This is a genomic window from Flagellimonas sp. B-3 (assembly GCF_056857835.1).
This window is the reverse complement of sequence record NZ_JBSXNW010000012.1, coordinates 57,672-113,758: the sequence shown is the minus strand read 5'-3', so window position 1 is coordinate 113,758 and position 56,087 is coordinate 57,672. Positions and strand designations below refer to the sequence as shown.

Sequence of the window (56,087 nt, the reverse complement as noted above, 5' to 3'; positions counted from 1 at the left end):
CAAGGAGAGCTCGGCAGCCTCCGAGCTTCCGGCAAAGGCGGGGTTGTAGATGTTCATGTTGTAGCGGTAAAAGGTATAGTTGGGGTCCTGCTGAGCGCTTACCGAGAAGGAAAGCACAAGGAACAGGGCCAGTAATTGTATATTATTGAAAAGTTTCATCTGTTTTGTATGGTGTTTTTTGTTCTGTTGGTATTAATAGTTGATGAAAATCCAGCCCTGCAATGGAGCGCTGCCGTCCCCTAGGTCGATGACATATAGGTAGGAACCTGCGGGAAGTTTTTCACTTCTGTCCTTGTAGAAACCTTCCCAGTCATTTTTGTATGATCTGGTGGTCAATACCTCATGTCCCCATCGGTTGTAAACTTTCACTACATTATTTGGGTAGTTTTCGATGCCGGGAATCATCCAGGTATCGTTGTTGCCGTCGCCGTTGGGCGTAAAGGCCTGGGCGGGGACCAAAGTAGGTGTTACCGGTGTATCTTCTTCTTCTGGAACAAAAAAGCTGGTATCGTCCAACGGATCTGTATTGTTTGCCAGTTCATCCTCATCCGAATCCCCATCGTTGTCATCATCGGTATCGGAGTTATTGCCAATTCCGTCACCATCCGTGTCCGTATCCTCGGTTTCATCCAAGGGGAAGGCATCTTCGTCATCCGGAGTACCATCGTTGTCATCATCGGTATCGGAATTATTGCCAATTCCGTCACCATCCGTGTCCGTATCCTCGGTTTCATCCAAGGGGAAGGCATCCTCGTCATCCGGAGTACCGTCGTTGTCATCATCGATATCGGAATTATTGCCAATCCCGTCGCCATCCGTATCCGTATCCTCAGTTTCATCCAAGGGGAAGGCATCCTCGTTATCCGGAGTACCGTCGTTGTCATTATCGGTGTCACAAGAATCAGCTATGGAATCCCCATCCGTATCTTCTCCGGTCAAGGTAAGTATTGCTGTCTCCATTTTAACATTGCCATTAATGTCCGTTGCTGCTATCATGATGGTGTAATCCCCTAAATCGGCACAGTCAAAATCCGTACGGTCAATACTTATGCTTGCTATACCGCAACTGTCATAACTGTCAACTACAAAGGCTTCTGCTGTGATGCTGACCGACCCCGTGTCATTTAATTGGATTGCAACATTCTGTACTGTTATTGTTGGCTCAGTAACGTCCATTAATGTGACATTGAAAGTGGTGCTATTGGTATTCCCGTTGCCATCATCGGCAGTAAGCGTAATGGTTTGTAGTGTTCCGTGCCCACTGATCACGGTGCCCTCGATCGGCGATTGGGTTACCGTCGCCGTTCCGCAATTATCCGTTGCGGTCGTCAATCCCGTATAGTTGGGAACGGTAAAATTGCAGTTGGCATCCAGATTTTCCTCTATACTCGTTACAGCGGTCAAAGTCGGGGCTGTCACGTCCACCAATGTAACATCAAAAGTGGTGCTGTCGGTATTTCCGTTCCCGTCATCGGCCGTTAATGTTATTGTTTGAACCGTTCCGTGCCCGCTGATCACGGTGCCCGCATTCGGCAATTGGGTGACCGTCGCCGTTCCACAATTATCCGTTGCGGTCGTCAATCCCGTATAATCTGGAACGGTAAAATTGCAGTTGGCATCCAGATCTTCCTCTATACTCGTTATAGCGGTCAATGTCGGCACAGTCGCGTCCACCAATGTGACATCAAAAGTGGTGCTGTCGGTATTTCCGTTCCCGTCATCGGCCGTCAATGTTATTGTTTGTACCGTTCCGTGCCCGCTGATCACGGTGCCCGCGATCGGTGATTGGCTGACTGTCACTGTCCCACAATTATCCGTTGCGGTCGTCAATCCCGTATAATCGGGAACGGTAAAATTGCAGTTGGCATCCAGATCTTCCTCTCTATCCGATACGGCGGTCAATGTTGGCACAGTCGCGTCCACCAATGTGACATCAAAAGTGGTGCTTTCGGTATTCCCGTTTCCATCATCGGCCGTCAATGTTATTGTTTGAGCCGTTCCGTGTCCACTGATCACGGTGCCCGCAATCCGCGATTGGGTTAGTGTGGGCGTTCCAAAATTATCCGTTGCGGTCGTCAACCCCGTATAATCGGGAACGGTAAAATTGCAGTTGGTATCCAAGTCTTCCTCCTTATCCGTTACGGCGGTCAAAGTCGGGGCCGTCACGTCCACCAATGTGACATCAAAAGTGGTGCTGTCGGTATTTCCGTTCCCGTCATCGGCCGTTAATGTTATTGTTTGAGCCGTTCCGTGCCCGCTGATCACGGTGCCCGCATTCGGCAATTGGGTGACCGTCGCCGTTCCACAATTGTCCGTTGCGCTTGTCAATCCCGTATAATCGGGAACGGTAAAATTGCAGTTGGCATCCAGATTTTCCTCTCTATCCGATACTGCTGTCAATGTTGGCGGGATAAGATCATTAAAGGTTACATCAAAGGTTTGTGTCCCTATTTCACCTAAACTATCCTCAATTGAAACCGTAATGGTGCTTGTTCCCGACGCATCCAATACAGGTGTTATTGCCAAGGAACGGGTATTGCCGCTTCCCGTAACTATAATGTCCGTATTTGCAACCACACTTGTATTTGAAGATGCTGCGGTAACCACAAAGTTATTGTCCCCCGGAAAAGTATCCGTGATTGTCAAAGCAAGTCCCGAAATCGAACCGTTGATACATTCAGACTGGTTTGTTATTACAGAACCTGAAGGTGTATCGTTGGATGTGGTCGCAAAAGAAACTTCACTGCCGTAGCTCGTCCCTTCGCTATTGATGGCATACGCACGAACGTAATAAGTTGTCCCCTCGGTAAGCCCTGTGATTTCCTGCGTAAAACTACCATCTCCGGAACCAATTTGCACTTTGGTGTCAGCCGTTGTTGGTGTGCCTGTGGTGTTGTAAACAATACCGCGTTCGGTTACGGATGCCCCACCGTTGTCGGTTACGTTACCACCAAGGGTAGCTGCGGTATGGGCAATGCCTGAGGCAGTTGTGGTAGTTACGGTTGGTACTTCAAGTAAATTGATGGTTATTGTAAACGTCTGATTGGTCAATTCACCACCGTCTGGGTCGCTTACCTTAAATTCAAAACTATCTGCGTTCTGATCAGCAACAGTATTCGTATATCTGATACGGTCATTGTTAACATCGTCTAAGGTGAAAGTGGCATTTTCAACCAGTTCAACATCTCCGGCCTCAAATACGGTACTTGGATTGGAGTCTATAAACAAAATACCGTGTGATACTGCCGAGGTAATAGTAAATGTAATATCTATGCCACCCCCTGTTTCGGCATCGGTAGCGTTCAATTTACCTGAATCGATAAGTTCCGTTGTTCCTTCATTAAGGGTTAACCCGTTGTTTACTGTTACCGTAGGGATCTGATTTATCGTAATGTTAAACGTCTGATTGGTCAATTCCCCACCGTCTGGGTCGCTCAGCGTAAACCCAAAACTATCCGAGGTCTGATTACCTACAGTATTGGTGTACCTGAGTCTGTTATTGTTAATATCATCTTGTGTAAATGTTGCGTTTACCAAAAGTTCTTCTTCCCCGGAATCGAACGTATTGTTAAGATTGGCATCAAGAAACAATGTCCCATGGGCAACGGCACTGGTAATCGTTGCGGTCAGTTGGGCATCATCCATAGTTTCATCATCATTAAAATGTAATTTACCACTATCAATATTTCCAGTTTCTCCTTCTGTTACCGTTAATCCGGTATTGGCATCCACTATTGGAGCTGCATTGGGAGCACTCGTTGTAAAATTCACCACCCCGCCATAAGTTGTTCCCTCAGTATTGGTTGCATAGGCTTGGTAATAATAGGTAGTGGATGCACTCAGTCCTGAAATAGCTTCGTTAAAAACACCTGTACCACTTCCATCATCAGGCACATTAGTTACTCCACCTTCGCCAAGGGTTGGGGTATTGTCGGAACTGGAATAGACGAAACCTCTAGCAGAAACAGTTGCGCCGCCATCAGAGGTTACATCGCCATTTAAAGTGGCTCCTGTCGCGGTGATGGATGACGCAGCCGTGGTGGATGCGGTTGGTGCACTAAGGGTAATTTCCGCTGGTGAATAGGTTACATCACTTAAAATAGTGGTAGCATTATTGTCAGGACTTCCGGTAAATGTAATCCTAAACTCATCGATTGAATCAAAATTACTGTTATCGGAAACATCTATATTTTGAATGACATTTTGGGTGAATGTAATTGATTTGGTCGCACCGCTTACTGCAGAACCATTATCAAATCCTGTCAAGGTGGCACTTGAAGTTGTACTAATGTTAAACCCTATTGTAATATTTTCAAGCTGAAAGTTTGTACCATCTGTACGTTTAAAGCTATAATATGAATGTGGTGGATTCATTGTGAATGTGATTGCGTCACCATCACCCGATGTGTTTCGCGCAACGATTCCATTTCCTCCTCCCACTGATTCAAAAGTGTAATTTATCCCGTCTTCGGCCATGGTAAGGTTTCCTGAGCGTGGGGAAGGGCCAAAGGAAGCAATTGCAAGATAGCCTCCCGTAAATTCCAGAGTTGTTTGATCACTTGGCGCTGCATCCGTTCCAAAACTCAACACCCCGCCATAAGTTGTTCCCTCAGTATTGGTGGCATAGGCTTGGTAATAATAGGTAGTGGACGCACTCAGTCCAGAAATAGCTTCGCTAAAAACACCTGTGCTGCTGCCATTAGACATATCAGTTACACCAGTTTCCCCAAGAGTTGGGGTATTGTCGGAACTGGAATAGACGAAACCTCTAGCAGAAACAGTTACGCCGCCATCAGAGGTTACATCGCCATTTAAAGTGGCTCCTGTGGCAGTGATGGAGGTAGCCGCAGATGTAGTCAGTGTGGGTGGTTGAGTTGTTACCTGGAAATCATCTAAAATGATATCATCTATTTCAAAATAAGCTCCACTACTGGGTGCTTGCAGCGTAAAAGAAGTGATATCCTGGAAATAAGCTGCATTCACATTGCCGGCAACATCGATATAGGTTAATTCTCCCACCCCATCCAGTGGTGGGTTTATGGTGATATTTCCTTTATCTGTGGAAAGGGTATAATCGGTTGGATTGGTATCCGAATCACCCTGATGAGAAATATAAAATCCTTGTAAGTCAAAGCTATTGCCGGCTTCAATTTCAAAATCTACCTGCGTTTCGAGCGCATTCCATCCGAAATAAAGTCCTTCAGAACCATTGTATGCCCATCCTTTTTCTGAACCTTTAAAAACATTATCCGCTGTGGCCGTGATCGTAAATGACGGGTCGATATCATTATCTTCTACCGTCAGAGTTTGGGTATTCCAGCCGGTATAGGTAGCGGTGGCCGATTCAAAATCAAACTTTTCGCCTGAAACAGCAGAAGTCACAAAACTCTCCTCATTCCCATAACTTGTTCCTTCGCCATTAATGGCATAAGCGCGCACATAATAGGTGGTTTCCGCAGTAAGGCCGGTAATAGCTTCAGAAAATGAACCCGTTCCGCTTCCAACCTGTACTTTATTGTCGGCTGTGGTAGGATTTGAGCTGATGGCATACACAAATCCATATTCTGTCACCGTATCACCGCCATCATCGGTTACGTTGCCGCTTAGGGTAGCTCCGGTGGCGGTGATGGATGAGGCAGCTGAGGTGGTTACCGTTGGGGCAGTTGCTGGGAAAACGGCTGGCTCAAAATCGAAGTTATCAAAAGACAAGGATGGTCCATTTATTACTCCAACATTCGGGTCCGTCCCTGTAAAAGTTACTCGCTGTACATTTTCCCAATCAGAGTTGAAGGTTAAAGTGCCATCTTGTAGCGTGGGAACAGATTCTAATCTGTTATAACTGATTGAACCACTGCCATCGCTGACGGCCATATTTAAGTTATCCGAAGCAATTTCTACTCCGTTTTCATCAAATCCCCTCACAATGAAATTTTCAGTTCTGGAACTAGTCATACCATCTACATTGCTGATAGCAAATGATACGAGTTTAAAAGGGGAACCATTTGCTGATTCAAACCCAATCATGGTCGTTCCCGCCTCGGGCATCAAAAAAGAAAAGTACCGGTTGCTTGAAGGAAAGGCAGTCTGGCCTAATGTTCCATCTGTACCAATAGCAGTTTGTTTTGATGTATAATCAGAAAAAAATACCAAGTCGCCAACCGTTCTGCCATTGGCACCTACTTGAACAGTAGCACCATCATTCGGATAGCTTTCGAAATTTTCATCCGAAGGTGCCTGAGCATGAACAACTGATGAAGTGATACTAAAAAATAATAGAAATAAAATAGAGTAGGCCGTTATTTTCATGAAGGAAAAGTGTTAAGCTTTTTTAAAACAGGGCAATACTATAACATTATACTTTTTCCTACATATAAATGTTGTGAATGTAGATATTTATGATGCTTAAACTTATTTGTTTTGTAGGTATAATATTGTTAAATTATTATTGTTTGAATACAAAAAATTGGAACTGGCTGTAAGTCGGCTTTGTATTCACCAATTCTGAAACCATCATATTCTAGCTCCATATCTTACATTTTTTATGTATTCCATTATTTATTAGTCTGTTACATAAAAAACGGGCACGGTTTACTTGCACATACTACATTTCACTGAACTATGCGAGGGTAACGCAGCAGCGGTATGCAGGGAACTGGAACTGAACCCTTAGGTATCGGGGTGTTGGTGCAGGGCGCCAAAAAAAAATGGGAAGAACGGTTTCCCTGGAAATGGAACCCTCAAGTTTACAGATGAACAAAGGCCGTTATCGGTTTATGAACAAAAAAAGTAACATAGAGTTGCTGTTTAAAAATAGGGTTTTCAAATGAGTGGTCAAATATCCTTTTGGCCTCATAAAGGATAAAAAAATCTTTTATCGTTATTTTTGTTTCTCACTGTATGCACAAACATGGATAACCAAAATAGTGTGATTGTCCCATTTGAACCTAAGTCCCGATCCAATGCGAATACTATAGTTCATATTTTACAAAGTTTTTTGATTACATTTTCGTAACTATTGGACAGCAGTATTGGTACCCATGTACCATTCATTATCAACAAAATTTTTAGATACCCATGATAAATACCGATCAAAAGTTAAAGGAACGGGTCAAAGAGTTGACTTGTCTCTATGAGGTCACTTCAATCATAGTGAATTCCGGATACGACGAACTGTCCACTTCCTTGGAAGCCATCGCCTATTGTTTAAAAAGGGGGTGGCGGTTTCCTGAAGAAGCCGAGGCAGCAATGTCCATTGGTGCATATCAGGTACAGACCAGTGGATTCAAGGAGCAAATGACCTGCCTATCTTGTGATGTCATTGTATTCAATAAAGTAGAAGGGGTCATATCCGTAGGTTATCCAGCTTCATCCTACACTCTTGAAGACTTTCTTCCAGAAGAGCAGACCCTACTGAAAAATGTATGCCTGGCCGTCGGTAACCTTATGGAACGCAAGCAGATCCATGATAGCGAAGAGGAAACGAAAAGACAAATGGAACGTAACGATCGTTTGCATATCATGGGAGAGATTACTGCCGGAATAGCCCATGAACTCAACACTCCTTTAGCCAATATTTTGGGATTTGCCGAATTGTTGCTGGATGAAACTACCGATACGAGGACCAGAAGGGATTTACAAACGATTTTGGACAATGCCATTTTCAGTAGGGAAATCGTAAAGAAACTGATGTTCTTTACCTGTGAAATGCCACAACAGATGGAATTGATCGAACTAAATAAGGTAGTGGACAGTGTGATACGTCTGATGGGGCCATCCCTTAGGGCAAAACAATTATCGGTCATCAAATCCTACGACAATGATGATTTCCGGATTCGGGCCAATACGGTTCAATTGACCCAGGTCATGTTCAACCTCATTATGAACGCGGCCTACTACTCACCTGTACACGGAGAAATAAAGGTAGAGATACTTAATGGGGAACAAAAGATTATCATTAATATCATCGATCAAGGGGAAGGCATTGCACCTAATCAGGAAAACAAGGTATTTGAACCATTTTATACCACCAAACCAATCGGGGAAGGGACTGGTCTTGGTCTAAGTGTCGTTCACGGAATCATCAAAAGTTATAAGGGCACCATTACACATAGGCCCAATGTGCCAAAAGGTACTATTTTTACCATCGAGTTCCCAAATTGACGCCCATGCCATTGAACAAAGAGAACATTCTTATCGTAGATGATGATATCAAGATCTTGGAACTATTGGCAAGAAGGCTCAAAGAGTTCAACTACCATGTTTTTAAGGCGATATCCGTTAAGGAAGCCTTGTTTATACTAAAGGATACTTCAATAGATCTGTTGATAACGGATATTCAAATGCCGGAAGTCGATGGTATTCAATTATTGAAGTATGCCAAGGAACATTATCCCAACATGCCAAAATTGGTGGTTACCGGATACCCATCTGTTGACGGCGCCTTGGAAGTGATCAAGTCGGGTGCCATGGACTATATGGCCAAGCCCTTTACAAAAGCAGAACTCAAAACGGCCGTGGAAAGAGCATTGGAACATGGGAGAGCGGACCAAGCATCCGTTGCAAATGTTCCATCCCGAACGCAAAACCTACCGTTCAAGGAGATGGTGGGCAATTCCACAGCCTTCAAACAAGTGCTTACCATTATAGACAGGGTAAAGAATAACCGGGCAACGGTATTGATACATGGTGAGAGTGGCACTGGAAAGGAATTGGTGGCGCGGGCCATACATTATTCAGGAAAATACAGCAAGGGGCCCTTTATTGCGGTGAACTGCGGGGCCATTCCGGACAATTTGCAAGAGGCGGAATTGTTTGGTTATACCAAGGGGGCCTTTACAGGGGCAGACCAAAACCGGAATGGTTTTTTTCAGGCGGCATCCGGGGGTACGCTCTTTTTGGACGAAATAGGTAACGCCTGTTTGGATGTACAGGCCAAATTATTGAGAGCACTGCAGGAAAAGGAAATTACAAAGGTCGGTTCCAGAACCTTGGAAAAAGTCGACCTTCGTATTGTTGCGGCCACAAATATGGATCTCTTGGAGGAAATCAAGAAAAAAAACTTCAGGGAGGATCTCTATTATCGTTTGACCGTCGTTGAGATAAGGGTACCCCCGCTGCGCCAACGAAAGTCCGATATTCCCTTACTTGTTGATCGATTCCTCCAAAAATACGGCATGGAATATAGGGACCGTTTGTTGCGAATCGATTCCGAGGCCTTGAAAATTATGGAACGTTATCCTTGGCCGGGAAATATAAGGGAACTTGAAAATGTGGTACAACGAGCGGTTATTATGGCGGATGGCCCGATCGGTACCAAAGACTTACCGGACTTTTTAAAATATGAGATAGACTTTCCGAACGAGGAGTTAATACCCCTAAGGGACATGGAAAGAAAGTATATCAAGCGGGTGCTGCTCCATACCAAAGGGAACAAGACCAAAGCAGCTGAAATTTTAAAGATCAGTCGAAAAACGCTTCGCGACAAGCTCGATTGATTTGGTCAAATTCTTACCAACTGGTCAGAAACTTACCGATTCTAATTTTTCAATCTTTTTCATTTACACATGTTAGTTGCTGTTAATCAGAGGCATACTTTGAATTCTATTCTTTTTGCCTTTTAGGGCATGGCATTTGCCATTTAGTGTTCCGAATGGTTTTGAGTCGGTCGGGCAGAGATAAAACCGACCGAACCACTATAATTTGAAAACGCTAAGGATGGTAAGGCACTCTTTGAGATACGGAAACCTTGTTTTGGAAAGATATGATTTCTTGATGGTCAAAAAATATATGCAAGGTCCACTGGGTTTGGAAGATTATACCCATGAAAATGCATTGGCCTTGTTGGAGGAAAATTTATTGGATGCCATTGTTGTGTATGAAAAGAATATGCCCTCAGAGGTTGTAAGACTGTATTCTACCGTTTCGGTTATCAGCTCCTCGGGTATGGAAGAGTGTTTTCAATTGGTACCACCGGATCAAGTCGATTTGGCAAAGGGCAGGAAATCTGCGCTCAGCAATTTGGGCTGTTCAGTTCTTGGACTATCGCAAGGGGACATCATTAGGTATGGTGTGCCCAGTGATTTTGTTTCCTTGCGTTTGGCAAAGGTTGAGCAAGTTGACACCAAGACCAGACTGGCCATCTCGGAGAAGGAATTACGCACTTTATTCAAACGGAATTTAATGGAAAAGATGTTCGATGAACTGGAGTTGGAATCATCCTAGGGTTATTTGGATGTCGATACTAGAAACAGAAAGTTAGCCAAATAAAAAAGATATGAATACAAAACTAACATTAAAACAACGCATACTGGTAGGGTTTGTACTAGCGTTGGCCTTTTTCTTGGTGCTGGGATCCAATTTGGTGGACCGTAGACATTTTTCGACGATACAAAAAACGATTGAATCGATCCATGATGATCGTGTGGTGGTACAGGATTATATCTATCAGTTGAGAAATTTTCTGCACGATAGGGAAGTGGAGGTTTTGGAAACCGGAAACATTGAAAAAAACAATGAACATTATGGGCAAATCACGGCCATCCTTGATGATTTTGCTGCGACCGAGCTGATTCGGGAGGAAGCTGAATTTTTAAAGCGCTTGCGTCAACAATTTTATGGCCCGTCAGGCTTGTCGAGCGTATATGGGAAAGGGGACAAATCAAAAATTTTGGAGCATATCCATAGTACAAAGAAAACCTTGGATGCTCTTGAGGAAATTCAAATTGAAGAAAGCGGACATCTTACGCGAATCTCAGAAAAATCATTGAGTGTCAATAGAATGTTGTCCAATTTGGAAATCGGTTTTATGATCATCATAGGGCTTTCCATACTAATGTTGGTTTTTCAGCCGATCAAAACACTGTATCCCATTCATTGATGAAAAAATATAACATAAAAAACAGTCCCATGAAGGAATTTGTACGGAGTTTATGCTCCACCTGTATTCACCAATCAAATTGTGCTTTGAGCAGTAATAGGTCAAATATCAACTTATGTAACGAATATCGTCAATATATGGATGATGGTAAGGAACCTACCATAGTGGTTTCGGATGAAATGTATTAACAAACAAGTAGTAGGTACGGCGTACCCAATAAATAATTTTTTATGACAACAACGTTAACATCAAAAAGAAAGCAGCCAAAACAAGGCATGTTGGACAACGTTATGCGCCAGTTCAATAATGCAGCGGATATTATTGAACTGAATGCCAACATTAGAAAGATACTGGAAGTCACCAACACTGAATTCGTAGTGCATTTTCCAGTACGTATGGACAATGGGGAGGTAGAGATCTTTACGGGCTACCGCGTTCAGCACAATAATGCACTGGGTCCCTATAAGGGTGGATTACGTTACCACCCCACCGTGGATATCGACGCGGCCAGGGCTTTGGCCATGTGGATGACTTGGAAGACCTCTTTGGCCGGATTGCCCTATGGTGGGGCCAAGGGAGGAATACAATTAGATCCTACCAAATATTCCCAGGACGAACTGCAACGAATCACGAGAAGGTTTACCTATGCCCTTGGGGACAATATTGGACCGGAACTGGATATCCCAGCACCGGATGTGAACACCAATCCTCAGACGATGGCTTGGATCTTGGATACCTATATGTCTACCAAATCACCCAATGAACGTTCTAAGAACCTGCATGTGGTTACGGGCAAGCCGATTGGTGCCGGAGGTTCCGAAGGGAGAGACCGGGCAACGGGCTATGGTGTTTTCCTGACCATCAAATTTTGGGCGGAACACAAAAGGATTGATCTAAAGAACAAAACATTCATTGTACAGGGGTTTGGTAATGTAGGCTATTGGGCCGCCCATTTTCTAAAAAATGAAGGAGCCATACTTACTGCTGTACAGGATGCTTATGGAAGTATCCATAATGATGAGGGCATTTCACCAGAAGACCTTTTGGAGTATGCAAGGGCCAATAAAGGCAGTATATCGGGCTATGCGGGGGCAAGTCCCCTTGACAACAACGAATTTTTTGGTTTGGACTGCGATATCTGTATTCCTGCTGCCCTGGGCAACCAGATTACTGTGGACAATGCCCATAAAATTAAGGCTAGCCTGATTGCCGAAGGGGCCAATGGGCCGACTGACGTTCAGGCGGAGGAAATCCTTTTAAAACGAGGTATTGATATTATACCGGATATCCTATGCAATTCGGGTGGTGTTATAGGAAGTTATTTTGAATGGTTGCAAAACCGCAACGGAGAAATATGGCATTTGGACGAGGTTTTGGAGAAACTGGAAAGAAAAATGCGAGAGTCCTTCAACAAGGTCGCGTACAAAACAGAAACAAAGAACCTGGATATGCGTACGGCCGCCTTTGTCATCGCCATAGAGCGACTTGAGGACACCTATATCCAAAGGGGTATTTTTCCATAATCCAATGACCTAATTAGGTTTCCGCATGAATGTACTGGAGACTATAATATAAAAAAAGAAATAATGAAGTACGGTAGTTTAGTAATTGAAAAAAAAGAATATGTCCTTTTAAAACGGTTAATGAACCTATCAGGATTCTATAAAGACAATACCCTTAAGAGTTCGGTTAAAAAGCTCGTGGGTGAAATGGAAACAGCACGGATATTGGATGAAGCGGAAATGCCGGATGATGTCATCCGGTTCAATGCCATGGTGACCATAATTTCCGATAATGGATGGCACAAAAAGTTCAAATTGGTACTTCCTAGCCGAAGTGATGTGAAAAATAACCATATTTCAATCCTGACCCCTATGGGAGCAGCAGTCATGGGATATGCCAAGGGGGATTCACTGGTTTGGGAGTTTCCTTCTGGAAACCAAAAATTGACCATTGAAAATGTAGAACAGGAGAATGAACCCATAAACCTAAACATGGTATTATGAAGCAGGTGAACAGACCCCATTTTCATGAGTCCTTAAACCAGATTATAGTTAAAAAGGATAAGTTGGAGACTGCCAATTGGATCGAAACCATGGAGTTGATCAGCAATGAACTGCAATATTTGATTCCATTGGAAAAACGCCTATTGGGAGCCCCTGCGGTAAACCAAAGCCTTTTGACAGTCCAACGGGAAAACCAACTTCGATTGGGCACCCTGTATAGGTATGAAAGGACAATGATGAATGCCATTGAGTGCGATACAACGGAATGTGACGCCTATTACCTCCATGCCCATGAGAAAAATCGAGATGGTTTTATGGACCATATCAAAACGTATACAGCGCTTAAGCTAACGTTGCTATCGAAGATCTTGGAACGTTTCTGAGCGAAACCTTAATAACAGGTCCACATCAGTAGTCATATCAATTTATTCAAAATAAAGGATTAGAAACCTTGAATACGTTTGAAGGTCATTTGATTATCAATGTTTGATAATTCATGAACCGGTATCCTTTAGTATGTTGATCAGCCACTAATGTGTCGATACAAAAAACAATCAAAATATTTATGAAGCATTTTTTTTCTAATTTTAAAGGAGATTTATTTGGTGGCATTACAGCGGGCATTGTAGCCCTTCCCTTGGCTTTGGCCTTTGGTGTCAGCTCGGGTATGGGTCCAAGTGCTGGGTTGTACGGTGCCATATTCATTAGTTTTTTTGCAGCCTTGTTTGGGGGCACAAATACTCAGATATCCGGACCTACGGCACCTATGACCGCCGTTAGTATGGTTGTCGTTGCTGGTATTGTGGCTATGAACGATGGTGATCTCGAGAAAGCATTGCCGGCCATTTTACTGGTGTTTCTATTGGCAGGGCTAATGCAGATCATATTGGGCCTTGCTGGGCTTGGAAAATACATTCGCTATATTCCGTATCCTGTAGTCTCAGGCTTTATGACGGCCATTGGAGTAATCATCCTTGTTACCCAAATGTTGCCTTCGATGGGTTATTACCCCAAAGAAGATGCCGCTTTTGTGGATCAATTCAGACCTCGTGCGGAAGAGGTTATTCTTAAGAATATTCTCAATGAGGAATCGAACGAAGGAATATTGGTACTTGAGGATTTTCAAGAAACTCTGGATAGGGCAGGGGAGGTCTCGGAGGAAAGTATCCGGAAGGAAGCTCAAACCTTGGCCAATAAAGATGCTTCTGGGGTCATAGGTACGATCAAGGTCTTGCCCAGGGCTCTACAACGGATAGATTGGCTGGAACTTGCTCTGGCATTGGCCACTATTGTGATCATCTATGGATTTAAAAGAATTACAACCGCCATTCCCAGTGCCCTGGTGGCTTTGTTGGTCGTTTCAGGAGTGGCCTATGGGTTTGGACTGGATTACAGGCCTATCCAACAAATACCCAGCGGTTTTCCTGTGCCCCATTTGGACATCTTTAGTGAATTTAAATTGAGCTCGGTAACCCCCTATATTTTTACGGCCTTGACCCTGGCTCTTTTGGGAGCCATAGATTCGCTATTAACTTCCGTGGTTGCAGATAATATGACCAAGACCCAACACAAACCCAACAAAGAATTGATGGGGCAGGGTATTGGAAATAGCATTGCCGCAGTTTTTGGGGGAATACCTGGTGCAGGAGCCACCATTCGTACCGTGGTCAATATCAATGCAGGCGGGAAAACAAGGTTATCGGGGATGGTTGCAGGGATTCTTTTGCTCATCGTATTGTTGGCCTTGGGGCCGATAGCCTCCAAAATACCCGCAGCGGTACTTGCCGGGATTTTGGTGACCGTAGGTATCGGGGTAATAGATTACAAAGGACTGAGGGCCGTACCTTATTTGCCCAAGGATGTCAAGTTCGGACCTTTCAAGTTAAGTTCTGAAGTGTTGATAATGTTGGTGGTCATGGTGTTGTCCTCTATTTGGAACTTGGTCTATGCCGTAGGTATCGGTTTGGTAATCGCTTCCTTCATGTTTATGAAAAAAATGGGAGACTTAACGGCCAAACGATCTGATGTCAAAACCTTGAAAGAAGAAAAGGGATGGGCGGATGAGGTCAATTTTCCGGAAGACCTTAAAAAGGAAGTTTTTATTAAGCATTTGAAAGGCCCCTTGTTTTTTGGGTTTACAAGCGAGTTTCAACAATTGGCCAAGCAAATCCCAAAAACGGCCTCCACGGTGGTCATCCGAATGGATCGCATGCAGTATTTAGATCAATCTGGACTTTATACCCTTGAAGATGTTTTGATGGACCTTAAAAATACAGGTGTTACCGTACTTTTTGTACATGTTTTGGAACAGCCCAAGTATATGATGGAACGGGTTAAACTGATACCTTCCTTAATTCCTGAGGATCAAATATTCGATGATTTTGAAGCTTGTACCTCCTACATTAAGAAAAATGCATTGGATAAGGGGTAAGTTACATCACTGAAAATTATCGAGGAAAGGAGTATTATATTCGGGTTGACCAATTCTGGAGGATACTTTTTTGATCATGAGAAGACAACGGTTCCGTTAGGGGTGCTAAAGAATAGGCTGTCGTTGCTATAATGCCTATTAATAGAACCGCTAATGAAATGGGCGGTAACCGTTGTTTTTTCCCATGGTCTTGCCCAAGAAGCAAAGATCGACCACCATTTCATTATAGGTGTACCATCCACTTTTCATGATATGGTTCAACTCATGTTTGAATTTGTCTTTTATAAATTATAGCTTTCCAAGCTCTACCATATACATAGACAAAAACAGGTTCAGGTATGGCAGTCAACATCCAATGTTTCCCAAAAGTCCATTTAGGGGTTCACATAAGGAAACATAATGGCTCATTCTATTGAAACCCCATTCAAATTTTCCAACTTGGCCACACATCCCCAATTATATTTCTGGCGGTTATCACCCGACAGCACAAAGGTTAGTTCATTGGGACCTTTGGATAAATTCAGCACGGTTTGTTCATCATCCACGAAAACCCTACCTTCCATACCCTTTTCCGGAGGTGGCCTAAAGTTCATTCCCCCATCGAATATGACTTCGGAATTCAATAAGATTACCAAGTGGTCCGCATAATCAAAGTTTAATTTGATATCCTTATCGGAATCAGATACTATGTTACAGGTCAGAGTGACCGTTTTGTCCATATCATCATAAAAGCGACTGATGTTTAAAATGCCATCCATGTCGGCAGTTACCGTTTTAAATTTTTCTCTGTAATCGAATAGGGAATCCACTTGGGATATAAAGTTCACCGAATCTTTGGCAAAGGGTTCCGATATTTGCCACTTGGTCAAATAATTCGGAGAAATCACCTTTTCGGTATCCCGTTGTTTTGGCACATTGGAACTTTCAATTTCCCGAATGGATACATCACTATAGTAAACCTGGCCAAAGGTGCTGTACAAGCTTATACCGCCTTTCTTGGAATCACGCTTTAGGTCATCAACAACAAAGGTCGGGGTATCCATATCCTCAATATAAACGGACATTTTGTCTTCAATAACCTCCACCTTTACATGGACCCAAGTACTTATGTCCAAGAATACGATGCCATCTTCCCGTTTCTGGAAAAGCAGCGCTTTATTGCTTTGAGGATCGTAAATATAGGAAATGGTTTCATCGGGAAAGTCCAAGAACGATTCCTCCGAGAATATGATGCCTTCCTCCTCCAGTACCTTTAAAAGCTTATCGCTCACTTTTCCATGAACCAGTTGATTCTCCAGAAAAGGTGGTAAGATGGCCACTTCCTTTCTCGGATATTCGGCACTGCCTTCATATTTGGGATAATTATAGAGCTGCCAAGGCAAGCTGCCATTATAAATGGGAATATACTGCAGCGCATCCTTTTTTCCGCTCATCATCATTCTCAGGTACAGGTATTCGTAATTTTCTTTATCCTGGATCCTAAAACCCAATCCCGGAACTTGGCCGTTACAATGAAACTCCAGTTGAAAGTTCTTGAATTCTTTGCCATTGAGATAAGCCTTTTGACTTGGCTCTAAAAACATTGCGTACTTTCCCTGATGGTCCACAACTTTCAACGTATCCGTAGAACCGTCCACATTTTCAATCCGCCAATTGTTTTTGGTAAAGGCAAATTCTTGGGCGGTAATGTTTTTTTTGTTTTCTTGGAGGCATGATACTGGAGCAATGGCCATGACAAGTATCAAGAAGTTTTGGATGCTGTTTTTCATGTTATGATCTATTTTTGATATAATCGATTTACAGTATACCAATGTAAAGTTACCTGCAAAGTTTTTAGGCGCATTGGTTGTTCATCTTTGTTCAAGTTTGTTCATAGTCGACATGGATTTATAAATGGAGAAGTTTAGGAAACATATCGAAGCCTGTTTTAAACGGGTAGAGGAAAAATTGGGAAAAGGACCTTGCAGCAAGTGGGACACCCATGATTTTAAGACTCTCAGCGAGAACATTCAGGAAGAAACGGGCACATTGTTGAGCGTATCCACACTAAAACGGCTTAGCGGAAAGGTAAACTATGCATCTCACCCGAACAAGACCACTTTGAATGCACTGGCCAATTATATTGGTTTCAAAGACTGGGGCACATTTTCCAATTACTGTGAAGGTAAGCTTGTGAAAGGGGAAAAAGAGGGCAAAGCGAATTTACCGATGAAGTCTTTAATAGCCTTTTTATTGCTTGGTATCGCGCTTTTTTCATCCGTATTTTTGACGGCCAGGAAAAATGATACCATCTATGATCCTGATGATTTCGCTTTTAATGGCAAGTCGGTCACTACTGGGCTTCCAAATTCCGTTGTTTTCAGGTACGATGCATCTGCGGCAGATGAAAAAGCGAAAATAGAGATCCAGCAGGATTGGGACGAGAGCAAGCGGGTACTCGTCAATAAAAACGACAGTGTTTCCACCAGCATTTATTACCGACCAGGTTATTTCAAATCCAAACTCGTGGTTGATGAAACCATTGTGAGGGAAAAGGGTATCTTGATTCCAACATCGGATTGGGTGGGGGTCATTGAGACGGATTCTGTGCCTATTTATTTGGACAGGGAGGACTACCGATCGGAGAAAGCTCTATCTATAAAAGCCAGCTCGCTAAAGAAATATGGAGTGGATCCACGTGCGTCAAGAACTCCCGTTGGCTTCTATCAAATTAGGGACTTTGGGGAATTATACACTACCAATTTTGAAATGACAGCTTCAATCCGGAATGATTTCAAATCCGGTAAGAGTCAATGTCAAACTGCCCAATTGGTGATTGTTCACGAGGACGGACCAATAAGTATCATGCTGACCGACAAAGGCTGCATTTCCGATATTATGCTGTACGCATTTGATAAGACCATTGATGGAAAGAAAACAGATCTTTCCGGTTTCGGTGTGGATTTTACCGACTTTGTCGAAGTGAAGTGCATTTCAAAGGACGGGAAATTGGATATTGTAATGGACAAACAATCCGTATTCTCGTTTGAAGTGCCAGATATTCCAAAAAAAATCGTTGGCCTCAGCATCCATTTTGAAGGAGCTGGGACGATCCAACATGTAGCGTTTAAAAATAATGGAGGAATTATGTATTCTACCAATTTCTAAAAACTGAAAATCCTTAAAATTTCACTTTTTTCTTAAGCATCAATAGAATTGAAATTATTTCCCGATACAAAAGTTAGAAAAGATATTGCCCAACATTTCGGCAAGTTATACCCCTAGGACAATGGAGGCATCAATACCCAGTTTTACACTTATTTCCCGTGCTACTTTTAAAGTGGGTTCGCTTTTTCCGTTGAGGTACTCGCTTACCCTTGACGTGCTTACTCCCAAAAGTTCGGATAGGCGTTTTTGGTTCAATCCCATTTCTGCCATACGCAATTTAATCACCTCAACCAAAGGGGGCTTTTTTACCGGATAATGGCGTTCTTCATAATCTGCCACAAGGTCAGACAATAGGTTTAGTTCCACATAACCCTTTGCATCTTTGTTTTCGATATTGTCGGGGTTCTGTAAAAGTTCTTCTATACGTTCAACAATGGCGTTATACTCTTTTTCTGTCTGTATCATTGCTAAATGTTTTTAATGTCCTTAATCTTATCATACTCCGAGTGCGTACCTATAAACCTAATGTAAACCTTTTTTGCATTGAACGAAATTATGGCAACCAGCCTGTAATCGTTTCCTTTGATATTGAAAACAAAACGGTGGTTTCCCACATAATCAACGGTGTTGAAATCCTGCCTTAACTCGTTGATATTATCCCAGTTTTTCGCCGTTACGGTATGATACCAAAAGTTTAAAGGATTTTCGCTGTCTGCGTGCATTTCTATGAACTCCTTTATTCTTTTGTGGGTAACAATACGCATTGTTTAAACATCAATCACTATTAAGCAAAGGTAATGCCAAATTTCGAATTACAAAATATTGTTTTGAAATATAGAATTATTTCCCAATACAAAAGTTAGAAAAGATATTGCCCAATAAATCATCTGTGGTAACACTTCCTGTGATTTCTCCCAAATGATACAGTGCTTGACGGATGTCGATGGCCATTAAATCGCTGGACAGTTCCATATCCAAACCTTCTTTGACCTTTTGAATTTCCTCCAAAGCTTTTAACAAGGCATCGTAGTGCCTGCTGTTGGTAATTATGGTGGTGTCGCCACTCAAAGCCCCTGAGTCTACCAAAGAAAGAAGCTTACTTTCGAGCTCTGAAATACCTTCTTTAAATTTAGCAGAAAGGAAAAGTACATTGGGAATTTCTGATTTTATCTTTTCTTTCTGCCCTGGGTTTAGGAGATCCATTTTATTACAAATGGGCAACAACTGTTTGTTGGGGTAGCGTTTCTGGATTTGTTCCAATTCCGTCTTGTCAAAATCCATGCCGTCAAATAGGTAAATAATGAGCCGTGCCTTTTCAATTTTGTCAAAGGTTCGTTCAATCCCTATTTTTTCCACTACATCGACGGTTTCGCGGATTCCTGCCGTATCAATAAACCTAAAATTGATACCTTTTATGCTGATATGGTCCTCGACCGTATCCCGGGTAGTACCCGCAATTTCACTCACAATAGCTCTCTCTTCATTAAGCAGTACATTGAGCAGGGTTGATTTGCCTACATTGGGTTGCCCCACAATAGCTACGGGGATTCCATTTTTTATCACATTTCCGAGTGCGAAGGAGTCAATTAATTTCTTTAGTACCTCACTAATGCGGTTGAGTAGTTCGTTGAACTGGGTTCTGTCTGCGAACTCCACATCTTCTTGGGAAAAATCGAGTTCCAGTTCAATAAGCGAAGCGAAGTTCAGCAGTTCTTGTCGCAGTTCTTGGATTTCATTGCTGAATCCACCGCGCATCTGCTGCATGGCAATGTCGTGCGCCGCTTCACTATCGCTGGCAATAAGGTCGGCCACAGCTTCCGCCTGACTTAAATCCATCTTGCCGTTAAGGAATGCTCGTAGTGTAAATTCACCTGCCGATGCCGAACGGCAACCATTTCGCAACAAAAGCTGAATAATCTGTTGTTGGATGAACGGGGAGCCGTGGCAGGAAATCTCCACAACATTTTCACCGGTATAAGAGTGTGGTCCTTTAAAAATAGAAACAAGAGCTTCGTCCAAAATCTTTTCTTGGTCCACAATATGGCCCAAATGAATGGTATGGCTTTTCTGTTGGGCCAGTTTCTTTCCCTTAATGGATTTAAAAAGGGTATCCACTAGGGTTATGGCATCTGGTCCGGAGACCCTTATCACTGCAATGGCCCCTGTTCCCGAGGGTGTTGCCAAGGCTACAATGTTATCTGTGTACGACATGGGGACAAAAGTACAAATTAGCTGGTGTTTGTAACATTTTTAGTGATTTGTATACTAATAAGATGAATCATCAAAATCAATCAAAAATGGAAGTTATCAATCAAAAAGCAGTCAGAACGGATAATACCTTGTTGGCCGTGACGCATCTTACACAACTTTTATCGTATGTTACAGGATTTGGAAGCCTGATTATACCCTTGATTATCTGGTTGTCATCAAAAGATAAGGTTAAGGGTATGAACGAGCATGGAAAGGCCATTATCAATTTCCAGATCAGTCTGATACTTTACATCATCATTAGTATTCCTGCCATTCTTCTTTTGGGCTTGGGTATACTGGGCTTGATAGGAGCGGGAATCCTTGGGTTTATATTACCTATTGTTAATGCGGTCAAGGCTGCAAATGGTGAATCTCCATCACATTTTATGACGATTAGGTTTATATCGTAAAAACAAAAAAGCTGGAACAATTTGCTCCAGCTTTTTCGATTATGGTTGGGTAGTTAATTTAACTATTCAGCATCACGGGCATCACCAACATAGTTACATGTTCACCTTCATCCAGTCCGTCGATAGGGGTGAGGATACCTGCCCTGTTGGGTAAACTCATTTCCAATGATACTTCGTCCGAAGATAAATTGTTCAACATTTCCAATAAAAATCTGGAGTTGAAGCCAATTTGCATATCGTCACCTTGGTAAGAACACGATAATCTTTCTTCTGCCTTATTGCTGTAATCTACATCCTCTGCAGAAATATTAAGTTCGGCACCGGCAACTTTTAAACGTATTTGGTGCGTGGTCTTGTTGGAGAAAATGGAAACCCTTCTGACCGAGCTCAAAAATTGATTTCTCGCAATGGTCAACTTGTTGGGGTTTTCCTTGGGAATCACCGCTTCGTAGTTCGGGTATTTGCCATCTATCAACCGACAAACCAATTCAGTATTGTCAAAATAGAATTTGGCATTGCTATCGTTGTATTCGATGGTCACTTCAGATTCGGAACCTGCCAAAATACCTTTTAACAATGTTAATGGTTTTTTGGGCATGATGAATTCTGCCACTTCGGAAGCAGTTACATCTTGACGTTGATATTTTACCAATTTATGGGCATCAGTGGCCACAAAAGTCAAATTCTCTGGAGAAAACTGGAAAAACACCCCGCTCATCACTGGGCGAAGGTCATCGTTTCCGGCGGCGAAAATGGTTTTGTTGATGGCTGTTGCCAAAATATCGCCCATTAGGGTAGTGGAACTCGGGTTGGAAACTTCCACCGCTTTTGGAAATTCTGCTCCATCGGCATATGCCAAGGCATATTTACCATGGTTGGAACTGATTTCTACCGTATTGTTGTCCTCAACCACAAAAGTCAATGGTTGTTCGGGAAAAGTTTTTAAGGTGTCCAACAATAAACGTGCTGGCACGGCAATGGTACCTTCCGAATCGGAATCCACTTCCAAAACGGCACTCATGGTCGTTTCCAAGTCCGAGGCGGAAACTGTAAGTTTACTTTCTTTAAGGTCGAACAAAAAATTGTCCAGGATGGGCAAGGTATTGCTATTGTTGATAACTCCTCCCAAAACCTGAAGCTGTTTCAATAAATATGTACTGGATACAATAAACTTCATCAACGAAATACTTTAGTATAGTTGCTCTTTTAGCAGATTTCCCTTCAAAAAGGGCGTATAAAATCAATAAAAACAAATATATCCCAAATGGATTTAGCAGAGAAACAAATTTATCAACAGTTAGACGGTAAACTTACGCTTTCTGTAGTAGCTGAAAAACAGGCCGAACAACAAGGTTAAAACGACTGGTAATCCAATGTTTACAAGCTGCCACTTGTTTTTTTGTTCTGCAATTTTTTTGACATCCAAGAGCGGGATGGATACTTTCTTGTTCCGAATGTTAATAAGCCCACTATTGTCTAACAGGTAATTTGTGCTGTTCACCAAGAATTCCTTGTTGCCATAAAAGCTGTTGGTCCATTTATCGTAGCCCAATTCCAAGGGTCTGCCGTTGCGTAGTTGGTTTTTGATGACGTCCCCATCCGAAATCACGATCATTTTATTTTCGGGACCTTCTTCCATCGTGTTTTGTAGCTTTAAAGGTTTTACCCTGTTTTTGTACATAGAGGTGAAACTGCCCTCGATCAGGACGGCTAATGGCAAATTACCGTTGTTATACGTTGCTTGATCGGGCTGTTGGTTGATCATATCCAAACTCACTACTCTCGGGATTCCATCCGTTTTGGAAAGTGGCGAACTCTGCAACAAAATGGTTTTTTGATAATCGTTTTCCAATACGTCCATTGGACTGGTAAACTGAAAACGTACCGCTTCAATATTGGTATTGATAGGATGATTGTTCTGTGAAAAAACCATTGGGTAATAAAACCAAGGCAGTGGATTGTACTGCGAATCGTTTCCTTCTCCCGTGGCCAAAACTATTTGGGTAAAATACAGGTCGTTGACCAAAACTGGATTGATGCGCACTCCATATTTAAAGAACAAATCTTTCAAATTAAGGTCTCTGGGAACGGCAATGGCCTCTCCGCCACCTGCATAAATGCTATCCATTTCCATATTTACCTGATCTAGCATCCAAATGGATTTGCCTCCTTGAACCATATATTGGTCCATCACGTATTTCTCCTGGTCGGTAAATGCTTCGGTCGGTTTGGCGATAAGGGCGAGGTCAAAGTTTTTTAGCTGGTCCAAAACGTTTTGTGGATTGGAAGCTACGGAATCCAAAGTTATGGCACCTATGTTGTAATAATCGCGAATGGTTGTAAGGTAATCGGCAATAAAAATATCATCCAGTTCGCCATTTCCCTTGATAACGGCTATGCTCTTTTTTTCTTTAATGCTAAGTTTGGTGAATGCATCGGCAAAGGCATATTCCAATTGTTGTACCGAATTGTTGATGCGATCCTCGGCCGTGGAGCCTAATTTATTCTTCAGTAAAGGCACTTTTACCGTCTGGTCGTTGTAATTTACCATGGCCCAAGGAAAAACCAGCTCATTGGATACCTTTCCGTTCTCCTCAACGGTAACATTGGCGGGCTGTAATCCCAAGCTTTGTAATTGGGCGACCGTTTCCTGTGGATTTTCGCTATCCTCCATGGGGTCCACCAAATTATATTTGATATTGCTGTTCTTGGACCCAAATGATTCCAACAATTGAATGGTTTCAGCTTTCAATTTGGAGAACTCTGCAGGAATGTTTCCATCCAGTAATACATCCACAATTACGGGTGTTTCAAATTTTTGGGCCACTGCTACGGCAGGCTCCGAAAGCGTATAGCGCTTATCCTCTGTAAGGTCGAAACGGGTATAGACAAAACTGGCCAATAGGTTGATGGCCACCACGGCTACAATCACTTTTACGATGGATATAAAAAACTTCCCCATTACCTTGGCAATTGTTTTAAACGTTGAAAAGTGAGATACAAAAACAATAAGGTCAATGAGATGAAGTAGACCAAATCTCGGGTGTCTATCACACCTCTTGCAATACTATCAAAATGTGCTTTTGCCCCGAGTGATTGTATGGTTTGTTGCGTTTCTCCATTCGTAAAAAGTGAAGATGCAGCATCAAACCCGTTAAAAATCAGAAAGCAGACCAAAATCCCCACCAAAAAGGCGATAATTTGATTATCCGATAGCGTAGAAGCAAATATCCCGATGGACGTATAACAGGCCATCAAAAACAATAATCCAAAATACGAACCCAGTACGACGCCGAGGTCGTAATTTCCTTCTATCATTCCCAGTCCCGATATGGCAAAAACATATATTATGGTCGGGATTACTGCGATAACGCACAAAAGAAAGGCGCCCCAAAACTTGCCTAGTACCAATTTCCAGATGGAGATAGGTTTTATCAACAGCAATTCCAGTGTGCCCATTTTTCGTTCTTCGGAAAAACTTTTCATTGTGATGGCGGGCACCAAAAAAATAAAAATCCAAGGGGCCAGCAAAAAGAAGTTGCTCAAATCGGCAAAACCGTAGTCAAAAATGTTGTAATCGCCCTTGAAGACCCACAGAAAAAGTCCATTGAGCAGTAAAAACGAACCTACGATCAAGTAACCGATGGGCGATGTAAAAAAAGACCGTACCTCTCTCTTAAAAATTGCGAACATTAAGATGGGTTTGTTGATTGAATTTTATGAACACTCCATGCTTCAGGCTTATCGGCGAACAATTTTTTAGTGTTGCCCCAAACCTCTTTAAAGAAATCGGAATTCCTATAACTGTTCAGGTGCGATTCCGTATCCCAAAAACTATAGGTGAAAAATATATTTGAATTTGTAATGTCTTGATACAATTCTACCATATTACAACCTTCAAAAGCCAAAATACCGTTTTTGCTTTCTTCAAAGATTCGCTCAAAACTAGCAATATTTTCGGGTTTAAAAGTCAGTTTTACAATGCGTATCAACATTTACAGGAAATTTATGGTTACGGTGTCCCTGTAATTCAGTCCAAGGAGCGAAGATGCTCCCCCAACGGAGTTCAGGTCACTTTTATAAATAGCAAGTTCTATGTATCCTGCCGAATTGAACAGGGCCAAGGCATCACCAGGACCTTTTCGTTGGTTCCGTTCCAAATCATAATTTATGATGCCGTTATAACTCTGGTGTACCTGCCGTATTTTGGTGGTCCGTGCAATGATTTCAAAATCACGCCCGCTGCGGTATGCTTCAAACAGGCTTTTCTGAATATTTGTGACCACGTTTCCGTAGTTATCAATATATATAACGTTACCTGTAATGGTTTTGCCCTCGTTGGTGATGCGTGGTTCAAAATCACGTAGCTCCTTCAAACGCTCCAAAGGTTTGCCAATTACCTCCAACTTACCGCCACGCGCAATATGGCAGGCTACTTGAACAAAAATATTGAGCACTGGAAAGGCACCGGCCTCTGCATTGGGCAGGTTGATTTCCACGACTTTTTCAGGTTGCACCTCGGAAGTTATCAAGGAAATGACCCCGCTGTTGGCACTCACAAAATAGTGTCCATCCACTTGCACAACAATATGTTCGTTTTCAGGGGACAATTCCGAATCGACCCCAACTATATGGACCGTTCCCTTTGGAAACGATTGGTAGGCATTTTTAAGGATATAGGCACATTCCTGAATGTTGAAAGGACTGATGGCATGTGAAATATCAACAACGGAAATATCGGGGAGATTGCTCAGTATTGCCCCTTTCACAGCACCCACAAAGTGGTCCTTATATCCAAAATCTGTAGTCAAGGTTATAATAGCCATGCAATACTGTTGATATGTTTTTCCGTGTTCAAATTGATTTTTAGTTAAGTTTGTTTGTAAAATTAGTCAAAAAAGAAAGAATAAAATTCTTCAAAAACAACTGTAACACCTCACAATTTTTGAACGAACTTGTAATAGAACTTACGGAAATCAGCCCCCAAGAATTTTTTGGACAGCAAAACTCGAATATTGAGTTGCTTAAAAAATACTTTCCTAAGCTAAAGATTGTAGCGAGGGGCAACAAGATCAAAGTATTTGGAGACGAAAAACTTTTAGAGGAGTTCGACAAACGCTTTGACGAACTCACTGGTCAGTTTGCTAAGTACAACAAACTTGATGAAAATATGATCGAGCGTGTACTTACCAGTACCAGCAAAGAAGAATATACATCATCAAAAAGCAGTGGCGATGTTTTGGTGCACGGGGTTAGCGGCAGATTGATCAAAGCCCAGACCGCTAATCAAAGACGCATGGTGGATGCCTGTAAAAAAGACGATATGGTTTTTGCCATTGGCCCTGCAGGTACCGGTAAGACCTATACTGGTGTAGCTTTGGCCGTAAAAGCCCTGAAAGAAAAACAAGTAAGGCGTATAATCCTTACGCGTCCGGCTGTGGAAGCAGGGGAGAACCTTGGTTTTTTGCCAGGTGACCTTAAAGAAAAGCTCGATCCTTACATGCAGCCTTTGTACGATGCTCTTCGGGATATGATTCCTTCGGAAAAACTCGAAAAATATATTGAGGACGGCACCATTCAAATTGCACCAATGGCATTTATGCGTGGTCGAACCTTGGACAACGCCTTTGTGATTTTGGACGAGGCCCAGAACACTACCCACGCCCAAATGAAAATGTTCTTGACCCGTATGGGAAAGAACGCCAAGTTTTTGTTGACGGGTGACCCGGGCCAGATTGATTTGCCACGTAGGGTGATTTCAGGTCTAAAGGAAGCTTTACTTATTTTGAAGAATGTGGATGGCATCAGCATTATCTATTTGGATGATAAAGATGTGATCCGACACAAATTGGTGAAAAAGGTGATTGATGCCTATAAAAATATAGAGCACCAGAATCAATTCTAGAGAAAATTATGGGAATGAATACGCTTATGTCCACGGATTTTAACTTTCCTGGGCAAAAATCAGTTTATAAAGGAAAAGTAAGGGAGGTCTATACCTTAGAAAATGATGTTTTGGTAATGGTGGCCACGGATCGCCTCTCCGCTTTTGATGTGGTAATGCCCAATGGAATTCCGTACAAAGGTCAGATTCTAAATCAAATAGCCACCAAAATGATGAAGGATACCGAAGATATCGTGCCCAATTGGTTGATGGCAACTCCTGACCCTAATGTAGCGGTGGGTAAGGCCTGTGAGCCATTCAAGGTGGAAATGGTAATTAGGGGTTATATGTCCGGCCATGCTGCACGCGAGTACAAAGCAGGCAAAAGATTGCTTTGCGGTGTACCAATGCCCGAAGGGATGAAGGAGAACGATAAATTCCCAGAACCCATCATTACACCGGCCACCAAAGCGGAAAAAGGAGACCACGACGAGGATATTTCCAAAGAAGATATTTTAAAACGGGGTATTGTATCCAAAGAAGATTACGAAGTCTTGGAAAAGTATACCCGAGCCCTATTTCAAAGAGGAACCGAAATCGCGGCCAAACGAGGTCTTATTTTGGTAGATACGAAATACGAATTCGGTAAGACCAAAGACGGGCAAATCGTATTGATTGATGAGATTCACACTCCTGATTCATCACGCTATTTTTATGCCGATGGATACGAAGAGCGTCAAGAAAAAGGGGAGCCTCAAAAACAGTTGTCTAAAGAATTTGTTAGACAATGGTTGATTTCCAATGGATTCCAAGGGCTTGAGGGGCAATCGGTTCCCGAAATGTCAGACGAGTATATTGAATCGGTTTCGAACAGATATATCGAACTTTATGAGAATATCACTGGAGAAAAATTTGTAAAAAGTGATATCTCTGATCTACAGGAAAGAATTTTATCCAATGTAACAGCGTACTTGGCAAAATAGTCATCACTTACTTGTTACCTAACTAATAAATTATAGGGAATTCTGTGAATTCCCTTTTTTTATTGCCTCAATAGTAATAAATCTTAAAACTAAATTGATATATTGACCTGGCACAAACGAATTAACTAAACAAACCACCAAATCATGTCTGAAAAACAAAAAAAGGCTACGGCCTATTGGAGAGAAAACTTAAAGTACCTAGTCATATTGTTGAGTATTTGGTTCTTGGTCTCCTATGGAGCAGGTATTCTCTTCAAAGATGCTTTGAACAACATTCGTATGGGCGGATTTAAACTTGGGTTTTGGTTCGCACAACAAGGGTCTATTTATGTGTTTGTCATCCTCATTTTTGTGTATGTACGCCTAATGAACAAACTGGACAAGAAATACGGCTACAACGAAAATTAACCAACCAAATGCCCAAAACTTATGAATGATGTACAAATATGGACCTATGTCTTGGTCGCGCTATCCTTTGGACTTTATATAGGAATTGCCATCTGGTCTAGAGCTGGTTCAACAAAAGAATTTTACGTAGCTGGTGGAGGGGTTTCCCCATTGGCCAACGGTATGGCAACGGCAGCGGATTGGATGTCAGCGGCTTCCTTTATTTCGATGGCTGGGATTATCTCCTTTGCTGGTTACGATGGCGCTGTATATTTGATGGGGTGGACAGGTGGCTATGTACTTTTGGCCCTGTTGTTGGCACCTTATCTTCGAAAGTTTGGAAAATTTACCGTGCCCGATTTTATAGGAGAGCGTTACTATTCCAAAACAGCCCGTGTTGTAGCGGTTTTTTGTGCCCTAATTGTTTCCTTTACCTATGTGGCAGGACAAATGCGCGGTGTTGGCATTGTGTTTTCACGATACTTGGAAGTTGATATCAATACAGGTGTTGTTATCGGTATGGTGATAGTTTTATTTTATGCCGTTCTCGGAGGAATGAAAGGAATCACCTATACCCAAGTGGCACAATATTGCGTTCTGATATTTGCCTTTATGGTGCCTGCAATCTTTATTTCCATTCAAATGACAGGCAATCCAATTCCGCAACTCGGATTTGGTGACACCTTATCCGATGGTTCCGGAACCTATCTTTTGGATAAACTGGATGGTCTATCCGAAGAACTCGGTTTTGCAGCCTATACGGATGGCTCTAAAAGTACGATTGATGTATTTGCTATTACCCTTGCCTTAATGGTGGGTACCGCAGGATTACCTCACGTAATTGTTCGCTTTTTTACGGTAAAACGAGTACGTGATGCCAGAAAATCGGCAGGATTGGCATTATTGTTCATAGCCATTCTGTATACCACGGCACCGGCCGTGGCAGTTTTTGCAAGAACTAATCTTATTGAAACGGTAAACGGAAAAGAATACACAAATATGCCTGAATGGTTTAGCCGATGGGAAAAAACAGGGCTGATAGCCCATGAAGATAAAAATGGAGATGGTAAAATTCAGTATGTTGCCGCACCCGAAGTAAACGAATTGACGGTTGATCGGGATATTATGGTATTGGCCAACCCGGAGATAGCCAATTTACCTGCATGGGTGATAGGTTTGATTGCTGCCGGCGGTCTGGCCGCAGCTTTATCCACCGCAGCAGGATTGTTATTGGTAATCTCTTCTTCGGTTTCCCACGATTTGATTAAAAATGTACTTAAACCAGACCTTTCAGAAAAAGGAGAACTTTGGGCAGCTCGGATTTCTGCTGCCCTTGCCGTTGTTGTTGCGGGGTACTTCGGAATTAATCCGCCAGGCTTTGTGGCGGCTGTGGTTGCCTTGGCTTTCGGTCTGGCCGCGGCTTCGTTCTTTCCTGCCATCATTTTAGGGATTTTCTATAAAAAAATGAACAGCAAAGGTGCCATATCGGGTATGGTTGTAGGTCTTTGCCTGATGCTTTTCTACATGCTGAAATTCAAATTCGGAATTTTTGATGGAGGAAAAGAAGCTGTCGATGTCCTACAAGAAAGCTGGTGGTTTGGTGTGTCGCCCGAAGGTTTTGGAACTATTGCCATGCTGGTCAATTTTATTGTGGCCATCGTAGTGAACAAATTTACCGCCGAACCGCCCGAAGAGGTACAGGAAATTGTTGAAAATATCCGTGTACCCAATCAAGCAGGTGAAGCATCTGGGCACTAAAATGACTGTGAAATGCCTATCTTTTTCCTTATTTTTAAGGCAGCATAAAATTTAATTACACATAATGAGTAACTACCACATAAAACACTTGGAGGAATATTTTCAAGTCTATCGAAAATCCGTTAGAAACCCCGAAGGATTTTGGGAAGAAGTAGCCGAAGAACACTTTCACTGGCGTAAAAAATGGGATTCGGTTTTGGAATGGGACTTTACCAAGCCAGAAATCAGTTGGTTTAAAGGAGCCAAACTCAACATTACCGAAAACTGTATTGACCGCCATTTAAGGATTCGAGGTGATAAAACAGCCATCCTTTTTGAACCCAATGACCCTAATGAAGAAGCAGAACATATTACATACAGCCAACTTCACGAACGCGTTTGTAAGTATGCCAATGTGCTTAAGGAAAAAGGTGTTGAAAAAGGGGACAGGGTAGTTATTTATTTGCCTATGATTCCTGATTTGGCCATTGCACTTTTGGCCTGTGCACGAATCGGAGCCATTCACTCCATTGTTTTTGCAGGATTTTCATCAACGGCATTGGCAACCAGGATCAATGATTGTGGTGCCAAAATGGTACTTACTTCCGACGGTTCTTTTAGGGGAACCAAGGTTATCGACCTAAAATCCATTGTGGACGAAGCTTTAGAAAGCTGTCCAGATGTGGAAACCGTTTTGGTCACCAAACGTACAAGTGGTGAAGTAAGCATGAAAGAAGGGCGCGATATCTGGATTCAGCCACTTTTGGATAAGGCATATTCGGATTGTGTCCCCGAAATTGTGGATGCCGAACACCCATTGTTCATTTTATACACCTCAGGTTCAACAGGCCGACCCAAGGGAATGGTACATACAACTGGGGGATATATGGTTTATACCGCATATACCTTTAAAAACGTATTCCAATACCGTGAAGAAGATGTGTATTGGTGTACGGCAGATATTGGTTGGATTACGGGACACTCTTACATTGTGTATGGGCCATTGGCCAATGGAGCGACTACGGTAATGTTTGAAGGGGTACCGTCTTATCCTGATTTTGGACGATTCTGGGATGTAGTGGAAAAACACAAAGTAAACCAGTTTTATACTGCTCCTACGGCAATTAGGGCCTTGGCCAAGGAAAACTTGGACTTTGTTACCAATCACGACCTCTCCAGCTTGAAGGTTTTGGGAACTGTTGGAGAACCTATCAACGAGGAGGCATGGCATTGGTACAACGACCATGTGGGTGAGAAAAAATGCCCTATTGTGGATACGTGGTGGCAAACTGAAACAGGGGGTATCTTAATTTCGCCCATACCATTTTCCACGCCCACAAAGCCAACATACGCCACTTTGCCTATGCCGGGAATTCAACCTGCGCTAATGGATGAAAATGGTGAGGAAATCAAAGGAAACCAAGTAGATGGTAGATTGTGCATTAAATACCCATGGCCCGCTATTGCCAGAACCATTTGGGGCAATCACCAGCGTTATAAAGACACATATTTCTCAGCTTTCGAAGGAAAGTACTTCACAGGGGATGGAGCTTTGAGAGATGAGGTCGGCTATTACCGAATTACTGGTAGGGTAGATGATGTCATCATTGTCTCCGGTCATAATTTGGGTACCGCACCGATTGAAGACGCCATTAACGAGCACCCGGCCGTAGCAGAATCTGCAATTGTTGGATTCCCGCACGAGATTAAAGGAAATGCCTTGTATGGGTACATTATTTTAAAAGAAACCGGGGAAACCCGTAACCGTGACAACCTGAAAAAAGAGGTGAACCAATTGATCACCGAGCACATCGGACCCATCGCCAAATTGGATAAGATTCAATTTGTGGAAGGATTGCCCAAAACACGAAGTGGCAAGATCATGAGGAGAATCCTTAGAAAGATTGCTTCCAAAGACACCAGTAATTTGGGGGACACTTCAACCTTGTTGAACCCAGAAGTGGTGGAGAACATTATAAAGGAAAGCCTTTAAATAGTTCTACTTTACTAAATAAAAAAGGGTCTTCTTATTTTTTAAGGAGATCCTTTATTTTTTTGGGCTTCAATTTTTCTACAATTCTTAAAAATGCAATGGCGGTGATAAAGGCGTCGCCCAATGCCGTATGCCTATCCTTTCGGGAAATACTGAACTTTTTGGCCAAATCATCAAGGGAGTATCTTTCTTTTTTTTGTACTACGGTAGATACCAACAATGTTCTGATGTAGAGTGATTCGGTATCCAAAGTCTTGTTTTTGAGCTTGGGCAGCCCATTTCTTTTTAACGCGGCATTGATCATGTTCACATCAAACATTACATGGTGCCCCACAAGCACATGGCTTTTGGCGTACATCAAAAATTGTTTCAAGGCTTCAAGCTCGGAGATGCTATCCCGTTTACTTTTCTTTAGAATTCCATGGATTTCTGCACTATCCGAATCATAGTGGTCCTGCTGAATGTACACTTCAAAACTATCCTTCACCACAATATTGTTGTCCAATAGTTTTAGTGCCCCAATGCAAAGCATACGGTCTTTGGTCAAGCTAAAGCCTGTTGTTTCCGTATCCAGCACCACAAAAGTATTTGCATGGATGTCATCTGGAAGCTTTTCTTTGAAATGCTCCTCGTACTCCCACCAAAAATCGGGAAGTTCCAAAGGTTTCTTTTTGGAAAAGGGCCACATCAGCGCAACATATTTTTTACCTGGAACCTTACCTCAATCAAAGATTGGATCTCTTTTACCGTTTTAAAAGTTCGCTTTAGTTTGATTTTCTCCTCCTTGTTCAATTTATCCAAAGCAATATACCGACCCGAATCGTTGTGCAACAGCCCCTGTCTGGTTCTGAACTTGAGCAGAGCTTTGCTGGCATAGGAACACGCAAGGTAAAGTTCTTTGTTGTTCGGTTCCAGTTCTGCCAACTTTTCGTAACGCTCAGCAGTGTTGTTTATGGATTTGATGGAATGTGACAATATAAGTACCCTAGCGGCATCAATAATGGGCATAAGGACACGTAATTTTAAATCAAAAAAATCTTTGTGTGCTCCATCCTGTTCCACCAAAAAATCCCTAAAAAAACCTGATGGCGAAGGATTTTGCAAGGCACCACTGGCCAAATGGGTAAAGAATTGCGGATAATGGTTGGTTTGATCAAAAATACTGAGGGAAAGCTCATCCGCGAGTGATTTATCGCCGTAGGTTACATTATAATCAAAAAAGATGGAAGATAAGAGTATCTCGTCGGGGCCTGGATTGTGAATCCAATGGGAGGTAACCTCTTTCCATTCATTCAAACTATGGCACCAGGAGGGATTAAAGGCCATCATATCGGCTGGGCAATACTCAAAACCGATGGTGTTCAGCCCTTTGGAAATGCGTTCACCCAGTTTTAAAAAATATTTTCGGGTAGTTTCCAACTGTTCTTCGGGAACATCTTCAAAAATAATGGCATTGTCTTGGTCGGTGTTCAACAATTGCTCACCACGCCCCTGGCTACCCATACTGAGCCACGCAAATTTTACGGGAGGTTCTTCTTCCATTTTGGACAGGGCAATTTGTATCACCTGTTTGGTAGAGGCATCATTGAGTTCTGAAATAATTTTGGACACCAATCCCAAAGGGATATTCTGGTCCAAATACCCTTGCAACAAGTTCATGATGCCATGGCGAATACCCCGAAGTCTTTTGGCACTGGTTGCTCTTTTAATGGCTCGCATCAGCACAGCAGGATTGTTGCCGACCGCCACCATAATATCATGTTTGGATAAGATTCCAACCGATTTTGTATCCGTAGTCCCATCCTCGGTAAGAACAAGGTGACTGATGTTGCTCTTCATCATGGCCATTTGCGATTGGGCCAACGTTAGCTCTTTTGGGTAGGTAATAATGGGGGAGGACATGATTTTTTTCGCTGAAGCGGTGATGGGAAAGAGTCCCGTGGCTACTTTTTTACGAATGTCCTTATCGGTTATGATACCAACGGGCAGGTTATCCTTTTCCACCAAAATACTGCTCACGTTGTGCTTGGTCATTTTGTTGGCTATGGTCTTTATTTTCGTGCCTTTTTTGCAGGTGATAAGGTCCGTGGAATATTTTATGGGCTGTAGATCCAATATTTTATCACTGGAGTATTGATTGGAATCGCTACTGGCACCATACAATTTTCCACGATGTTTAATAGAGTAGGGGTTGCCTGTATTGGAAGCAAAGCTTTCAATCAAAAAATTTCCGATACGCTTGTTTTCGAGTGCCAAGGGCTTAAAGTCCTTGATGGGAATGGCGTAGAGAATGGTTTCCTCATAAGCTTTTGCCTCCAATTTGTAGCTTTCGTTGGCCAAAAGGGGGCGAAGTCCAAAAACATCGCCTTCGTCACATATATCCAAAATTTGACTGGAACCAGCTTTGGAAAGCGCAACGGCACCCTTGTTTACTACATAAAAATGGGCGTGTGGACTTTCATTCTGCGAAAAAACTAGGGTATTGGTTTCCTTGTGGACAATCACCACTTCTACGGACAACTGCTCCATCTGTTTTGCCTCCATAGCATTGAAAGGAGGATAGTTTTTTAGAAAATCGGCAATGCGCTCGGAGATGGTGTTTTTCATGATAGGCTTAAATTAAGGATAATCGGAACAATTATACTGTCCAAGATAAAATAACACTGGTTACCCCCAATACCTTTATTTTCTATCGCTAGCCTTGTTATAAGCCCGTATCATAAGTATGGCCCAAATAGCAACCAGTACAACAACAAGAATGGAAAACCATAAAACGATATCATTTGCTGTTATTGTCCACAAGTTTTAAGTAAATCATGACCCCTAAAAGGGTCGGTGCCCAAAGGCCAACAAATAAGCCATGTTCGGGATTTCCACTAAGGAACAAGTATTCTGCTACAAAAATGATCAATGCGCATAAAATCAGCATCAACAGATTGGCCGTTCCTAACTTTTTGAAGTAATTCATTACAAGGTTGGTTTAAATGCATGAAGTTAGGAAAAAAAGAGTATTGGAAAAAAAAGAAAGTCATCCAACTGAAATACAGTTAAATGACTTTGAAATTTGTAGCGAGAGGGGGACTTGAACCCCCGGCCTCCGGGTTATGAATCCGACGCTCTAACCAGCTGAGCTACCTCGCCATGGTTTTGCTAAGCGGGTGCAAATATATGTTTAAATTTTCGCTGAATCAAAATTCAGGATTAATTTATTATTTGACATTTATTTTTATATCTTCCCAAACTATACTAAAGTTGAAAAAACGATTTAAAGAACACGACAATGAGTGATAAGGTTAAATATGAACTGGAGTTTGTGATCCAGGCTTCGCCTCAGTTGCTTTACCAATATATTTCCACACCCTCGGGACTATCAGAATGGTATGCCGACAATGTTAATTCCCGTGGGGAAATATTCACATTTATTTGGGATGGTGCAGAAGAGAGAGCAAAAATGCTCAAGCGTAAAAGTGAGGAATTTGTGAAATTGGCATGGGAAGAAAGTGAGGATGATTCCTATTTTGAAATGCGTATTATAGTTGACGAGATTACAAAGGATGTATCCCTATTTATAACAGATTTTGCGGAGGAAGACGAAGTAGATGAATCTAAAATGCTGTGGGAAAACCAAGTATCCGACCTTAAACAGGTCCTTGGGTCTACCTAGTCCGATTCTCAACTAAACCGTATATTTGGTCCCGATAAAATTCGGGACTTTTTTATGGTCAATTATAACGGAGCACTTTTAGCGGAAGACAAGGCAATTTTCACCCACAACAACAGAGCCCTCAAATATGGCGATGCCCTTTTTGAAACGGTTCGTTATGTGAACGGAACCCTCTTTTTTTGGGAAGATCACTACTTTAGGTTAATGGCTTCCATGCGTATCCTGCGTATGGAGATTCCCATGGAATTTACCTTGGAGTTTTTGGAGGAGGAAATTAAGAATACCATTAAAGCCAACGCGCAGGAAAATGGCGCGGTCCGCGTTCGCTTAACGGTTTTTAGAAACGAAGGAGGCTTGTATGCCCCAAGCACCAACGATGTTTCCTACCTTATTGAGACCAGTCCTATGGAGTCCCCTTTTTACATTATTGAAGAGGGCGACTACGAGGTTGAATTGTTCAAGGATTATTATGTAAACAAGGACATGTTGTCCAACCTAAAATCCACCAACAAAATATTGAATGTGGTGGCCGGAGTTTATGCCCAAGAAAATGGGTATGCCAACTGTTTATTGGTGAATACCGACAAAAAGGTGGTCGAGGCCATAAATGGAAACCTTTTTTCAGTGAAGGGCAATGAGATAAAAACACCGCCTTTGAGCGATGGTTGCTTGGATGGCATTATCCGAAAAAACCTTATGAAAATCATCGCCGGTTCCGAGGAACTTGATTTGGTAGAAGCATCCATTTCCCCTTTCGAACTTCAAAAAGTGGATGAACTGTTCATTACCAATTCCATAGTGGGCATACAGCCCATCAGCAAATACAGGAAAAAGAAATTTGATAACAAAGTGGCCAAGAGTTTGGTTGGAAAGTTAAATGCCAAAGCTCGGATTGGATAGTTTAGTTGAGCGAGGGATTTTCGGGAGCATTCGACCACAAAAGATAATCTCCCCCCAATTCTACCATTTTCTCTTTCCAAAAAGCATAGGCAGATTTTTCCAGAATATTGCTTTCGTACTCATTTGGGAGCACTACCCACGATTTGGAAGAAAGTTCTTGGTCCAATTGACTGGTACCCCAGCCAGAATACCCCAAGAAAAATCGGATATCCTGTTCGGTGATGGTTCCACTATTGATGAGTTCTACGGTCATTTCAAAATTACCGCCCCAAAAAATACCATCAGAAATCTCAATACTGTTTTCAATAAGTTCTGGCACTTTATGGATAAAGTATAGGTTGTCCTGCTCTACTGGCCCGCCATTAAATACTTGAAAAGGGATTGTAATATCAGAAATAAGGTCGCAAATGGTATAGTCCAAAGGTTTGTTCAAAATAAAGCCTACCGAGCCTTCGTTGTTGTGCTCAGCGATAAGTACTACCGACCTATTGAAAGAAATATCACCCGTAAGTGATGGTTCTGCAACAAGTAAATTCCCTTTTTTAGGCTTTTGACTTACCATTTACATTTTTTCTTGTACTTAAATTTAACATATTATTCTACATATGCAAAAAACACAACGCATATAAACTAAAAAAGCACCCCTAAAGGAGTGCTTTCGTATATTAAATAAATAATTGATTAGTTAACTGCACCGCTCAATTCAGCACCTGCTTTGAACTTTACAACGTTCTTAGCGGCAATCTTAATGGTAGCTCCAGTTTGTGGGTTTCTACCTTCTCTAGCACTTCTTTTGGAAACTGACCAAGAACCAAAACCTACCAAGGAAACTCTGTCTCCTTTTTTAAGCGTTCCTTCTACATTTCCCAAGAAAGATTCCAATGCTTTTTTTGCTGCTGCCTTAGTGATGCCAGCATCAGCTGCCATAGCATCGATTAATTCTGTTTTGTTCATAATGGAATTAAATTAATTGTTGTTAATATAATTTTAATGCTGAACAAATTTATATGGATTTGCGTCTCACGCAAGTAAAACCAAGGGAAATAGGGATTTTTGTTGATAACTTGAAACGTTTGTTGATAAAGTCGGAAAAAAACGACAACTTTTCCCAGCCCAATCGTGGCAAGGCTTTAGCGAAGATGTGCTTCTTTATCAAGATTCAACCCATTCAAAATCTCCATTATTTGCATTCTTCGCTTTCCCGGAAGTTGCAATTCCAATAAAGAAATATAGCCTTCTTTTACGGCGACTTTCAACGATTTTTTTTCTGCCAACAGTTTTCCAATGTTATAGTCGTGTTCGGCCTGTTCCATTTTGGTTTTAAAAATCTTCATTTGGTCGGCCTTTCCATCATTCACAAATTGTGTCCATGCCCCAGGATAGGGACTCAATCCTCGAATATGATTATAAATATCCTTTATAGGGGCATTCCAATCAATTCGGCAGGTATCCTTATGGATTTTTGGTGCAGGTTTAAGTTCCAAGCTTTCATCTTGTGCTTGTCTTGTTACGGTTCCGGCTTCAATCTGCTTGCAGGTATCCACCACTAAATCGGCACCGAGCTCCATTAACCTATCGTGCAAGGTTCCAGCACTGTCATTAGGCAGTATTTTTTCTGTTTTTTGAAGTACGATGTTTCCCGTGTCAATTTCTTCATCAATAAAAAAGGTAGTAACACCTGTTTCCGTTTCTCCGTTGATTATTGCCCAATTGATTGGTGCTGCGCCGCGATATTGAGGAAGGAGGGAAGCATGAAGGTTAAAGGTGCCGTGCTCGGGCATTTGCCAAACTATTTTGGGCAACATCCTAAAGGCCACGACCACCTGCAAATTGGCATCGAGGTTTTTGAGTTCTTCCAAAAAAGCCTCGTCCTTTAAGTTGGTGGGTTGCAATACCTTTAGATTGTGTTGCACCGCAAATTGCTTTACGGCAGATTCCTGAACCTTACGGCCACGGCCTGCGGGCTTGTCCGGTGCGGTAATGACACCAACTACATTAAAATTGGCATCCAAAATCTTTTTGAGGATGCCCACGGCAAAATCCGGGGTGCCCATAAATACGATGCGCAGGGAATTATTTTTTGATGTACTCATTCTTAAAATTTAGGGAGACCAGCTCATCTGCCAGCAGTCTTTCCAATGTTTTTAAAAGTTCTTTTTCGTTTGCCCCAATTGCTTTTTCCAACTGTCGGGAACTGTGGGGACGAATTTCCAAAAGTTCCATGATTCTTTTCTCTAAATCATAGGGAGATGCCACCTTTTCTTTCTTGGTGCAAATATCGCATGTACCGCACTTTTCTGTGGTCTTTTCTCCAAAATAATTCAGTAAGTAAACACTACGGCATACCTTTTTATTGGAAACATAGCCTAGCATAGCCGCCATGTTGTTCTGCTTCACCTGATTGAAATCCTTGATTTTTTTGGCAAATAGGTTAATGGTATGGTCATCTTCCCTAGGTACCAAAAAAGTAATCTCTAGGTCGCTGGTATTGTTTTGATACTCCACAATGCCATCGTCGGCGAGTTGTTGGAGGACTTGTTTTAAGTACTCCTCGCTCGCCCCAGTTTTTTTGGACAACATATACAGGTTAATTTTGGTCTCGTACTCGGTAATGCCCCCGTATGTGCGCAAAATGGTCTGTATTATCGGGGCAGTTTTCCTGTTTTTGTCCAAATATTCAAATATCCCGGATTTGGAGGCTACAAACTGAAGGGTGGTTTTCTCCTTAAAATTTTCAGCAAGCGATAAAACGGAATTCTGATCCAAAACACGGATGGCATTAAAGGTCATGTTTGGGTTAAACTCGTACCGTTTACAAAACGCATTGAATTTGAAGGCCAAAGGTTCCGAAACCAATTCACCATACGATATTTGAAAATAGTTGTTGAGTTTGGAATATACTTTTTTAACGAAGGACACATCGGGCAAGGTGGACAAAAATTGTTGCTTTGCTTTATCCTTGTCTTCTTTTGAAGTTAAAATAATGGCTGTGGATGGTTTACCGTCACGTCCCGCTCTTCCTGCTTCTTGAAAATAGCTTTCCAAACTATCGGGTATATGATAGTGGGCTACCAAACGAACATCGGGTTTGTCCACCCCCATACCAAAAGCATTGGTGGCTACCATTGCCCTTACTTTACCGCTTAACCAAAGGTTAAGTTTTTCTTCCTTATCGGATTTTGGAATTCCACCATGAAAGAATGAAGCAGAAATACCATTCTTGATTAAAAAGTTGGCCAAGGAAATGGACATTTTTCTGGAGCGAACATAAACAATGGCACTTCCAGGGACTTTGTCCATGTATTTTTTAAGCTGATACAATTTGTCCTCGGAACGCTTTACCCTAAAATTAATGTTGGAGCGGGAGAAAGAATCTTTGAAGATCGCTACATTTTCCAATTCCAAGTTTTCCACAATGTCGTTTACCACTCGTGGGGTAGCCGTTGCTGTTAGGGCAATCATCGGTTTATTGGGCACCAGTTCTTTTAAAACGGCACATTCGAGATAGGCAGGTCTAAAATCGTTTCCCCATTGCGATATACAATGGGCCTCATCAATAGCAATAAGGTTGACATTCATTTGTGGGATGCGCTCCTGTACAATGGTTTGTTGTAGCCTTTCGGGAGATAGGTACAGGAATTTGTAGTTGCCATAAAGGCAATTGTCCAAAAGATCATTAAGCTCATCTGGGGGAATGCCGCCAGTTAGGGCAACGGCTTTAACACCCCTTTTTTTTAGTTGCGCCACTTGATCTTGAATAAGGGCCACCAAAGGTGAGACCACAATACAGATGCCTTCCATGGCCAAAGACGGAACTTGGTAGCAAATGGATTTACCACCACCTGTGGGCATCAAGGCCAAAACGTCTTTGCCAGAAAGTACGTTGTCTATAATTTCCTTTTGAGATCCTCTGAAATCATCATAACCCCAAAAATTTTTTAAAATGCTTGTGGTGTCCTTATGCACTATAATTTATTAAGTGTTTCCAAAATAAAATCAATCCGATTTGGGACTGCATCTTTTGGCACTTCAATGGGGTTATAACCAAATTGGGTGTATGTTTTCATCAAGGAATGATGGATGCTTTCGGCTTCCTCAAAGGTTTCCAATCTTTCGTTGTCGGAAACATATATCTCTTGCCATGGGGGAACAATAAAAACAGAATCATACCTATGGTTCTCGCAATGGGAAATAAAGTGTTGGTCATAGGTTTGACCAAAAAAGTCCATATAAGCGAGCACATCTGGGATGCCCCGATCAAAAAAACTTACGGGAACATCTATTTTTAAGGACTGTTGGTAATGTGCAGTTCTGCCCCGAAGCAAATCTTTGTTGAATTGCATGGCATCGTCAACAAACACCAAAGGGTTGGAAATATATTCCTCGGACTGCCCTTCCTGCTTGGCTTTGGAGGTCATATCCCGAATAATTTCGTGAAAACAATAAAAACCTTTGCTTTCCAATCCATTTACTATGGATGTTTTGCCCGTTCCGGGTGCTCCCGTGATAACTATCTTATTCTTGCCCAAAGACCTTAAATTAATAATACAAAGTAATGAAAACGCCAGAAGGAAAAAAAATTCTAGGTTAAGCCATATATTTGTAGAAAAATGCGGCATGGATAAAAAGAGTACAGAGGAGTTCTATACAAAGCTTAGGGAAAAATTATTGGAGACCACAAATTGGCCATCCGATTATCTCTATAAATTTATAGTGCCTACGGATGAAAAGCGCATTGCCCAGATAAATAAGATTTTTGATAACACTGGTGCGGTTATTGAATCCAAAAAGTCAAAAAAGGGTACGTACACCAGTCTTTCCGTTATGGTGCATTTAAAAAACCCCGACGAGGTAATAAAAAAATACAAAGAAGTTTCCGTGGTGGAAGGTGTAATTTCCCTGTAATCCCATTGTTTGCGATAATTTTCTTAATTTGCAGTCGTTATCACGATTGACTTTCCAATAATCAAGTTTCTAAATACATTAATTTGAACGAAGTATACAACTTAGAATACAATACAGAGCGTCCAAAACTCTTTATACCCGAGTATGGCCGCCATTTTCAGAAAATGGTAGATCACGCTGTTGCTATTGAAGACCGAGACGAACGCAATAAAGTGGCGAAATCCATTATTAGCGTAATGGGGAATTTACAGCCCCATTTAAGGGATGTCCCGGATTTTCAGCACAAACTATGGGACCAATTGTTTATCATGGCCGATTTTAAATTGGACGTGGATTCACCTTTCCCGATTACTTCAAAAGAAGTTTTGCAACAACGACCAGAACCTTTGGAATACCCGCAAAACCATCCAAAATACCGTTTTTATGGCAATAACATCAAAAGAATGATTGATGTTGCCGTGAAATGGGAAGAAGGGGATATGAGGTCTGGCTTGGAATACGCCATTGCCAACCACATGAAAAAATGTTACTTGGTCTGGAACAAGGATACCGTGGAAGACTCCGTAATCTTCAATCACCTTAAAGAACTTAGTGACGGACAAATAGATTTGGCCAAAAGTGAGGAAAGCTTAACGGAAAGTGGACAGTTCCTTAAAAATAGACCAAGCACTAGGTCCAGCAGCAACAATAACAGAGGTAAAAAAGGGCAAAGAAGTCGCAAAAAACGATATTAAATTCCAAGGGAATAGATGGGTACATTTCGAATAGAGGGCGGACACCAATTGCATGGTGAAATTACTCCCCAAGGAGCAAAGAACGAGGCACTTCAGATTCTTTGCGCCGTATTACTTTCAGAAGAGAAAATTACCATAAACAATATACCGGACATTGTCGATGTCAATAAACTGATTGCCCTTCTCGAAGATTTGGGTGTAAAAATCCAGAAAAAGGGCAAAGGTACTTATACCTTTAAGGCAGACGATGTCAACTTGGATTATTTACAATCTGCCAAGTTCAAAGAAGATGGAAGGGGGCTTCGGGGTTCCATTATGCTGGTCGGCCCATTATTGGCAAGGTTCGGCAAGGGATACATTCCAAAACCTGGTGGCGATAAAATTGGTAGAAGAAGATTGGATACTCATTTCGAAGGATTTATCAAACTTGGTGCACAGTTCCGTTATAACAAAGAAGAATACTTTTACGGGGTAGAAGCCGATAAACTCAAGGGCACCTATATGCTTTTGGATGAAGCATCGGTAACCGGTACGGCCAACATTGTAATGGCTGCTGTTTTGGCCGAAGGCACGACTACCATTTACAATGCCGCTTGCGAGCCTTATTTACAGCAATTGTGCAATATGTTGAACCGCATGGGGGCAAAAATCTCCGGAATTGGTTCAAATCTGTTGACGATTGAAGGCGTGGATTCTTTGAAAGGGACAGAGCATACCATGTTGCCCGATATGATTGAAATTGGTAGCTGGATAGGTCTGGCTGCCATGACGCAAAGCGAGCTTACCATAAAAAATGTGAGCTGGGACGATTTGGGTCAAATTCCGACGGTTTTCCGAAAGTTGGGAATAAACGTGGAGCGAAGGGATGATGACATCTTTATTCCGAAGCACGAAGATGGCTACGAGATCCAAAATTTTATCGATGGCTCTATACTGACCATTGCCGATGCGCCATGGCCTGGATTGACCCCGGATTTATTGAGCATCATATTAGTGGTTGCCACTCAGGCCAAGGGAGAAGTGCTCATTCATCAAAAAATGTTCGAAAGCCGTTTGTTCTTTGTGGACAAACTCATCGACATGGGGGCAAAAATTATTCTTTGCGATCCACACCGGGCCACAGTTATTGGGCACGATTTTAAATCAACACTAAAGGCTACCACCATGGTATCGCCTGATATTAGGGCAGGGGTGTCCCTTTTGATAGCAGCACTTTCTGCCAAGGGTACTTCCACCATTCATAATATTGAGCAAATTGACCGTGGTTATGAAAACATTGATGAACGTTTACGTGCCATAGGCGCCAATATTGTTAGGGTTTAACCAGTTTTATTATCAAGTTAAAGGTTAAAACCCTGCAAACTCAAACTTGCCTAACGGCAGTAAGGTTTCATTGCAGTTACTTTAGTTTCTATAAATTTTATGGCTGCTCCCCTCTCCAGTCTCCCCAAGGGGAGAAGTTTCCCTCCTTTGGAGGGATTAAGGGAGGACCTGATATCAGATGACAAAGAATTTCATTCTTTTCTTTTAAAACTATGGATTTCAAATCCATAGTGATTTATTTTTCCACTAACTTCCCGTCAGGGTAAAGTGCGAAACGACTTCTGTTCTTATCGTGCACATTATCTGGGTGTGGCCATGGCCATCCACCAAATTGGGTAAGACGGTATTCCTCCATCACTTTTTGGATTTCGGCTTGCGTGTTCATGACGAATGGACCGTATTTGGCGACGGGTTCACCGATTGGTTTGCCCTGCAATAACATAAAATGAGCTGTTTCCGAACCAGTTTTAATGCTCACTGTTTCGCTAGGGTCCAACACAATCCCAAAGTTAGGATTGATTTTATTGTCACCAATATGAATTTCACTGCCCTCATAAAAGTATAGCACACGATTGACCGATTTGTTTGCTTTTGGCAACATATATTCCGAACCTTTATCGACATGAATGTTCCAAACGGCCACTTCGTTTTCGGGAGTGGCAGCCCAAGAATCAGGAGCAGGTGAAATTGGTGCTACATTTTTATAAGTACCCGCCACTACTTTTATTTTGGCATTTTCTTCTTTAACCATTGGGATATCTTCATTCCAGAGCATTTTAAAATGAGGGTCAACAAATTTTCCGGATTTGGGCAGATTCAACCAAATCTGGAACAATTCCAAAGGATTTTCATCATCATCTTTTAACAACGGAAACATTTCAGAGTGTTGCACACCTCTTCCGGCTGTCATCCATTGCACATCTCCTTGACCAAATCTACCAGCAGCTCCCAAAGAATCGGAATGATCGCAAAACCCTTTGTTTACAATGGTGATGGTCTCAAAGCCACAATGGGGATGCGATGGAAATCCAGGGATGGTCTGTCCGTGGTACATGCGCCATTTTTCGTTGGGGTTGAAATCACTTCCCAAGTTCCTGTTTTTAAGCAAAGAAGCGTCGGGCCCCATTTCACCGTTGCCCTTTGGGAAATAATCTAAATGGTACGTACCGAACAAAAATGGATCTAATGTTTGCCAAGGGGTATTCAATGGAAAGGTTTGTAGAACGGGATTTTTCATTATTCAATAATTTACTAGTTTGAAGGTGTCTAAAAAGATTATAATCTGTCAGTTCGAGCGCAGTCGAGAACCTAAAGTGTTACTGGTAGGCAATAGGTTTCGACTCCGCTCAACCTGACAAATTCAGAGGTTTGTTGCTTTTTAGACACCTTCATCAAATTGTAATTTATTTTCTAGTTAAAGGTTAAAACCCTGCAATTTTATTGCAGTTACTTTAGTTTCAATAAATTTTATGGATAGTCCCCTCTCGGGTCTCCCCACGGGGAGAAGTTTCCCTCCTTTGGAGGGATTAAGGGAGGACTTGATACCGGATGACAAAAAATTTCATTCTTTTCTTTAAAACTATGGATTTCAAACCCATAGTGGTTTATTTACCAGGAATTGGTGGTGGACCATCAATCATGGCCTCATATTTTACATCACCTTTTCTGGTGTTATATTCTTCTTTTACTTTTTCTACCAATTTAGGATCGTCAAAAAGGTCCAACATGGTCATTCCCATTGCTTTGGATGCATAAATCATTCCTTTATGCCCAATACTCATCCCGCCACAGGCCACAACAGCCCATGAGTGCCATGGAGTGCCTTTTGGTGCTACGGTTACCCCAAGGTTGATGTTTGGAACGTTCCAGCTTACATCGCCAACATCCGTGGAACCTCCGCCTGGAAGTTCTTCGGTTTCTTTCAATGGATGTATCTCACCGTCCATGCCCACCTGTGGTTTTCCGGTAGCTTCTTGAATGGCTTTACCATAGGTAATTTCTTCTTCGGTGTAGGTAATTGGACCTAAAAGCTCCAAATTGTTTTGCATGATTTTACCTCCTTCACGATTCACCAAGGTCTCGTAAATACCAGAAATCAATGAATATTTGTAATCTACATTGGCCATAATGGCAGCTCCTTCTGCCATGGCTTTTACGCGTTCAAAAGTGGGAAGCATCACTTCTCTTTTTGGATCGCGGACCCTGACCCACAAGCGGGCATAATCGGGAACAACATTCACCACTTGCCCACCATCTTGGATATGATAATGGATACGCGACGTTGGTTTGATGTGTTCACGATAATAATTGATTCCAGTAGTGTATAATTCCAATGCATCGGAAGCGCTACGACCATTCCAAGGATCGGAAGAAGCATGAGCGGCTTGACCATAAAACTCGATCATAAAGTCAATTAAAGACAGTCCACTCTGTACATCGGCCTCAATTTCTGCGGATGGGTGCCAGCTTACATTCACATCTACATCGTCCCAAAGACCTGCTTCTACCATCCACACTTTGCCAAAAAACTTTTCTTCTGCAGGGGTTCCGAAGAATTTTACGGTCCCTTTTATGTTTCCGGCTTCTATTTGCTCTTTAATGGCAATGGCGGCACCTAAACTAGCGGCACCGAACATATTGTGTCCGCAGCCGTGACCTGGTTCACCTTCAATTCTAGGGTCTTTAGTGGGTACTGTGTTCTGAGAAAGTCCAGGAAGTGCATCAAATTCGCCCAATACACTAATAACGGGCGAACCTGATCCATAAGTGGCGATAAATGCAGTTGGGATATCTGCAACGCCCCGGGTCACGGTCATTCCGTTTTCCTCTGCATAATCAGCTAGTAATTCTGCGGAAATGGATTCTTCAAAGGCAGTTTCGGCCAGTGCCCAAATGGAATCACTGATTTTGATAAGGTTTTCTTTGTGCTTTTCTACCGAAGCGACAACGGCTTTTTTGTCCTTGGTCATCTTTTGGGCAGATAGGTTAAGCGATACCAATCCCAAAAGGAGTAAGGTTGAAAGTTTTTTCATTGTAAAGGTTTTGAGTTAGTTAAATGATATTGATTTTTTCTGTTTTTGGATAAAGCAAAACAGCATCAACAGGAACTAAAATTAACGAAAAAGCATCAACTTACCGCTTCTTTGTACGTTTTTAAGCATCGTTCGCGAGCCATTTTATGATCGACCATGGGTTCTGGATAACTTAACTCTTGTAAATCGGGCACCCATGTGTTGATGTATTTTTTGTCTTTGTCGAATTTCTTGATTTGGGTGGTAGGATTGAATATCCTGAAGTATGGCGCCGCATCTACACCGCTACCTGCCGCCCATTGCCAGTTTCCCACATTACTGGCCAATTCATAATCCAACAACTTTTCGGCAAAATAGGCTTCGCCCCAACGCCAATCGATCAATAAATGCTTGCATAAAAAACTGGCCACCAGCATGCGAACCCGATTGTGCATATATCCAGTTTTGTTCAATTCGCGCATTCCTGCATCTACTAAGGGATAGCCTGTTTCTCCTGCTTTCCATTTTTCGAATTCATCTTGATTGTTGCGCCATTCAATTCTATCGTATTTAGGTCGAAAAGCTGCGTTTACGGTATGCGGAAAATGCCAGAGAATCTGCATAAAGAATTCTCGCCAGATAAGCTCGTTCCAAAAGGTTTCGTTCTTTTCACCAATGGCTTTTTTAATCATCCTACGGATTGAAACGGTGCCAAAACGCAAATGTGGTCCCAATCGGGATGTGCCTTTTTCTTTGGCAGGATAGTCCCGTGTGTCCTTGTATTTTTGGATCAGCTCAAAAGAAACCGTGAAATCCGGAACTTTAATGGAAGATTCTTCGAAACCCATATCTTCCAAAGAAAGTTGTGGTAAAGACTTGGTCCGATACAGGTTTTTGCTAAGGTCACTCAGGGTATCGCATTCCACCAAATGGACGGATGGATCAAGGTTTTCTTTCCATTTTCGCATGTACGGGGTGTACACCACATATGGGTCTCCATCGTCCTTGACAACCTCTTCTTTTTCAAAAATAACTTGGTCTTTAAAAGTGTTGAAGGGGATACCGTTTTCGTTTAGGAGCACTTTTATTTGGGCGTCACGTTTTTTGGCATAGGGTTCGTAATCGTGATTAGCGTATACAGCTTCAATGTCGTAGTCCTTCATCAATTTTTTGAAGACAGCTTTTGGGGCACCATGAAATTGTACAATGCCACTGCCATAACTGGCACTTAGCTGATGGTTTATTTTTTGAATCTGTTCGTGGATAAAAGTTACCCTCGCATCGGTTTTGGGCAGATTTTCCAGTATTTCGGTATCAAAAATAAATAGCGGTAATACTGGAACATCATTTTGAAGTGCTTGATAAAAGCCAACGTTGTCATCCAATCTTAAATCGCGCCTGAACCAAAAAAGTATGACTTTGTCTTTCATTAACTCACATTTAAACTTGACATTCCTCCATCAACGCCGATTACCTGTCCAGTAATCCATGAGTTATTGGAATCAAGTAAAAACAGTGCCATGTTTGCGATATCTTTTGGAACGCCCACTCTTTTCATGGGATGCCTTTCGGACATCATTTCTTTTTTCTTATCGTTGCTCAACAACCTTTCGGACAACGGGGTGTCCACCAAGGATGGCGCAATCACGTTGACCCTTACTTTTGGGGCATATTCCGCCGCCAGCGCACGTGCAAAGCCCTCGATAGCTCCTTTTGCAGCGGAAACGCTCGTATGGAAAGGCATTCCCGTTCCAACGGCCACCGTGCTGAAAAATACCATGCTCGAACCTTCGTTCATGCTGTTTATGATGGATTTGACCGTTTTTACCAAACCGATAAAGTTGATTTCCATGTCCGTTTGGATGGTAGCAACACTCATGGTCTTAAATGGCTTCAGGTTGATGCTACCCGGACAATATACAAAGCTATCCAATTTTTCCGGTATTTCTTTTTCGGAAATGTCCTCGGTTAAAACATCAAAAGGGATATGGGTTACATCCAAATTTGAAAGTTGTTCGCTACTTCGGCTGGCTACATATACATTGTGATCAGTAGATAGTTTTTTGGCCATTTCCAACCCAATGCCGTAGGAGCCGCCGATCAATAATATGTTCTTTTTCATGTTATATTTTTCTAATGCTTAAAAAGTTTTCTTTCCCATCTACTGTACCAAATAGCTCGGCTAGCTTTTTTTCCCGAAACTCAAAAATCTTGTGCAATTGTTTTTTCACTAGCATGGGGTGGGTCAGTTGTCCCAAAAATCCAAAGGGTAATTTGTAGTCGATAACATCTTCCATTTCAACACCTTCGGGTACTTCTTTTAAAAAATGTTTGTGGTGCCAAAGGGCATAAGGACCAAAACGCTGCTCATCTACGAAATATTCCCCTTCTTTGGCATGGGTTATTTCTGTGACCCATTTCGTGGAAACCAAGGGAAATGGTTTTACGATGTATTGTATTATTTGACCTTGGAACATGGGTCTATCGGCACCCGCCAAAATATGGAAACCCATGTGTTTCGGTGTGATTAGGGCCAGATTTTTTGGGTTGGAAAGGAAATCCCAAGCTTCTTTTATAGTTATGGGGAGTAGTTGTTTGGACTTTAGTTGATACAGCTGCATTAAAATCATTTTGTACAAAGATAAGACGATAATGTTTAATTAAAAATTAAAAAGATTAAACAAATATGTATATTTGATTGATTTTAACGCTATTATTTTAAGGTTTCCTTAACGTTTGAGGGAGGCTTTATATTTAGCTTTGTTATGCTGAACTATTAATATAAATAACAACTATGAAAAAATTTGCACTCTTATTATTTGCGGTGTCCATGTGTTTTTCTTTGGAAGCACAAATACAGACGCCAGCGCCCAGCCCAGCTTCAACATTGGAGCAAAAGGTGGGATTGACCGATGTTACCGTAAAATATTCGCGCCCTGCAATGAAGGGAAGAAAAATATTCGGAGACTTGGTTCCTTTTGATGCTATTTGGAGAACAGGAGCCAATGAAAACACTACCATTACTTTTAGTGACGATGTTACCGTACAGGATAAGCCGCTAAAAGCAGGTACCTACGCTATTTATACAAGACCCAATGAGGCCGTTTGGGATGTTTTCTTTTATACCGATACCGATAATTGGGGTATACCACAAGAATGGGATGCATCCAAAGTTGCGGCAACGGTAAAAGTGGAAACAATGGAAATCCCGATGCCTATTGAATCTTTTACCATTACCATAGATGACCTTCATAACAATGGAGGGACCCTTGGCATTATGTGGGAGAACACTTATGTTGGTGTTGATTTTATAGTCCCAACAGCCAAAAAGGCCATCAAAAGTATTGAAGAGACCATGGCGAACAAAGAGGATTTAAAAGCCAATGACTATTTTGCAGCGGGTTCTTATTATTTTTCTGAGGGCATGAACATGAAACAAGCTAAGGAATGGGTGGACAAAGCTGTTGAAATGGGTGACGGAAAAGCGTACTGGATGATGCGTACACAGTCTTTGATCTATGCAAAAATGGGCGATAAAGAAGCAGCTATTGAAGCTGCCAAAAGGTCATTGGCCGCTGCCCAAGCCGCAGGCAACCAAGATTATGTGAAATTGAACAAGGACTCCCTGAAAGAGTGGGCAAAAATGTAATTGCCACGTAACAATAAATAAAAATGAAAGCCCACTTTTTAAGTGGGTTTTTTTATTCCTCTACAGCAGAGGAGTTTCCTAAAAAGTTATCGAATATCTGAGTAATAGTGGCCAGTACAATTACCAAAACACAACCAAAGGCATTCAGCCATAAGTAGGACATCCAGTCTAAGTTGTAACCTACAATCACAATGATTTGGGTTACGATTGCCGCCACAAAAACAGCATTTCCTTTTACAAATTTGAAAAAGAACGCCAGTAGAAAGATACCAAGCACATTTCCGTAGAAAATGGAACCAATAATATTGACCAATTGAATCAAATTATCAAAAAGATTGGCCACATTGGCTATTATTATTGCAATGATTCCCCAAAGTAGGGTAAAGGCCTTGGTCGCCTTTAAATAGTGTTCTTGGGTATGTTCTTTTTTTACATTTCTTTTATACAGATCCAAAGCGGTAATGGTGCCAAGTGCATTTAATTCAGAAGCGGTGGAAGACATGGCTGCGGAGAGAATTACGGCCAAAAGGAGACCGATCAGCCCCATGGGTAAATTGTTTAGGATAAAATGAATAAACACATAATCCTTGTCGTTGGTTTCCACAGTGCCATCTGCTTTGGAAATTAAATTTTTGGCAGTCTCCCTATTTGCTTTTTCCTTTTCATTTATTTTAATAATATCCTGCTTTGCCTGCTCAATGGCATTGTACTCTTTAAGTTCAAGTGCTGCGGAAAAGGAATGTTGCGCCATTCGTTTTTCCTTTTCCAGTTCCTTATGATCTTTTGAAAGCGATTGGTAATCGTTGGCATATTCCGATTGCATTACAGCTTCGGTAGCTGCAGGGTTAAAGTTTAAGGGAGATGAATTATATTGATAAAATACAAATACCATGGTACCCACCAATAGGATAAAGAACTGCATTGGTATTTTAAAAATCCCGTTAAAAATCAATGCCAACTGGCTTTCACGAACCGATTTGCCCGATAAATAACGCTGAACTTGACTTTGATCGGTACCAAAATAGGCCAAGGCCAAAAAGAAACCTCCTGTAATACCACTCCAAAACGTATATCGGTTATTGGTATCAAAAGAGAAATCCAAAATTTCGAGTTTATTGTTCGCCCCGGCTATTTTTAAGGCCTTATCGAAAGATATATCCGTAGGGAGTGCTCCCATGATAAAGAAGAAAGCAAAAAACATCCCCAACATAATGATGAACATCTGCTGTTTCTGGGTCATGCTAACCGCTTTGGTGCCTCCCGACACGGTGTAAATAATCACAAGGATTCCGATAATCACGTTCAATGTCCTTAAATCCCATCCCAATACGGCGGATAGGATTATGGAAGGGGCAAATATGGTAATCCCTGCAGCCAACCCACGTTGTACCAAGAACAAAAGAGCAGTAAGGGTTCTTGTTTTAAGATCAAAACGCCCTTCGAGCATTTCATAGGCGGTAAAAACCTTTAATTTTTTGTAAATGGGTATAAACACAAGGCAAATCACGATCATGGCCAAGGGCAGTCCAAAATAGAATTGAACAAAGCCCATACCGTCGTGGAACGCTTGCCCCGGGGTAGATAAAAAAGTTATGGCACTCGCTTGGGTAGCCATCACGGACAATCCGATGGTCCACCATTTTACGTTGTCACCACCACGGACATAATCGTCCACATTATTATTGCCACGTGTTTTCCAAACACCGTATGCCACGATGAAGAGTAGGGTGCTACCAAGAATAATCCAGTCGAGTAATGCCATTCAGGGGTCTAATTGTTTAAAATCATTATGAGGTAAAAAACCAATATATATATGGCATTTAAAAGGATAACAATGCTGTATTCCTTTTTCCATTCAAATTTGGTATTCATATTATCCTTTGACATTACTGTCTCTTTTTACTTCATTTTTTCCTATAGAAAGCATATTTGCAAAGAGCTTATATGCCCCCGAAACCCCTACAGGTAATTCCCTGAAAAAGCTTAAACCTGTGTAAATATAGTGACCTTCTCCATAAGGTGCTACAATAAGGCTTCCTTGTTTTTCGGTTTCATCTTCATCTTTCATTGAGAGAATCGGTGTAAACTCAGAACTCCATTCACTTGGAAAATACAATCCACGTTCTTGTACCCACCCATCAAAATCTTTTTTTGTGATGACATTCGGGAAATTTATCAAAGAATGGTTGGGAGCCAATATTTTCACCTCTGCATTTTCGTCAGTAACCCTGTCTCTGGAAAGCGTTACATCGTATGGGGCAATGTTTTCAAACTGTCTGGCCCATCTTCCGGCCGTATTGTACTGTACAATCATGGTACCACCATTTTTTACATAATCGAACAGCACGGGTTGCTTAAATTTTAAGGACTCCACCACATTGTAGGCTCTAATGCCCACAACAACAGCATCGTATTTATCCAAATCCCCATTTTGAATATCATTGGGGTCAACAATATGGACTTGGTAACCGATTTGTTCCAAATTTTCGGGTACCATATCTCCAGCACCCATAATGTAAGCGATATGCTCACCAGACTTTTTTATATCCATGCGAACCACTTTGGCTTCCGAAGGGAGTAATACGGATTGCTTTGGAATATGGTCGTAAGCGATTTCTACCAGTTCTTTGTCGTAGATTTTGTTGCCCATTTTGATTTTTGGCCCAATTTTTCCTTCGCTTTCGGTATTAGGAGGGGTAACGTTGAATGTTACCGAAATTTCCTCGCCTTTTTGCGCAATGGAAAAAGGAATGTTTTGTGGTGAAACTGTCCACCCGGCTGGATGATCTAACTCAACCGTTCCGGATATGTTATTTTTACCTGCTCTTACTTTTACCTGCACTTCCTTAGTGTTTGCACTGGCAAAAATGAGCACCTTTTCATCAATTTTGGAAGTTACTTCGGGCAAAATGGCAAAGGGTTCGTACAATTCTCCCCTGTCGGGTCTGGAGTAGCGGTGCACCACGGATTTTTCAAACGGAATATCCACTCCATCAATAACCAAAGAAAAAACTGCCTTAAATGCACTTGGGGTTTCGGGTTTACCGATCAAACTTTGTTCGTTCACGGTATAGGTTCCCAAAGTTCCAGGTTCGTTTAGCCAATATGGGCTGGTATAGGAAGTGTTTTCGGGAACGGTGAAGCTAATTTCAAAATTTTCTTTTTGGTTGTTTTCCAAAATTTTGTTTGTGGTTAGATGTGTATCGGTACCAACAATCTTAATTTCTTTTAAAGTGATATTTGGAGAAGATCTGTTTATGGTTTCTATGTTGATGGTTACCTTACTGCCAGGAGTTGCAGAAGCACTTGCCGAACTGGCTTCCAAATATAATCCAGCCGAAGCTAGGATGATGCTTTTTAATTCTTCCGATTTTAATGTTCTCCAGTGTTCATCTTCAACTTTTTGTAATAGCTGATAAGCTTTTACAAGTTCAGGTATATGTTTGGATGGATTTTGGAAATCGAAATTATTTTCAACTTTATATAAGATGTCTCCAACTGCTTCGCCTCCTTTTACACGCGACCAAGTGGTATTGATGCCTTCAAACACATCATTGTTTTTGGGCATGTCGCCTTTTAGTAATTCAATATACTCATCGTCAGTGCCTCTATCCGTCAGTCTACCAAATCCTTGACAAAGGTGTTGGCTACGTGCCATAGCGGCAATTTCGTTGTTGGAGAGTCCGAGCTCTGGGTAATAGGTGCCCACATCAAGCCGAACCATACCGGATTTGTCAACTTTTTCAAATGCTTCCTCACTGCCGTACTGCCACCACGAAGTATTATAAAAAATACGTTTGGGCTGCCAGGGGGTTGTCCATTGCAATTGCTCGGAATAAACATCTGGATTATTTGCCAAATCAAAGGCCTCCATGCTCAAAACAGCCGAGGACGTATGGTGACCGTGTGTGGAGCCAGGGGTTCTATGATCAAATCTGTTGATGATCACATCGGGCTTTATGTTTCGAATGGCCCAAACCACATCGGCCAAAACTTTATCCTTGTCCCATATTTTTAAGGTTTCCTTTGGGTGTTTGGAAAATCCAAAGTCAATTGCACGTGTAAAGCGTTGTTCACCGCCATCTATATGTCTTGCAGCTAAAAGTTCTTGTGTTCGCAATACCCCTAAAAGCTCGGCTAGTTCAGAACCGATCAGGTTTTGCCCACCGTCCCCTCTTGTCATCGACAAATAGACCGTTCTCGCTTTTTCGTGGTTGTCGAGATAGGAAATCAGGCTTGTATTTTCATCATCGGGGTGGGCCGCTACGTAAAGGGCCGTCCCTAAAAAATTCAGTTTTTGTATGTCGTGGAATAACTCTGCCGAAGTAAGCTTATCCGGTTTTTGGGCAAAAGAATTAGTGAAAAGTAGTATGGTAAGGGAAAGGAATACCCAAAAATGCTTCATAGTTGGTTGTTTAGCGGTTGATTCAAATATAGCCAGTATACATTTAGATATTGGATTATTTAGAAGAGTTTTAACATAGGCATTGGTTGATGTTATAAACCTAAACTATCCCTTAATATTAGATTTTTGTTTTCATTTTGACTCCAATAAGCGGTTTTTATTGTTTTGATTTTGGAAGCAGAAGTGGTCAACATTTTCGCATCCGGTCCAAATCCACTCTTGAATTCTTCCGTCCAACTTTCAATGGAAAAAGGAAAGTCAGCCTTGAAATTTATCATCAACTTTCGTTCCAATTTTGGATAGGAAATGGTATAAGTTGTTATGCCATTTTTAGATGAAATGGTTGCATTGGCAGTATATGCTTTAATCTCCTTATGCCTCAAACGGAGAAACTCCAAAGAAGGTATCATTGAAATTTCACCTTGAGGGAGGTTTTCGGGATTGATTCGGATTTTGGTCCAAATTTCATTTTCCAAGAATGATTTTTCCATAGAAAATTCTTGGTCGGCCTCACCTTCAAAATATGAATGTGAGGTAAATTCAAATTTTTCACGATTGTTGATCTGGGCATACACATGTCCGCACCATTCCTGAACGGACAAACTGGTCTTCACTGCATGCTGATTATCGTAAACCGGATAAAATGTGCTGCTCATAATGGAGTAGGGGTAAATTCCGGTCAAAAACTTTTTCGTGGCATTCAATTTTAAAACCGAAATGTTTTCAGGGTTGTTGCCGTTTGCTTTTACCTGTTGTTTGGGTAAAAAAGGTTCCGTTACATAAATCAGAACTGCATTTCCGTTCCGAAGTTCACCATACCTCGCCTGATTCAATTGGTACGAAGTGATTTCAGCATCGCCGGCATACCAATAATTTTTGAAATTATCAGTGAGGGGGTATTTTTGCTTAGCTGTTGAGGGTGTAGTGTTTTCTTGGCCGGATGTTTCTTTGGATTCCGCTGTTTGATTTTTATCGATACAAGAGGTCAATATAAACAAAACCAATATCCATGTGATACTTTGAAGATTGAATTTTATAGATGATTTCATGAGTAGAGGATTTTAGTAAAGTTACGCATCCAAACTCAAGAAACCATATCAATTAGGGTTTGGTAGACCAAATCGGTAGGAAGTCCCACCACATTTGTATAAGAACCTTGAATTTCGGTGATACCGATCATACCGATCCATTCCTGAATACCATAAGCCCCTGCTTTATCAAAAGGCTGGCAGGTATCAATGTAGTAGTTGATTTCGTCATCCGTAAAATCCTTTAGTTTTACTCTGGTAATGCCACTGACCGTTTTTTGAAAATCTTTTGTGGTAAAACAAACGGAGGTAATCACTTCGTGCCAGTCTCCCGATAGGGTGCGAAGCATTTCAAAGGCTTCAG

General features: G+C 41.8%; 50 protein-coding genes and 1 tRNA gene (1 of these 51 only partly in view). 22 read left to right on the top strand and 29 right to left on the bottom strand.

Going from position 1 to position 56,087, the window contains the following annotated elements; translation table 11 throughout:
• On the bottom strand, nucleotides 1-159 hold a 159-nt coding region (locus AC13CS_RS02280; protein WP_482888338.1), incomplete at its 3' end, for a type IX secretion system membrane protein PorP/SprF.
• A gap of 33 nt (nucleotides 160-192) precedes the next feature.
• Nucleotides 193-6,306: a T9SS type B sorting domain-containing protein gene (locus AC13CS_RS02275; RefSeq protein ID WP_482888337.1), complete on the bottom strand. Its 6,114-nt coding sequence runs from the start codon at nucleotides 6,304-6,306 to the stop codon at nucleotides 193-195.
• A gap of 768 nt (nucleotides 6,307-7,074) precedes the next feature.
• Between AC13CS_RS02275 and AC13CS_RS02270 the strand changes: the two genes are divergently transcribed.
• The 9 genes from AC13CS_RS02270 to AC13CS_RS02230 all read left to right on the top strand — a co-directional run bounded on the left by AC13CS_RS02270 (nucleotide 7,075) and on the right by AC13CS_RS02230 (nucleotide 15,313).
• On the top strand, nucleotides 7,075-8,160 hold the full coding sequence (locus AC13CS_RS02270; RefSeq protein WP_293162619.1) for a sensor histidine kinase: 1,086 nt from the start codon (nucleotides 7,075-7,077) through the stop codon (nucleotides 8,158-8,160).
• Nucleotides 8,161-8,165: 5 nt separating this feature from the next.
• The gene (locus tag AC13CS_RS02265) at nucleotides 8,166-9,494 is read left to right on the top strand and encodes a sigma-54-dependent transcriptional regulator (protein WP_293162622.1); all 1,329 of its coding nucleotides are present in this window, start codon (nucleotides 8,166-8,168) and stop codon (nucleotides 9,492-9,494) included.
• Nucleotides 9,495-9,714: 220 nt separating this feature from the next.
• The gene (locus AC13CS_RS02260; RefSeq protein WP_293162625.1) at nucleotides 9,715-10,221 is read left to right on the top strand and encodes a GreA/GreB family elongation factor; all 507 of its coding nucleotides are present in this window, start codon (nucleotides 9,715-9,717) and stop codon (nucleotides 10,219-10,221) included.
• Nucleotides 10,222-10,273: 52 nt separating this feature from the next.
• Nucleotides 10,274-10,876: a hypothetical protein gene (locus AC13CS_RS02255; RefSeq protein WP_293162628.1), complete on the top strand. Its 603-nt coding sequence runs from the start codon at nucleotides 10,274-10,276 to the stop codon at nucleotides 10,874-10,876.
• A gap of 29 nt (nucleotides 10,877-10,905) precedes the next feature.
• Complete coding sequence (locus AC13CS_RS02250; protein ID WP_482888336.1) at nucleotides 10,906-11,064, top strand: hypothetical protein; 159 nt, start codon at nucleotides 10,906-10,908, stop codon at nucleotides 11,062-11,064.
• A gap of 42 nt (nucleotides 11,065-11,106) precedes the next feature.
• On the top strand, nucleotides 11,107-12,399 hold the full coding sequence (locus tag AC13CS_RS02245) for a Glu/Leu/Phe/Val family dehydrogenase (RefSeq protein WP_293162630.1): 1,293 nt from the start codon (nucleotides 11,107-11,109) through the stop codon (nucleotides 12,397-12,399).
• 63 nt (nucleotides 12,400-12,462) lie between these two features.
• The gene (locus AC13CS_RS02240; protein WP_293162633.1) at nucleotides 12,463-12,882 is read left to right on the top strand and encodes a GreA/GreB family elongation factor; all 420 of its coding nucleotides are present in this window, start codon (nucleotides 12,463-12,465) and stop codon (nucleotides 12,880-12,882) included.
• Complete coding sequence (locus tag AC13CS_RS02235) at nucleotides 12,879-13,265, top strand: hypothetical protein (RefSeq protein ID WP_293162636.1); 387 nt, start codon at nucleotides 12,879-12,881, stop codon at nucleotides 13,263-13,265. Before AC13CS_RS02240 ends, AC13CS_RS02235 begins: the two co-directional genes overlap by 4 nt.
• A gap of 182 nt (nucleotides 13,266-13,447) precedes the next feature.
• Entirely contained in the window at nucleotides 13,448-15,313 is a 1,866-nt protein-coding gene (locus AC13CS_RS02230; RefSeq protein ID WP_293162639.1) for a SulP family inorganic anion transporter, read from the top strand.
• 404 nt (nucleotides 15,314-15,717) lie between these two features.
• On the opposite strand, the gene AC13CS_RS02225 is transcribed toward AC13CS_RS02230, so the two are convergent.
• Nucleotides 15,718-17,082 carry a hypothetical protein gene (locus tag AC13CS_RS02225; RefSeq protein ID WP_293162641.1) on the bottom strand — a complete coding sequence of 455 codons (1,365 nt, stop codon included), beginning with the start codon at nucleotides 17,080-17,082 and terminating at the stop codon, nucleotides 15,718-15,720.
• Between the two features lie 124 nt (nucleotides 17,083-17,206).
• Here AC13CS_RS02225 and AC13CS_RS02220 point away from each other — a divergent pair, with 124 nt between their 5' ends.
• Nucleotides 17,207-18,460: a hypothetical protein gene (locus tag AC13CS_RS02220; RefSeq protein WP_293162644.1), complete on the top strand. Its 1,254-nt coding sequence runs from the start codon at nucleotides 17,207-17,209 to the stop codon at nucleotides 18,458-18,460.
• A 105-nt stretch (nucleotides 18,461-18,565) separates the two neighbouring features.
• On the opposite strand, the gene AC13CS_RS02215 is transcribed toward AC13CS_RS02220, so the two are convergent.
• From AC13CS_RS02215 to mnmE, 3 genes are all read right to left on the bottom strand, one after another.
• Entirely contained in the window at nucleotides 18,566-18,925 is a 360-nt protein-coding gene (locus AC13CS_RS02215; RefSeq protein ID WP_293162647.1) for a helix-turn-helix domain-containing protein, read from the bottom strand.
• Between the two features lie 2 nt (nucleotides 18,926-18,927).
• Nucleotides 18,928-19,224, bottom strand: a complete 297-nt coding sequence (locus tag AC13CS_RS02210; protein ID WP_293162649.1) for a type II toxin-antitoxin system HigB family toxin — start codon at nucleotides 19,222-19,224, stop codon at nucleotides 18,928-18,930.
• Nucleotides 19,225-19,300: 76 nt separating this feature from the next.
• Entirely contained in the window at nucleotides 19,301-20,671 is a 1,371-nt protein-coding gene (mnmE, locus tag AC13CS_RS02205; protein WP_293162652.1) for a tRNA uridine-5-carboxymethylaminomethyl(34) synthesis GTPase MnmE, read from the bottom strand.
• 86 nt (nucleotides 20,672-20,757) lie between these two features.
• Between mnmE and AC13CS_RS02200 the strand changes: the two genes are divergently transcribed.
• Nucleotides 20,758-21,120 carry a DUF4870 domain-containing protein gene (locus tag AC13CS_RS02200; protein WP_293162655.1) on the top strand — a complete coding sequence of 121 codons (363 nt, stop codon included), beginning with the start codon at nucleotides 20,758-20,760 and terminating at the stop codon, nucleotides 21,118-21,120.
• Between the two features lie 58 nt (nucleotides 21,121-21,178).
• Here the strand turns inward: AC13CS_RS02200 and dnaN are convergent, their stop codons facing one another.
• From dnaN to AC13CS_RS02175, 5 genes are all read right to left on the bottom strand, one after another.
• Nucleotides 21,179-22,297 (bottom strand): DNA polymerase III subunit beta, encoded by a 1,119-nt coding sequence (gene dnaN / locus AC13CS_RS02195; protein WP_163626273.1) that lies wholly within the window; start codon nucleotides 22,295-22,297, stop codon nucleotides 21,179-21,181.
• A 120-nt stretch (nucleotides 22,298-22,417) separates the two neighbouring features.
• Nucleotides 22,418-24,082 (bottom strand): gliding motility-associated ABC transporter substrate-binding protein GldG, encoded by a 1,665-nt coding sequence (gene gldG, locus AC13CS_RS02190; RefSeq protein ID WP_293162664.1) that lies wholly within the window; start codon nucleotides 24,080-24,082, stop codon nucleotides 22,418-22,420.
• Nucleotides 24,082-24,813: a gliding motility-associated ABC transporter permease subunit GldF gene (gldF, locus tag AC13CS_RS02185; RefSeq protein WP_163626275.1), complete on the bottom strand. Its 732-nt coding sequence runs from the start codon at nucleotides 24,811-24,813 to the stop codon at nucleotides 24,082-24,084. Before gldF ends, gldG begins: the two co-directional genes overlap by 1 nt.
• Nucleotides 24,813-25,115 (bottom strand): antibiotic biosynthesis monooxygenase family protein, encoded by a 303-nt coding sequence (locus AC13CS_RS02180; RefSeq protein WP_293162668.1) that lies wholly within the window; start codon nucleotides 25,113-25,115, stop codon nucleotides 24,813-24,815. The genes gldF and AC13CS_RS02180 overlap by 1 nt, the downstream gene beginning before the upstream one ends.
• Entirely contained in the window at nucleotides 25,116-25,946 is an 831-nt protein-coding gene (locus AC13CS_RS02175; RefSeq protein ID WP_293162671.1) for an SAM-dependent chlorinase/fluorinase, read from the bottom strand.
• Nucleotides 25,947-26,065: 119 nt separating this feature from the next.
• Here AC13CS_RS02175 and AC13CS_RS02170 point away from each other — a divergent pair, with 119 nt between their 5' ends.
• From AC13CS_RS02170 to acs, 5 genes are all read left to right on the top strand, one after another.
• On the top strand, nucleotides 26,066-27,025 hold the full coding sequence (locus AC13CS_RS02170; protein ID WP_293162674.1) for a PhoH family protein: 960 nt from the start codon (nucleotides 26,066-26,068) through the stop codon (nucleotides 27,023-27,025).
• Nucleotides 27,026-27,039: 14 nt separating this feature from the next.
• A complete protein-coding gene (locus AC13CS_RS02165; RefSeq protein WP_293162677.1) occupies nucleotides 27,040-27,987 on the top strand; it encodes a phosphoribosylaminoimidazolesuccinocarboxamide synthase in 948 nt (315 codons plus the stop codon).
• Nucleotides 27,988-28,131: 144 nt separating this feature from the next.
• The gene (locus AC13CS_RS02160) at nucleotides 28,132-28,395 is read left to right on the top strand and encodes a DUF4212 domain-containing protein (protein WP_293162680.1); all 264 of its coding nucleotides are present in this window, start codon (nucleotides 28,132-28,134) and stop codon (nucleotides 28,393-28,395) included.
• Nucleotides 28,396-28,416: 21 nt separating this feature from the next.
• A complete protein-coding gene (locus AC13CS_RS02155) occupies nucleotides 28,417-30,132 on the top strand; it encodes a sodium:solute symporter family protein (protein ID WP_293162683.1) in 1,716 nt (571 codons plus the stop codon).
• A 64-nt stretch (nucleotides 30,133-30,196) separates the two neighbouring features.
• The gene (acs, locus tag AC13CS_RS02150) at nucleotides 30,197-32,104 is read left to right on the top strand and encodes an acetate--CoA ligase (protein ID WP_293162686.1); all 1,908 of its coding nucleotides are present in this window, start codon (nucleotides 30,197-30,199) and stop codon (nucleotides 32,102-32,104) included.
• Between the two features lie 34 nt (nucleotides 32,105-32,138).
• On the opposite strand, the gene AC13CS_RS02145 is transcribed toward acs, so the two are convergent.
• The 4 genes from AC13CS_RS02145 to AC13CS_RS02130 all read right to left on the bottom strand — a co-directional run bounded on the left by AC13CS_RS02145 (nucleotide 32,139) and on the right by AC13CS_RS02130 (nucleotide 35,245).
• A complete protein-coding gene (locus tag AC13CS_RS02145) occupies nucleotides 32,139-32,792 on the bottom strand; it encodes a 3'-5' exonuclease (RefSeq protein ID WP_293162689.1) in 654 nt (217 codons plus the stop codon).
• Complete coding sequence (locus AC13CS_RS02140; RefSeq protein ID WP_293162692.1) at nucleotides 32,792-34,711, bottom strand: DUF294 nucleotidyltransferase-like domain-containing protein; 1,920 nt, start codon at nucleotides 34,709-34,711, stop codon at nucleotides 32,792-32,794. Before AC13CS_RS02140 ends, AC13CS_RS02145 begins: the two co-directional genes overlap by 1 nt.
• Before the next feature lie 172 nt (nucleotides 34,712-34,883).
• A complete protein-coding gene (locus AC13CS_RS02135; RefSeq protein ID WP_293162695.1) occupies nucleotides 34,884-35,072 on the bottom strand; it encodes a hypothetical protein in 189 nt (62 codons plus the stop codon).
• Nucleotides 35,073-35,171: 99 nt separating this feature from the next.
• Nucleotides 35,172-35,245 (bottom strand) — tRNA-Met (locus AC13CS_RS02130).
• 139 nt (nucleotides 35,246-35,384) lie between these two features.
• On the opposite strand from AC13CS_RS02130, the gene AC13CS_RS02125 reads away from it, so the two are divergent.
• Both AC13CS_RS02125 and AC13CS_RS02120 read left to right on the top strand, forming a co-directional pair.
• Nucleotides 35,385-35,768, top strand: coding sequence for an START-like domain-containing protein (locus AC13CS_RS02125; RefSeq protein ID WP_014034235.1), 384 nt, complete (start codon nucleotides 35,385-35,387; stop codon nucleotides 35,766-35,768).
• 54 nt (nucleotides 35,769-35,822) lie between these two features.
• Nucleotides 35,823-36,668, top strand: a complete 846-nt coding sequence (locus AC13CS_RS02120) for an aminotransferase class IV (protein WP_293162700.1) — start codon at nucleotides 35,823-35,825, stop codon at nucleotides 36,666-36,668.
• A 1-nt stretch (nucleotide 36,669) separates the two neighbouring features.
• Here the strand turns inward: AC13CS_RS02120 and AC13CS_RS02115 are convergent, their stop codons facing one another.
• The 5 genes from AC13CS_RS02115 to AC13CS_RS02095 all read right to left on the bottom strand — a co-directional run bounded on the left by AC13CS_RS02115 (nucleotide 36,670) and on the right by AC13CS_RS02095 (nucleotide 41,197).
• Nucleotides 36,670-37,230, bottom strand: a complete 561-nt coding sequence (locus AC13CS_RS02115; protein WP_014034237.1) for a YqgE/AlgH family protein — start codon at nucleotides 37,228-37,230, stop codon at nucleotides 36,670-36,672.
• A gap of 119 nt (nucleotides 37,231-37,349) precedes the next feature.
• Nucleotides 37,350-37,622 carry an HU family DNA-binding protein gene (locus AC13CS_RS02110; protein ID WP_014034238.1) on the bottom strand — a complete coding sequence of 91 codons (273 nt, stop codon included), beginning with the start codon at nucleotides 37,620-37,622 and terminating at the stop codon, nucleotides 37,350-37,352.
• 176 nt (nucleotides 37,623-37,798) lie between these two features.
• Nucleotides 37,799-38,761 (bottom strand): methionyl-tRNA formyltransferase, encoded by a 963-nt coding sequence (gene fmt, locus AC13CS_RS02105; protein ID WP_293162708.1) that lies wholly within the window; start codon nucleotides 38,759-38,761, stop codon nucleotides 37,799-37,801.
• Complete coding sequence (locus tag AC13CS_RS02100; RefSeq protein WP_293162711.1) at nucleotides 38,742-40,634, bottom strand: RecQ family ATP-dependent DNA helicase; 1,893 nt, start codon at nucleotides 40,632-40,634, stop codon at nucleotides 38,742-38,744. The genes fmt and AC13CS_RS02100 overlap by 20 nt, the downstream gene beginning before the upstream one ends.
• Complete coding sequence (locus tag AC13CS_RS02095; protein ID WP_293162714.1) at nucleotides 40,634-41,197, bottom strand: ATP/GTP-binding protein; 564 nt, start codon at nucleotides 41,195-41,197, stop codon at nucleotides 40,634-40,636. The genes AC13CS_RS02100 and AC13CS_RS02095 overlap by 1 nt, the downstream gene beginning before the upstream one ends.
• A gap of 88 nt (nucleotides 41,198-41,285) precedes the next feature.
• Between AC13CS_RS02095 and AC13CS_RS02090 the strand changes: the two genes are divergently transcribed.
• The 3 genes from AC13CS_RS02090 to murA all read left to right on the top strand — a co-directional run bounded on the left by AC13CS_RS02090 (nucleotide 41,286) and on the right by murA (nucleotide 43,630).
• Entirely contained in the window at nucleotides 41,286-41,573 is a 288-nt protein-coding gene (locus tag AC13CS_RS02090; RefSeq protein ID WP_293162717.1) for a DUF493 family protein, read from the top strand.
• Between the two features lie 83 nt (nucleotides 41,574-41,656).
• On the top strand, nucleotides 41,657-42,307 hold the full coding sequence (locus AC13CS_RS02085; RefSeq protein ID WP_293162720.1) for a DUF4290 domain-containing protein: 651 nt from the start codon (nucleotides 41,657-41,659) through the stop codon (nucleotides 42,305-42,307).
• Nucleotides 42,308-42,322: 15 nt separating this feature from the next.
• Nucleotides 42,323-43,630, top strand: coding sequence for a UDP-N-acetylglucosamine 1-carboxyvinyltransferase (gene murA, locus AC13CS_RS02080; RefSeq protein WP_293162723.1), 1,308 nt, complete (start codon nucleotides 42,323-42,325; stop codon nucleotides 43,628-43,630).
• 235 nt (nucleotides 43,631-43,865) lie between these two features.
• Here murA and AC13CS_RS02075 read toward each other — a convergent pair whose 3' ends face one another.
• The 5 genes from AC13CS_RS02075 to AC13CS_RS02055 all read right to left on the bottom strand — a co-directional run bounded on the left by AC13CS_RS02075 (nucleotide 43,866) and on the right by AC13CS_RS02055 (nucleotide 49,262).
• Nucleotides 43,866-44,867, bottom strand: coding sequence for a pirin family protein (locus tag AC13CS_RS02075; protein WP_293162726.1), 1,002 nt, complete (start codon nucleotides 44,865-44,867; stop codon nucleotides 43,866-43,868).
• Nucleotides 44,868-45,234: 367 nt separating this feature from the next.
• Complete coding sequence (locus AC13CS_RS02070) at nucleotides 45,235-46,662, bottom strand: amidohydrolase (RefSeq protein WP_293162729.1); 1,428 nt, start codon at nucleotides 46,660-46,662, stop codon at nucleotides 45,235-45,237.
• Nucleotides 46,663-46,757: 95 nt separating this feature from the next.
• On the bottom strand, nucleotides 46,758-48,071 hold the full coding sequence (locus AC13CS_RS02065) for a cryptochrome/photolyase family protein (protein ID WP_293162732.1): 1,314 nt from the start codon (nucleotides 48,069-48,071) through the stop codon (nucleotides 46,758-46,760).
• A complete protein-coding gene (locus tag AC13CS_RS02060; protein ID WP_293162735.1) occupies nucleotides 48,071-48,763 on the bottom strand; it encodes an SDR family oxidoreductase in 693 nt (230 codons plus the stop codon). Before AC13CS_RS02060 ends, AC13CS_RS02065 begins: the two co-directional genes overlap by 1 nt.
• Before the next feature lies 1 nt (nucleotide 48,764).
• Nucleotides 48,765-49,262: an SRPBCC family protein gene (locus AC13CS_RS02055; protein ID WP_293162738.1), complete on the bottom strand. Its 498-nt coding sequence runs from the start codon at nucleotides 49,260-49,262 to the stop codon at nucleotides 48,765-48,767.
• Between the two features lie 173 nt (nucleotides 49,263-49,435).
• Between AC13CS_RS02055 and AC13CS_RS02050 the strand changes: the two genes are divergently transcribed.
• Nucleotides 49,436-50,290 (top strand): DUF2911 domain-containing protein, encoded by an 855-nt coding sequence (locus AC13CS_RS02050; RefSeq protein WP_293162741.1) that lies wholly within the window; start codon nucleotides 49,436-49,438, stop codon nucleotides 50,288-50,290.
• A gap of 52 nt (nucleotides 50,291-50,342) precedes the next feature.
• On the opposite strand, the gene AC13CS_RS02045 is transcribed toward AC13CS_RS02050, so the two are convergent.
• The 4 genes from AC13CS_RS02045 to AC13CS_RS02030 form a co-directional block, all read right to left on the bottom strand.
• Entirely contained in the window at nucleotides 50,343-52,052 is a 1,710-nt protein-coding gene (locus AC13CS_RS02045) for a sodium:solute symporter family protein (RefSeq protein WP_163626441.1), read from the bottom strand.
• A gap of 111 nt (nucleotides 52,053-52,163) precedes the next feature.
• On the bottom strand, nucleotides 52,164-54,695 hold the full coding sequence (locus AC13CS_RS02040) for a PIG-L family deacetylase (RefSeq protein WP_293162746.1): 2,532 nt from the start codon (nucleotides 54,693-54,695) through the stop codon (nucleotides 52,164-52,166).
• A 92-nt stretch (nucleotides 54,696-54,787) separates the two neighbouring features.
• Nucleotides 54,788-55,744, bottom strand: coding sequence for a septum formation inhibitor Maf (locus AC13CS_RS02035; protein ID WP_293162749.1), 957 nt, complete (start codon nucleotides 55,742-55,744; stop codon nucleotides 54,788-54,790).
• A 35-nt stretch (nucleotides 55,745-55,779) separates the two neighbouring features.
• On the bottom strand, nucleotides 55,780-56,087 hold the 3' portion of the coding sequence (locus AC13CS_RS02030; protein WP_293162751.1) for a Maf family nucleotide pyrophosphatase. 292 nt of this gene lie beyond the right edge of the window; the window shows 308 of its 600 coding nt (coding positions 293-600); its start codon lies off the right edge, out of view; its stop codon occupies nucleotides 55,780-55,782.

Coding starts and splice junctions, on each gene's coding strand:
- AC13CS_RS02275 (WP_482888337.1), bottom strand. CDS start 6,306: ATGAAAATAACGGCCTACTCTATTTTATTTCTATTATTTTTTAGTATC.
- AC13CS_RS02235 (WP_293162636.1), top strand. CDS start 12,879: ATGAAGCAGGTGAACAGACCCCATTTTCATGAGTCCTTAAACCAGATT.
- acs (WP_293162686.1), top strand. CDS start 30,197: ATGAGTAACTACCACATAAAACACTTGGAGGAATATTTTCAAGTCTAT.
- AC13CS_RS02220 (WP_293162644.1), top strand. CDS start 17,207: ATGGAGAAGTTTAGGAAACATATCGAAGCCTGTTTTAAACGGGTAGAG.
- AC13CS_RS02225 (WP_293162641.1), bottom strand. CDS start 17,082: ATGAAAAACAGCATCCAAAACTTCTTGATACTTGTCATGGCCATTGCT.
- AC13CS_RS02050 (WP_293162741.1), top strand. CDS start 49,436: ATGAAAAAATTTGCACTCTTATTATTTGCGGTGTCCATGTGTTTTTCT.
- AC13CS_RS02045 (WP_163626441.1), bottom strand. CDS start 52,052: ATGGCATTACTCGACTGGATTATTCTTGGTAGCACCCTACTCTTCATC.
- AC13CS_RS02140 (WP_293162692.1), bottom strand. CDS start 34,711: ATGAAAAACACCATCTCCGAGCGCATTGCCGATTTTCTAAAAAACTAT.
- AC13CS_RS02115 (WP_014034237.1), bottom strand. CDS start 37,230: ATGGTAAGTCAAAAGCCTAAAAAAGGGAATTTACTTGTTGCAGAACCA.
- AC13CS_RS02250 (WP_482888336.1), top strand. CDS start 10,906: ATGAAGGAATTTGTACGGAGTTTATGCTCCACCTGTATTCACCAATCA.
- AC13CS_RS02240 (WP_293162633.1), top strand. CDS start 12,463: ATGAAGTACGGTAGTTTAGTAATTGAAAAAAAAGAATATGTCCTTTTA.
- AC13CS_RS02160 (WP_293162680.1), top strand. CDS start 28,132: ATGTCTGAAAAACAAAAAAAGGCTACGGCCTATTGGAGAGAAAACTTA.
- fmt (WP_293162708.1), bottom strand. CDS start 38,761: ATGAGTACATCAAAAAATAATTCCCTGCGCATCGTATTTATGGGCACC.
- dnaN (WP_163626273.1), bottom strand. CDS start 22,297: ATGAAGTTTATTGTATCCAGTACATATTTATTGAAACAGCTTCAGGTT.
- gldF (WP_163626275.1), bottom strand. CDS start 24,813: ATGTTCGCAATTTTTAAGAGAGAGGTACGGTCTTTTTTTACATCGCCC.
- AC13CS_RS02180 (WP_293162668.1), bottom strand. CDS start 25,115: ATGTTGATACGCATTGTAAAACTGACTTTTAAACCCGAAAATATTGCT.
- AC13CS_RS02175 (WP_293162671.1), bottom strand. CDS start 25,946: ATGGCTATTATAACCTTGACTACAGATTTTGGATATAAGGACCACTTT.
- AC13CS_RS02255 (WP_293162628.1), top strand. CDS start 10,274: ATGAATACAAAACTAACATTAAAACAACGCATACTGGTAGGGTTTGTA.
- AC13CS_RS02060 (WP_293162735.1), bottom strand. CDS start 48,763: ATGAAAAAGAACATATTATTGATCGGCGGCTCCTACGGCATTGGGTTG.
- AC13CS_RS02265 (WP_293162622.1), top strand. CDS start 8,166: ATGCCATTGAACAAAGAGAACATTCTTATCGTAGATGATGATATCAAG.
- AC13CS_RS02230 (WP_293162639.1), top strand. CDS start 13,448: ATGAAGCATTTTTTTTCTAATTTTAAAGGAGATTTATTTGGTGGCATT.
- AC13CS_RS02145 (WP_293162689.1), bottom strand. CDS start 32,792: ATGTGGCCCTTTTCCAAAAAGAAACCTTTGGAACTTCCCGATTTTTGG.
- AC13CS_RS02040 (WP_293162746.1), bottom strand. CDS start 54,695: ATGAAGCATTTTTGGGTATTCCTTTCCCTTACCATACTACTTTTCACT.
- AC13CS_RS02065 (WP_293162732.1), bottom strand. CDS start 48,071: ATGAAAGACAAAGTCATACTTTTTTGGTTCAGGCGCGATTTAAGATTG.
- AC13CS_RS02155 (WP_293162683.1), top strand. CDS start 28,417: ATGAATGATGTACAAATATGGACCTATGTCTTGGTCGCGCTATCCTTT.
- gldG (WP_293162664.1), bottom strand. CDS start 24,082: ATGGGGAAGTTTTTTATATCCATCGTAAAAGTGATTGTAGCCGTGGTG.
- AC13CS_RS02260 (WP_293162625.1), top strand. CDS start 9,715: ATGGTAAGGCACTCTTTGAGATACGGAAACCTTGTTTTGGAAAGATAT.
- AC13CS_RS02120 (WP_293162700.1), top strand. CDS start 35,823: ATGGTCAATTATAACGGAGCACTTTTAGCGGAAGACAAGGCAATTTTC.
- AC13CS_RS02210 (WP_293162649.1), bottom strand. CDS start 19,224: ATGCGTATTGTTACCCACAAAAGAATAAAGGAGTTCATAGAAATGCAC.
- AC13CS_RS02125 (WP_014034235.1), top strand. CDS start 35,385: ATGAGTGATAAGGTTAAATATGAACTGGAGTTTGTGATCCAGGCTTCG.
- AC13CS_RS02110 (WP_014034238.1), bottom strand. CDS start 37,622: ATGAACAAAACAGAATTAATCGATGCTATGGCAGCTGATGCTGGCATC.
- AC13CS_RS02270 (WP_293162619.1), top strand. CDS start 7,075: ATGATAAATACCGATCAAAAGTTAAAGGAACGGGTCAAAGAGTTGACT.
- murA (WP_293162723.1), top strand. CDS start 42,323: ATGGGTACATTTCGAATAGAGGGCGGACACCAATTGCATGGTGAAATT.
- AC13CS_RS02215 (WP_293162647.1), bottom strand. CDS start 18,925: ATGATACAGACAGAAAAAGAGTATAACGCCATTGTTGAACGTATAGAA.
- AC13CS_RS02075 (WP_293162726.1), bottom strand. CDS start 44,867: ATGAAAAATCCCGTTCTACAAACCTTTCCATTGAATACCCCTTGGCAA.
- AC13CS_RS02055 (WP_293162738.1), bottom strand. CDS start 49,262: ATGCAGCTGTATCAACTAAAGTCCAAACAACTACTCCCCATAACTATA.
- AC13CS_RS02090 (WP_293162717.1), top strand. CDS start 41,286: ATGGATAAAAAGAGTACAGAGGAGTTCTATACAAAGCTTAGGGAAAAA.
- AC13CS_RS02070 (WP_293162729.1), bottom strand. CDS start 46,662: ATGAAAAAACTTTCAACCTTACTCCTTTTGGGATTGGTATCGCTTAAC.
- AC13CS_RS02200 (WP_293162655.1), top strand. CDS start 20,758: ATGGAAGTTATCAATCAAAAAGCAGTCAGAACGGATAATACCTTGTTG.
- AC13CS_RS02245 (WP_293162630.1), top strand. CDS start 11,107: ATGACAACAACGTTAACATCAAAAAGAAAGCAGCCAAAACAAGGCATG.
- AC13CS_RS02165 (WP_293162677.1), top strand. CDS start 27,040: ATGAATACGCTTATGTCCACGGATTTTAACTTTCCTGGGCAAAAATCA.
- mnmE (WP_293162652.1), bottom strand. CDS start 20,671: ATGTCGTACACAGATAACATTGTAGCCTTGGCAACACCCTCGGGAACA.
- AC13CS_RS02135 (WP_293162695.1), bottom strand. CDS start 35,072: ATGAATTACTTCAAAAAGTTAGGAACGGCCAATCTGTTGATGCTGATT.
- AC13CS_RS02035 (WP_293162749.1), bottom strand. CDS start 55,744: ATGAAATCATCTATAAAATTCAATCTTCAAAGTATCACATGGATATTG.